The organism is Marinobacter flavimaris, from assembly GCF_045057155.1.
Classification (GTDB): domain Bacteria; phylum Pseudomonadota; class Gammaproteobacteria; order Pseudomonadales; family Oleiphilaceae; genus Marinobacter; species Marinobacter manganoxydans.
This window is the reverse complement of record NZ_CP171359.1, coordinates 567,133-624,803: the sequence shown is the minus strand read 5'-3', so window position 1 is coordinate 624,803 and position 57,671 is coordinate 567,133. Positions and strand designations below refer to the sequence as shown.

The following is a 57,671-nucleotide window of genomic DNA, read 5'->3' as shown; positions in this document are numbered from 1 at the left end:
CTCGCTACCATGGAGACGCTGAGATTGTGTCGATAGGAACGGATGGAAATCCCAGTCGATCTGACTGGGCAACTGTTTCGGAGCGGTCGCGACAACCTGCGTCAGCGCTTCGAACGGCAGGCTATGTCCAGGGGGATCGGTGCGCGACCATTTGTTGGAATAACGTGGGGCACCTGGAATGTTACCTTGGCATCTCTGGTGGCGGGATGGTGTGTCACACCATTAACCCGCGACTGTTTCCAGAACAACTCGTTTACGTTATCAACAATGCTCAAGACAAAGTCATATTCTTTGACAAAACGTTCCTTCCCATTGTTTCAAATATCCGAGACCGACTGGAGACGGTTGAGAAATTTGTATTGATGTCCGAACCGGACGAAGAAATTGCAGCGCAATTTCCAGGATTGTTGTTTTATGAAGAGTTTCTTCAGCGAGGAACGCCTAACGCGAATTGGCCTGAAATCGCCGAAAACCAGGCTTCAAGCCTCTGCTATACATCGGGCACCACTGGAAATCCCAAAGGGGTGCTCTATTCACACCGCTCCACCGTTCTGCACGCGCTGGTAGCTGCTCAACCCGACGCACTGAATTTATCGGCACGGGACGTGGTGATGCCGGTTGTTCCTATGTTTCACGTAAATGCGTGGGGGGTACCCTACATTACGGCGATGGTTGGAGCCAAACTGGTGTTGCCTGGTCCTGGCCTGGATGGACAAAGTTTGGTCAAGCTGATCGATTCAGAAAGCGTAACGATTGCGCTGGGTGTGCCTACAATTTGGCAGGGACTTCTCTCGGCTTTGGACGAGCTTGGCTCCTCGGCACAGTCGCTTAAACGGACGGTGATAGGGGGTAGCGCTTGTCCGCCCTCAATGATGTCGGAGTTTCGTGGTAAGTATGGCGTAGAAGTTGTCCATGCATGGGGAATGACAGAAACATCACCGATCGGAACCGTCAATGCACTGCTGTCGAAACACAATACTCTTTCGGAGGAAGGAAGAAACAAAATCCGTGAAAGCCAGGGACGGCCTCCCTACGGGGTGCAGCTCAAAATTGTGGGTGAAGACGGCCATCAACTGCCCGAAGATGGCATTGCTCAGGGAAATCTCCGCATCCGTGGTCATTGGGTGGTAGCCGATTACTTCGGTGTTGAACCAAATCAGACTCTTGAGGAAGACGGTTGGTTCGAGACAGGTGATGTTGCTTCGATCAATGATGATGGATTTATGACAATACGTGACCGCTCAAAAGATATTATTAAGGAGACTCTGAATAAGTCCCCAAAATCAGCGATAATACGGCCATCATCAACCGCATAGGATTCGTTGCCACCATGGATCAGATCACCTTCTCCGAAGCCGAGTACCAGACCAAGAAGCGCAAAACGCGTCGTGAGATCTTTCTGGAGCGGATGGACAAGCTGATTCCCTGGAAGCAATTGGAGAAGAAGGTAGCCCGTTATTACCCGAAGGGCCAGAATGGCCGGCCTCCCTATCCGCTGCCGGCCATGCTTCGAGTTCACTGCATGCAGCTGTTCTATAACCTGAGCGATCCGGCCATGGAAGACGCTCTGTACGAGATCGAATCCATGCGGCACTTCGCCGGTCTGAAGCTGGACCGCTTGCCGGATGAGACGACCATTCTCAACTTCCGGCATTTCCTGGAGCAGCACGGTCTTGGCAAGGCGCTGTTTAAAGAGGTGAACAAACACCTGGAGAAAAACGGCCTGATGCTGCGTGAAGGCAGCATCGTAGATGCGACCATTATCTCTGCTCCCAGCTCCACCAAGAACAGCAGCGGCAAGCGCGATCCTGAAATGCACCAGACCAGAAAGGGCAACGAATGGCACTTCGGCATGAAGATGCACATTGGTGTCGACGACACACTTGGTCTGATTCATAGCATCGATACCACCGCTGCCAACGTTCATGACATCGTACCCACCGACAAGCTGCTGCACGGTGAAGAACAACGAGTCTTCGGCGATGCCGGTTACCTTGGCATTCAAAAGCGAGATGAGCATAAGCACCGCGGGAACGTCTCCTGGTTCATTGCCAAACGACCTGGCACCCGCAAGAAGCTGGATGCGGACAAGCTGAAAGCCGAGAAAATAAAAGCGAGTGTTCGTGCCAAAGTCGAGCATCCCTTCCGGTACATCAAGCAGGTTTTCGGCTACAGCAAAGTCCGCTATCGCGGCTTGGCCAAGAACAACAACCGGCTGCATTTGCTGGCCGCGTTCAGCAACCTGCTGATTGGTGAAAAATACATGCTGGCGTAGGGCCAGTGTGCCTGTTTTCCGCCAAAATGGCGGGAAACGGGCAAAAAAACACATAAATAGCGGGAGAATAGCGTCTGAATTTTCGATTTTTTGCAGGCTAAAACCAGCATCGGCAAAAATCAGCGGTTATTCAGACCTTCCTTAAATCTGGTGGTGAATGGATATCTACAGTCGAATTGGAGGGAATCGCAATGGGCCATTCTGCCATCAATGAAGCTGCCGTAGTGGCGGCCTCCCATGATAAATGGGACGAACGACCGATCCTGTTGGCAGTAAAAATACCCGACGCAAATATTACTGAGGAGGAACTTCTTGCTCATTATCAAGGGAAAGTCGCCAAGTGGCAGATCCCGGATCGCGCGATCTTTGTGGAAGGATTGCCACGCAATGCCACTGGGAAAGTATTAAAAAACAAGCTGCGTTCTGAGTATGGGGAAGTATTAGTCAATAAACCGGCAAGCTAGCTTCAATGAGTGGCATTTGTGTTACGAAAAATTGCAGTTTTACCTAAAGCCAATTTGTTTTAATACCAAAAAGGATAATAAAAAATGAAACCTAAAATAATTAGTAAAGTCTCGTTAGTGGCGTTCCTTTTACTTTCACTTGCTGCGAGCCTGGCCAACGCTCAATCTGAGCCGGTTTACAGTAGAGGCGACTGGGTGGTTGGGCTGAATGCCACTAGAGTTCTAACCGATGAAGATTTGCGATCGGAGTCTGTCAACGTAGATGTCGCGTTTAAGTCATCAGCTCTTTAACAATTGGCCGCCTTTTCCGGGTTCAGAGTGACTGATTCCGGCAAGCTGAAGTTTCGGATATCACCAGACCAGCGACGCGGGTTCTCGGCTTTCGCCGCTTCGATAATCTGTTTTCGCTGGGCCAGGATCTGATCAGCTTCGCCCGTATGGCGTTGCTGAGGTGTTACGTAGTTCAAGGCGCTGTGTCGGTGCTCGGTGTTGTACCAGCGCACGAACGCCAGTACCCATTTGCGGGCCTCCTCGATCGTTCTGAAGCCGTTTACCGGGAACCCCGGGCGGAACTTCAGGGTTTTGAACAACGACTCCGAGTAGGCATTGTCGTTACTGACCCGGGGGCGACTGTTCGAGGGCGTAATACCCAGATCGTACAGTTTCTCCAAGAAGGTCGAGGCCTTCATGGGGCTGCCATTGTCGGAGTGCAGCACTAGAGGCTTGTCCTTCGTCGCCAGGTGTTCACGCCAGTAGGCCTTCTCGATGAACTCGCTGGCAAGCTCGCCGGTCTCACTGTGATAGACCTCGTGACCGACGATCTTGCGGCTGTATACGTCCAGCATCAGATACAGGTAGAACCAGGTGCCTTTTGCTGGCCCCGGCAGCCATGAGATATCCCACGACCACAGCTGGTTCGGTTCTGTGGCCTTGTGTGTAGTTGCCCTGCGCTTGCTCTGGGGCGCTTTTTGCCGACCTCTGGGGTGTACTTGATCCTTCTCCCGCAGAACCCGATAGAAGGTGGATTCCGAGGCCAGGTAGCGACCCTGATCCAGTTGATCCGCAACGATGAAGGCCGGCGGACAGCTTCGATATTCCTTCTGGTTGCACAGTGAGACCACGGCCTGACGCTCCGCCTCCGAGAGTTTATTGGTGGGTGCTGGTCTGGGCACCACCGGTCGTTGATCGGCGCTGACGGCCTTATCTGCCGTCCAGCGCTGATAAGTGCGTATACTCAGGTTCAGCAAGGCGCAGGCCTTGACCAGCCGGGCTCCGTTACCCTGAGCCTCTTGGATCAGGGTAACCGCCTGCTGGCGATCCGGGAGGCTGGTCATTCGTCCTCGTCTTTGGGGCCCCAGATCGCCTCGGCTTTTTTTGACAGCGTCAGCAGTGCAGCCGTTTCTGCCAGAGCTTTTTCCTTGCGTCGCAACTCGGCTTCGAGTTTTTTGACTCGTTTTTTCTCAGCCCTGGCCGCTTGCCGATTCTGCTTGGCCTGTTCATCCGACAGGGCATTGGCTCCCATGCAGGCGGCTTTCCAGGTTTCGATTTGTTCCGGGTAAAGGCCGTTCCTACGGCAATATTCACTAACTTCCGCCTCCGTCATCGGGGCGGTTTCCAGAACAATGCGGAACTTCTCTTCGCTACTCCACTTGTCTGGATGAGCTGAATTCGATGGCAAAACGGCACCTCGTCCTCTGGCGGCTTTACGCCAATTGTACAAGGTTGCGGTACTGATGCCTTCCTGGCTGGCCAACTCGGCAACAGTCAGACTGTGAGGTGGGGCCATCTTCTGGAGAATGGCTTCTTTACGTTCCGGTGAATAATGGGGCATGGTTGTCCTCTGAAATATTCAGGCGACAACTACGCTGACACATAGGGCGATCAGCCTCTGCGGGGAGTGCCCCCGTTCCAAATTCCAACCTGTCTATTAACAACGATACGACCGTATCATTCGACGTGTCGTATTTTCTGAGTAATCAGCTGGCATTTAACATTTTTGGCGGCATTCCCGCTAGTGCGGACCTCCAGGGCGAAGAGTCTCTCTCCGGTCTTTTTCTTGGTCAAACAGATTATGGTCCGGTAATTCTTTCGCTTCAGTATCATGTTTTGACGGGTAGCAACTTCTCTCCGTACTTTGGAGCGGGTGTAGGACGGATTCTCTTTTTAGATGAGAAGGATCGCGCACTAACCGACTTCGACGTCGAAGATACATGGGCCCCTGCGGTTCAGGCTGGTTTTCGCTGGAGGATACACAATAACTGGTCGGCAAATTTTGACGTTAGATATGCACCCTTCGAGGCGGATATCACCGGTAACCTGGGCCCGGCCCCTGTTCAGGCAAAAGTGGAAGTGGACCCCACTATCGTGAGCATCGGTGTTGCATATCGCTTTTAAATGCCAAGTATACCAACCGTCTGCATTTGCTGGTCGCTTTCAGCAACCTGCTGATTGATAAAAAACCTGCAGCGTAAGACCAATGCGCCCCTTTTCCGCCAAGATTGCGGAAAAGGGGCAAAAACCAGCGGTTATTCAGATCTTCCTTAGGTATATAGCCCCAGCCTTATGCATCATTTAAAGGTCTCGTATCGTTTAGTCGAGTAGTATATAGCCATCAGGACCGGCACGTCCTTACTATAGAAAACCTTTTCAGTAGTCCCGCAAGTTTCATTTAATCGAGCAAGTGTCTTAACATTAATACCGCTCGTAACTATCGGTTCTTGATGTCCACCATCAATAAGCCGGAATCTTACTGTGTTTGATTTACACACCGCTTGAAGCTTGCAGTCTGAAAAGCCCTGTCTTGGCTGCCACCACCCATCCGCATGAAAAAGCATATGCTCAGATGAACCAAAACAAGAGGTCGACACCGAATGGGCGATGTTGCTTATGAAGGATTGAGTGATCGGAACCTCTACCCATAATGGCCGATAGAGACTTCGCTTTTTCTTTGTGGGTAAAATCAAGTTCATATTTTCGTCGGTAATTGCAAGGTGAGGTTATTAGTGGGACATATAGAGAATTATTTCACCTACATGGACTCCCCCTGCGGTCAAGCAACGCCATTTGAATCCGAAGCGGTTTGAGACTGCGGCTCTACATTCGGCCTCTTTGTGGGCGTTTTTGCCCGGGCCAGGATGATGATGCGTGTGAGCGGGGACCTTATTCGTTAGTCGGCTTCGCTGAGCCGCAGAAATAAACAGGTTCTCCCACTCTCGGTCTGACCGTTCCGTCATCGCTTGCCGTTGCAAGACTCTTCTGGCAGGCTTGTTCTGCCTGTCGTTGGTGCTCGGTTTTAGCCCTCCACAGGCTGTGTCTTAAACTCGGTTTGATTCATGAGTAGTGCCCATATAATCCGGGCGTTCTTGGCCGCCATCGCAACGGCGGCCCGCTTGTATCCACGTCGTTCCACCAGGTCTTTGGCCCAGTCACTGAGTCGATCATTCTTATCCGGTAATTTTGCAATCACTGCCCGGGTGCCATGGATCAGCAGCGTTCGCAGGTATTTGTCCCCGCGCTTGGTGATTCGGCCAAGTCGCACCTTGCCACCGGTCGAGTATTGTCGGGGCACCAGACCCAACCATGCGGCAAAGTGTCGCCCACTTTTGAACTGTCTGGGGTCAGGCGCACTGGCCAGCAGGGCTGTTGCGGTCTGTGGTCCGATACCCGGTATGGCCATAAGGCGCTTGGCCTGCTCATCGCTCCGGGCCATCGCTTCGACCTCCCGATCGTAAGCCAGGATTTCTTCATCGAGCTGTCGAATGCGTTGGTTGATGTTGTTGATTAAGCGGCGAGCGAGCATGGGTAAGTCGTTTTCGGCATCCTCCAGGATTTCGGGAACCCGGCGCCGTGCGGCGTAACGGCCCTGGGGAATGATCAGTCCGAACTCGGCCAGCAGCCCACGAATCTGATTGATCTGCGCGGTGCGTTCTTTGGTCAGTCCACGGCGAATACGATGCAGGCACAGTACGGCTTGCTGGTCTTCGGTCTTGATTGGAACAAACCGCATATTCGGCCGACCTACTGCCTCACAGATGGCCTCGGCATCGTTGTCGTCGTTCTTGCTGCTCTTGCGATAGGGCGCGACAAACCGGGGTGCAATGATTCGGACATCGTGGCCGAGTTTGGTCATTTCCCGAGCCCAATGGTGGGCACCCGAGCAGGCTTCCATGCCAATCAGGCAGGGTGGGAGCTGAGCGATATAAGGCAACAGCTTGGGCCGGTTCAGTCGTTTGCGAACCACGACCTTGCCGTGTTGATCGGTGCCATGAATACTGAACACAGTTTTCGCCAGATCGATGCCAATGGTTGTAACATTCATGATGACTCCTCCTGCTTTTGATTGAAGATGTCAGACACCTTCAATGTGGCACATCGATGCCGTGGGAGCAGGGGGAGTCCATATCATTCGCTATGGTGCTCTCGGTTTACCAGAGCAACAGTAATGTGTCTGGCTACGGGAAATTCCGCCGGTTGTGGCTCACGCATCCTTTGCGCTCACTGAAAGCTGTCGGTCGTAGGATATGATATCCATAGGCCGTATGAGTTGTGCATTGCTTTCGCAATTTTGGGCAAACTAAGGGCACAGCTCTACTCGGTCGTCAATTTCAATTTATGGACTGACCGCTCACCAAGGACTTCAGTTCAATATCCGGATCCTTCAACATTTCAGGATTGACCTGCCTGCGTTGTTGAACGAGGGTCTTGCCGACCATAAAAGCGATGGGCAGGTTGACCGCATCAACAGCAATGACACAGCCATCGCGGAGATAGAACACCGCAAATCCCTTGTCTTCCGGGCTTCCGCGCAGCACACGCTGATCATGATGTTGCGACAACCCCACCATCTGCAGACGCACGTCATATTGGTTCGACCAGAACCATGGAGCGCTGTTATAGGGTTTCTCCTCGCCCATCAGGGTTGCCGCCGCTGTCCGGGCCTGATCAACCGCGTTGGCGACAGATTCAAGGCGCTGCATCTTCTCGAAGAAAAGATTCCGGTGGCGGGTACAGTCGCCGATCGCCAGGATGGCGGGATCTTCTGTGCGGGTAAACTCGTCAACAATAATGCCGTCATCACAGGGCAGGCCGGCGGCCTCAGCCAGGGCGGTTTCCGGCACAACACCCACTGAAACGAGCACGATGTCGGCCGGTACAGTGCCGCCGCTCGCCAAGGTCACGCCAGCCACATGCCCCTGATCGCCCGCTTCGAAACCGGTTACCGCCGTGTTCAGCCGCAGATCCACGCCGGCGCTGCTGTGTTTGGTGTAAAAAAACTCTGAGATTTCCGGGCCTGTTACACGCTGCATAAGACGCTCGGCCGCTTCCAGTACTGTGACATTAACGCCTTTTTTGGTGGCACTGGCTGCCACCTCAAGTCCAATGTAACCACCACCCACGATGACCAGGCGCTTCCCCGGGAGCAATTCTTCACGCAGGGCATCCGAGTCAGCTATGTCGTGCAGATAATAAATGCCCTCCAGGTCAGCCCCGGGTGCGTTCAGGCTTCGGACGTGGGACCCCGTGGCCAGAACCAGTCGATCGTATTTCAATGTGCTCTGGTCCGACAGGCTGATGGTCCTGTTGTCCCGATCAATCTGTTCGGCACGCACACCAAGCCGCAACTGATGGCCGGCGTTCTCGTACACCGAGCGCGGCTTCAGGTACAGCGACGCCTGATCAACCTCTCCTGCCAGATAGTTCTTGGACAGGGGCGGCCGCTGATAGGGTGGATGTGGTTCTTCGCCCACCAGAATCACTTCCTGTTGATATTTTTTTTGCAGCAGGGTTGTCAGGAGCGCACCCGCTGCGTGCCCGCCGCCAACGATGACTGTCGTCTCTTTCTGTTGGTTTGCCATAGTCTGTCTCTGCCTGTTGTTCTCTGGGATCAGATTGATCAGAAGTCCGGATGCCAGCTGTGCGCCGGGATGCCCCCCGCAGCGCTAGCCGACCGTCTCCCCGGCATCCTCAAGTATCATCGCGGCGCCTTTCTCGCCGATCATGGTTGCCGGCTGATTGGTGTTTCCGCCGACCAGCGTCGGCATGATGGAGGCATCGACCACCCGCAGGCATTGCAGGCCATGCACGCGCAGGCGCGGATCGACCACCGCCATCGGATCAACACCCATCTTGCAGGTGCCAACCGGGTGGTACGCTGATTCACCGCTGCGCCGTACCCATGCGGCGAGATCGTCGTCATTCTGGAGCGCCGGCCCGGGCGAGACCTCAACCTCGTGGTGCGGGGCAAAGGCCGCCTGCGCCAGGATTCTGCGCACCAGATGTACCCCGCGTACCAGTCGCTCGACATCGGCGGACTCGGCCATGTAGTTGGGGTCGATCAGCGGCGCCGCAAACGGGTCGGCACTGTGCAGACCGACGCGCCCGCGCGACGATGGCCTGAGCCCGTAGATCATCACCGCGTAGCCATAACCGCTCATCGCGGTCTTCAGGTCTCGCCCGTGATCGTCGTACAGCATTGGCGCGAAGTGCAGCTGCAGGTCGGGTATCGGCTCCTCGGGCCGGGAGCGGATGAACCCGCCGGCCTCGGCGCCGTTGCTCGACAGCACGCCCCGCCGGCCGCTCAGATACGTCAGAGCGCCCCACAGCCCCTTGAGCCAGTAGCTCGGATGCATCGAGATGCTTTGGCGGCTGCGGGCGCTGACGCGCACGAACACGTCGATATGATCCTGGAGATTCTGCCCGACGCCCTCCAACGCATGGCGCAGTTCTATGCCATGCCGGGACAGTTCCTCCCGCGGACCGACCCCGGACAGCATCAGCAGTTGCGGCGAGTTGAACGCGCCGCCGCAGAGCACAACTTCGCGCCTGGCACGAACCTGCGTCTGCCCCGTTGTATCGCGGTATTCGACACCGGTGGCGCGGGTGCCTTCGAGTAGCACCCGGGTGACATGCGCGCCGCTGCAAACCGTCAGGTTGGAGCGCCCCGCAGCGGGTTCCAGATACGCCCGCGCATTGCTACAGCGTGTGCCGTCTTTCTGGTAGGCGTAGTAGAAGCCCACGCCCTCCTGCTCACTGCCGTTGAAATCTGTATTGAGCCGGTACTTCGCCTGGGTTGCCGCCTCGACAAACGCAATGCTCAGCGGATTGGTATAGCGCCGCTCGGCAACGTTCAGCGGACCACCCTGACCATGAAATTCTGCCTCATTCAGCGTAAGTTTGGGCTCGAAATGTTCCGATCGGCGGAAGTAGGGCAACACCTCGGCGTATGACCACCCGTTGCACCCCAGCCGTGCCCACTCGTCGTAGTCCCGGGCATGCCCGCGAATATAGACCTGCGCGTTCATGGCGCTGGAACCGCCAAGCATCTTGCCCCGCGGCTGAAAAAGCGCCCGGTCGTGCATGTGACGCTGCGGTTCGGTATTGAACTGCCAGTTGTAGCGGCGGCTGAACATCAGCTGCAGGAAACCCAGCGGCATGTTCACGAAAGGGTTGCGGCGGCTCTCCGGACCGGCTTCAAGCAGCAGCACAGAATGGCGACCGCTCTCCGACAGGCGGCTGGCGACAGCACATCCGGCCGAGCCCGCGCCAACCACGACATAGTCAAATTGTTCGGTCGTCATCCTGGTCAGCCTGTTCATTAACTTTTTGGTGTCAGCTGGACCATCAGCTCCGAATAGCCCCGCACGAAGTTGGACTGCACGCGCTCCGGCTCGCCGACGACTTCGATCTTGTCAAAGCGTTTGAGAATCTCTTCCCATAGGATACGCAGTTGCAATTCCGCCAGGCGGTTGCCCATGCAACGGTGAACACCGTAGCCAAATGACATATGGTTTCGTGCGTCCTTGCGATCGATAATGAAGTGATCGGGGTCCTCGAACTTGCGCTCGTCACGGTTGCCCGAGGCGTACCACATCACAACGCGATCGCCCTTTTTGATGGTCTGGCCGCCCAGCTCAACATCTTGCTTGGCGACTCGGCGCATATAGGCCAGCGGCGTTTGCCAGCGGATGATTTCCGACACCATGTTCGGAATCAGTTCCGGTTTTGCCTTCAGTTTTTCGAGCTCCTTTGGGAATTCGTTCATGGCCACCAGGCCACCACTCATTGAGTTGCGAGTGGTATCATTGCCGCCAACGATAAGCAGCGTCAGATTGCCGATAAACTCCATCGGGCGATTGATCAGATCTTTGGTGTCGTCGTTGCTCTGTAGCAGGCTGATCAAATCGAAACCGGGCTCTTCGCCCGCCGCGCGGCGCGCTTCTTTATCCCTCCAAAGCTTGGAGAAAGACCAGGCCATGTCTGCTGCGTCGTCAAACATGATCTCTTCATCGGCAAACTCGCCGCCGGTCGCCGAGGCTGCACCGGCCATTCGATCCGACCACTCCACCAGCTTGTGACGTTCCTCGTAAGGAAAATCCAGAAGGGTTGCGAGCATGCGACCGGTGAGTTCCTTCGATACAGTGGGCACCCAGTTGAAGGGCTGGCCCAGAGGCAGGCTGTCAAGCACATCGCCGGTACGCGATCGGATCAGCTCCTCCATTTCCTTCAGGTTCTTCGGTGCCACCACGCCCTGTACCGAGCTGCGCTGCACATCGTGTTTTGGCGGATCCATCGCTATGAACATTTCCACCGACAGTCCCTCTGGAGGGTCACCCAGAATGATTTGCGGCTCGGCGGAAAACAGGTCGTGACTCTTATCCACGAACATGATGTCTTCAAAGCGAGTCACCGACCAGAAGGGGCCGAAGGGGCTGTTCTTCTGGTAATGGACCGGAGCCTCATCACGCAACCGTTTGAAATAGGCGCGCCACTGATCCTGCCGATATAAAAACGGATTGCTGACATCGATGTCCTCAAGGGCCAGCGTGTTAACGTCCGGGATGGCTGATTCAACAAATTCGGGCACGGGCCGGCGTGGGCCGAAGGCCTTCTTCTTGGCGCCCATTAACAGTTTCAGCCCCTGGATCTGCCTGTGCATCGGCACCACCCTGGAGGTAGCATTAATCACTCGGGACTGAATGTCGTCAAATGTTTTGGACAGTGTTGGCATGCGTCCTCCTATGTTCACATCTGGAACTCGGGTAAATGCACGGTCATGCCGTCCATTTCATCAGTAATGACCACCTGGCAGCCCAGGCGCGAAGTGCTTGCCCGCTCCGGGGTCATTGACAGCATTTGCTCTTCCTCACCACCAGGCGTACCTGTCTTTCTGAACCAATCGTCCGAGACGATGACGTGGCAGGTACCACAGGCACACTCTCCCCCACAATCCCCGTCAATACCGGGAATCAGATTGTCAACGGCGATTTGCATTACCGAGGAACCAGCTTTGAATTCAGCGACATGTTCAGTTTGATCATGTTCTATAAAAGTAATCTTGCCCAATATTGTTCTCCTGCCAGTAGTTTTCAGTAATAGATATTGTCTGTCTAACGACACTCCTGTCAGGTCATTTCTTGACAAGCTGAGGTCATTTAAAGACAAAATGACGTTCATTCAGGACGGGGAAGATCAATGATGACGACGCAGAAGACGGGTGATTTGCAAAAACCCGGTCCCGGCATTCCATCGAATTACTCACGGCTCATTGCACGTGAGCTCGATTTAACAGCCAAACAACTGCCACGTCTGCTGCTCGGCACCGGGCTTGGTGTGACGCAATTCCTGAGCGAGGAAAGCCTGCTTACCGCAGCGCAGCAGGTGCGGATTCTGCGCAACGCACTGGATCTGTCCGGCCAGCCGGAATTAGGGTTATGGCTAGGCAAGCGACTGACCCCGGCAACCCATGGTGCGATGGGATTCGTGGCCTACAGCAGCCCCGACTTTCTCACTGCGCTGCAAGCGATTCATACTTTTCTGCCCACGCGCGCGAGCTTCATCCAACTGCATTTGCGGCAAGTCAACGAGCGCCTGGAATGTATTCTGGACTACCAGGAGTCGCTGGACGATGACATACAGCGGTGCCTGTCGGATGCGATGGTTAAGGCCCTTTTTGAATTTGGCGAGTTTATAATTGGTCGCCCTTTGCATGAGGCTGAAATATGCTTCGCTCATCCTGAACCCCCGTATCAGGCAATGTATGCCGATTTTTTGCCCGGGCAGATTCGCTTTGATTGCGACCAGTTAAAACTTACGTTGCCGATGTCGTTGTGTCGGGAACCGAATGCCTCCGCCAATCACGAAAACTATCGTCTGGCCTTGCAACAGTGTGAATCGATGCTTGCGCAACTTCAGTCGGATAAACCGAGCTATCAGACCCAGCTGAAGATGATGATGTTGTCCCGACCGCCCGGAACGCTCAGTGAAGACGAAGCAGCGGCCTCGTTGTTCATGAGCAAACGCACCCTGGCACGCAAACTCAAACAGGAACGCAGCGGTTTTCGGAAAGTTCGCGACGAGATTCTGTCCCAGCAGGCAGCGACCTACTTGCGTGACAGCCAGCTGTCAATCGAGGCCATTGCCGCGTTGATGAACTATCACGACAGTGCCAATTTCAGACGCGCCTTCAAGCGCTGGTTTGACCAGTCGCCTGAGCAATTCAGGCAAAATGTCAGATCACAAACCGTGCATCCGCATGATTAGCGATCATAAACAGAGGCTACTTGCGTTTGTGAAGCCAGAACCTATGCCTGACCCCCTTTATTGATCACACCGTCCATAGCGATCTGCCAGATCAAGTCGCCAATGGCGTCGAGTGAATGAGCCCCGTTCGGGTCGAACCAGGTTGCAACCCAGTTGAGCGCCCCAAGGCCGATCAGGCGGAGCAAACGGCCGTCAACATTCTTCCGGATCACGCCCTGTTCAATCATTGTTTCGAGGATCTCAGCCCACAGGGACTCGTATTGGTCACGCAGTTCGATGATTTCCTCGCGAGCCTCCGGGCCCAGCGCTCGCCATTCAAACAGCAGCACGTAAACCGCGTCCGAATCTACCAACAGGGCTCGCAGATGCGCTTTGATACAAAGACGCAACCGTTCAACCGGGTCATCCGAACTGGCGTAAGCCGACTCGACCTCTGCGGTAACCAGGTCCACCCCCCGGCGCATCAGCTCGACAAGCAGCGCTTCCTTGCTGTTGTAACGATAATACAGACTTCCGGGCAGCATATTGCAGGCCTCGGCAATCTCCTTGAGCGACGTCCTTTCAAAGCCTTTCTCACGAAAAAGCCGGGCTGCGTTAGACAAAACGTCGCCCTGGTCGCCCAGTTTGCTTGCAGGAGTCATCTGTCTGTTAACCATCGCTTAAGTATCTCCTCAGCAAGCCAGTTCGTTATTCATCAGAGCGGCCACCACCTGACTTGTTACACTGATCGTACGCCATTGCACGGGTGGCGTGCCATTTGCCTCAACAGATTCTTGACTTTTGGTTGGTTAACCAACCAAAATCCAGCAACAATGTTATTCGGAAGAAACTGACATGGCAATGACCTATGACAATCAGCTGTTTCCCGCCACTTCCACCCCTGCGCGAAATGCAAACCGGGGTGGGCATATCTGATGACGGAGTCGAACAGAGCTCAGCACAGTGACGCTGTGACGACGGCGTGGCAGTTTACCGAACAGGTTCCCCACGGCAGGGATCTGGGTATGCAGGTTGTCTCTGTGAACGGAAACCAGGTCTGCATGCGCCTGACCCCACAGCCGTGGATGTTCGCCGAAGAGGATACACAAGAAATCTGCACCAGCGTGCTCTACTCGCTGGCCGACTCCGCCGGAGGCTTGGCGGTATTCGCGGGGGCCCTGGAGTTGATGCCCATTGCCACGCTGGATCTGCGCATGGATTATCTGCGGCCCGCCATCGGCGACCGTGCCCTCTTGGCGGTGGCCACCTGTCGTCATTTAACGGACGAGGTCGCGTTCATCCATTGCGACATCCTCAGCGAGAGCGATAGTGCACTGTTAGCGACGGCAAACGCCACCTTCATGCGCAACACCCAGGGCCAGCGATTCCAGGCCGGTGGACGAAAAAAGGAGGGCGCATGAGCACGACTGGCGATTCGGCACAACCCATCTCAGGCCCTACCGAAAGCGGGAAAGAATGTTCCGACTGGCAGGCTCTGCTGGAGCGCATTCCCTACGCACGGCACCTTGGGCTTGAGGTTCAACGCGACGATGTAGGTCTAGTGGTTCATATGCCGTGTCGTGAAGCGCTCATTGGCAACTTTATGCTACCCGCCCTCCATGGCGGCGTGCTTGGCGCCCTGATCGAACTCACCGCGCGGGTCGCTGCGCAAAGCCAGGATACCGACAAACGTTGCCCACGCATTCTCGACAGCCACATTAACTACCTCCGCTCCGCGCAGGCCCGATCGACGTTCGCCAGCGCCGAAATTGTCCGGCAAGGCAGGCGGAGCAGCCTGGTCCGGGTGACTTGCTGGCAGGGCGATAAGCGCAAACCGATCGCCAGCGGTCAGGTTCAGTTGTTGCTCCCGACAATGGCGGCCAAAGAAGCAGATCTTCATGAACAATAAGCACAACAACCCTGAACGCGACCAATTCCAGGCGCCGGATGGCGCGGAGATCGCACTGTGGCGTTGGCCGCAATCCAAAGCGCGCCCCACGGTGCACTGGGCCCATGCAACGGGTTTCCATGGCCGCCTGTACCGCCCCCTCCTTGATGAGCTTGCCACGGACGTCAATGTCCTGGCCTGGGACATGCGGGGGCACGGGGCCAGCGCCGGTGCGGCGAACTTTTCGACATTCCGGGGCTGGGAAACCTACTATCGCGACATGATCGCTCTGCTGGATAGCCTGGACGAGCCGGTCTGGCTCGCCGGCCATTCCATCGGTGCCACCACCAGCATCATGGCCGCTGCCCGACGGCCAGACAAAGTGCTGGGCCTGATTCTGGCGGAACCGGTGATCATGGATCCGGGGCAGGGCCTGAAGCTGTGGCTGGCCAAGCTGCTACGCCAGTCACATCGGTTGTCACTGGCCGCCGGAGCCGCACGTCGGCGCCGGGTATTCGACTCGCACGCTGCTGCGCTGGACAACTATCGTGGCCGCGGTGGCTTCAAGACCTGGCCCGATGCATGGCTGGAGGCCTACATCCAACACGCTTTTCTGCCGCAGGACGATCAAGTTCGCCTGGCGTGTGCGCCGGAGTGGGAGAGCACCACCTTTGCCCATACCGAACACAACCCCTGGCCCGGTATTCGTCAGTTGCGGTGCCCGGTTATCGCGCTGGCGGCGGAGCGCGGGTCAACCTTCTCGCCGGCGGCGCGAAAACGCCTGCAGACCCTGCTGCCCCGGGCTGACGTCATGGTTCTTGAAGGTACGACCCACTTCCTGCCCATGGAGCAGAACGAAACCGTTCGCGATGCCATCCTGCAACTTGCGTTGTCCGGACACCGCGAGAACTGATACCCACACCTTGATTTTGCTAATCGGGACACCTGCCATGCGCTGTATGCTGACACTGTTTATCTCGCTGCTCATTCTGTCTGGTTGTCAGCAGTCTTCGGAACCGCCCCCACAGGCCCGCGCCCCTATCCCCTGGGTAAAAACAGTTGAACTAAAGGACGCCGGCCCAACAGCGCACAGATTTTCAGGAACCCTGCGAGGCCGCCACGAAGTTCCTCAGGCCTTTCAGATCGCCGGTCGGATTCAACATCGTTACATTGATGCCGGTCAACGCGTGGAAAAAGGCGACTTACTGTTCAAACTCGATACACGAGACCTTGTAGCAACGGCGGAGGGAGCCGCGGCGGATCTGAAGCGTGCAGAAGCGGCCCTGGCAATTACCACCAATGAGCTCCAGCGCCAGCAGCAACTTGTGGGGCGTCAGTTTGTCAGCGAACAAACCCTGCAACGCCTTGAGTTGGCAGAGCGTGAGGCGCGCAGCCAGGTGCAAACGGCTTCTGCACGCAATCAGCAGGCTCAGAATGCCTTGGGGTATGCGGAACTGAAAGCCGCCCATGCAGGCGTGGTCACTGAGGTCATCGTTGAACCCGGCCAGGTTGTGGGTGTCGGTCAAACCCTTGCCGTTCTGGCCGAAGATCAATCGCTGGAAGTCGAGGTTTTTTTACCAGAGGGCAGTAACCCGCCCAGGCGCGGTTATGTTCCTTTGCCCACTGGCGAACAGCTTGCTGTGAGCCTGAGAGAGATTGCCGGGGCTGCCGACCCCGCAAGCCGGAGCTGGCGTGCCCGATACAGCCTGGAGGGGCCCTACCCCTCGTCTTTAACTCTGGGTTCGGTGGTGAGTGTCCGGTTAGCACAGAAGCAAACCGCGCCCAGCCATCGCGTACCGCTGGGTGCCCTCGATGAGAGAGGGCAAACGCCACAGGTCTGGTTGGTCTCCGATGGCACGGTGAAGCCCCTTGCGGTCGAGGTGATCGATCTGGGTGAAGAGTATGCGCAGATCAAGGCCGATATCAACGCGGGAACGCCCATCGTCGCGTTGGGGACACACCTGCTCACGCCTGGCATGGCGGTGCAGGAGCTGGCTCAATGAGCTTACCGAATCTTTCCGCGCTGGCAGTGCGCGAGCGTTCGGTCACCCTCTTTTTTCTTTTGCTGTCCGTTGTTGCCGGTTTCTACGCGTTCTCCTCCCTTGGTCGGGCGGAAGACCCTGCGTTCACCGTCCGGGCGATGGTGGTTTCTGTCGTCTGGCCAGGAGCAACCCCCGAGGTGCTGCAGAATCAGGTCGTGGATCGTCTGGAAAAGCAAATTCAGGAGGTGGCGTATACCGATACCATTGAAACAACCATTCGGCCCGGGCAGGCCGCCATGGTTATCCGATTCCAGGATTCGACGCCCAGCGAAAAAGTGCCTGATCTCTTTTATCAGGTCCGCAAACGCATGCTCGATGAGCAATCCAACCTGCCCCGGGGGGGTGATCGGCCCCATCGTCAACGACGATTTCGCGGATGTGTATTTCTCCCTGCTTGCCCTGACGGCACCTGGGCTGCCGATGCGTGAACTGACCCGCGAGGCAGAATCGATACGGGATCGCCTGCAACGGCTGCCCGGCTTGCAAAAAGCACAGCTCCTGGCGGAGCGTCCTGAGCGGGTGTATCTCGAATTTGATCAGGACCGGCTCAACAACCTCGGTTTGTCGGCAGAAGAGGTGTTGCAGGCGATAGAGGCCAACAACCGTCTTCAGCCTCTTGGCTTTGTTGATCTTGCCGGCCCGCGGGTTTATGTCCGCAGCAACATCGACCTGTCTGACCTTGAGCGCCTCACCTCAGTACCTCTGCGTATCGGAGACCAGCTTATCACCGTGTCTGATCTGGCCGAGGTGCGTTTAGGTTATGAAGATCCTTTGAGCTACATCGTCCGCTCCAACGGTGAGGATGCGATCCTGTTAGGTGTCGTCATGCGCGCGGGTGAAAATGGCCTGGAGTTTGGTGAGCGGCTGCGCGAGTTTGTCAGTGCCGAACAGGGCAGGCTGCCGCTGGGAATGTCAATACAGACCCTGACCGATCAGGCGGAAGCCATCACTCAGGCGGTTGATCTTTTTCAGGTCAAGTTTCTGGTTGCGTTGGTCGTCGTGATGGGGGTCAGCATACTGGCGATCGGTCTGCGCGCGGGTTTGGTGGTGGGCATTGCGATTCCTGTGACCCTCGGCCTGACTTTCTTGTTGATGAAAATGGCGGGCATAAACCTGGACCGCATCACCCTGGGTGCGTTGATTATCGCACTGGGTCTGTTAGTGGACGATGCGATCATCGCCATTGAAATGATGATCGTGAAGATGGAGAGCGGCTGGGACCGGGTACGGGCAGCCAGTCATGCCTGGAGCGTAACCGCCGCGCCCATGCTGTTCGGTACGCTGGTGACGGTGGCCGGATTTGTCCCCATCGGATTTGCCCAGTCCGGAGTGGGAGAATACACCGGCAACATCTTCTGGGTGCTGGCTTTTTCGTTGTTGATTTCCTGGGTGGTGGCGGTAACTTTTACGCCTTATCTGGGCGTCAAGCTCTTGCCCGATTACACCGGGCATATGGGCCAGGACCTTTACCAAAGCGCGTTTTATCAGCGGTTGCGTGGGGTGATCACAGCGTGTGTTCAGTACCGGAAAACCGTCGTTTTTATCACAGTGGGTTTGCTGGCGATCAGTGCTTTCGGGATGGCAACCCAGGTGCAGAAGCAATTTTTTCCCAGTTCTGATCGCCCTGAAGTTCTGATCAGTGTCTATGCTCCGCAGGGGAGCGCTATTGCCACCACGGATCAAAGTGTCAGACGCCTGGAAGCAATTCTGATGGACATGCCGGAGGTGAAAAGCCTTTCCGCTTACATCGGAGCCGGTGCACCGCGATTCTTCGTATCGGCCAACCCCGAGCAGCCGGACCCGGCATTTGCCAAGTTGATTGCCATTGGGGAGGACGTTGAAGGGCGCGATCGCATCATCTCGGCATTGGAAGCCAGAATCGCGGCGGGTGAATTTCCGGAGGCACGAGTGCGTGTAACGCGTTTGCTGTACGGTCCGCCGGTGGTCTGGCCGGTCAGTTTTCGTGTGCTGGGTCCGGAAGCCGATCAGCTCAGAGAGATCGCGCACCAGATCCGGACTCTCATGACCGGGCATCCGAACATCGTCATGCCGCATCTCGAATGGGACGAGCGCGTACCCACGCTCTATCTTGATATGGACCCGGAAAATCTGGGTTGGATGGGCCTGACCCCGGCAGAGGTTGCCCGGCAACTCCAGTTCCAACTTCGCGGAGTGGCCGTCACCGAACTGCGCCAGGGCATAAGGAGCGTTCAACTGGTGGCGCGTAATGCACGTGGCGAAGTGATCATGCCGGAAGATCTTGAGATCAAAACCCGCGACGGCCGCAAACTTTCCGTACAGCAACTGGGCAAGTGGCAGGTTCGTTACGAGGACCCCGTCATAAAGCGTTACAACCGTGACCCCTTCCTGGCCGTTCAGGCCGATGTAGAAGGTGCCCAGCCACCGGATGTCACCAAGGAAATCTGGAGTGCGATGACAGCCCTGCGTGAACAGTTGCCGGAGGGTTACCGTATTGAAATTGGCGGTACGGTGGAACAATCAGCCAAAGCCAATGCTTCAATCCAGACATTACAACCGGTGATGTTGGCGTTGATGCTGATCTTTATCATGCTTCAGATGCGTTCATTTATCGGCACATTGACTGTTCTTGCCACCGCGCCACTGGGGCTGATTGGGGCTGTGCTGGCTCTGCTGCTGTTTAATCAACCCTTTGGCTTTACCGCGCTGCTGGGGTTGATTGGCCTGGGCGGCATCCTGATGCGAAACACCATGATTCTGACGCAGCAGGTGCAGGACAACTTCAAAGCAGGAATGGCTGCCCGGGAAGCCGTTGTCGAAGCGGCAGTCCAGCGTGCCCGCCCCGTGGTACTCACCGCCCTGGCGGCCGTTCTGGCGTTTGTACCTCTGACCTTTGACCTGTTCTGGGGGCCGCTGGCTTATGTGCTTATCGGTGGCGTAGCGGTCGGCACTCTGATTACGCTATTGTTTGTCCCGGCGCTTTATGCCCTCTGGTTTCGGTTAAAGAGCGAATGCTTAGATTAGATCGGCCCCACAGTTTAGACTGGAACATGTTATTAGAGTGACTGACGAAATCACCCGGGAGGGCAACGCTTATAGCCCGCTCATCCGTGAAGTTCAGTCCGGGACATCATGCTGGCCCAGGCGATCCTTTATCGTGGCGCGGGCTTCGCCACCGTCTGGCCGCAGTTCCTGGCCATCGCCTTTGTCGGGGCTGCCCTTTTCGGGTTTGCTCTGGCACATTTCCGACGGACCCTGAACACCAGCCGCCTGGAAAAGCGCCAAGACGCGTTCAGATGCGCTGGTTTGGCAGGGTCCGCATGGCCCCTTTAACTATGAAAACACTCACTGAATCAGATACGCGCTTTATTGAACGCATGGGCCAGTTAGCCCAATCAGACGGGCTTTCTCGTATAGGAGGAGAAATCTGGGCGGTCCTCATCGTGTCTGATGACCCGGTCAGTTCGTCAGAGTTGGTAGGACTATTGCGCGTCAGTAAGACCAGCGTGAGTACGAATACCTGCTTTCTTGAACGGTTGGGCATTGTCGAACGTCGTTCAGCGTTAGGTGAACGGCAGGATTTTTTCAATTCGTCCCAACCCTTATGCTGCTTTCCTGGAAGGCCAGATAAAAAGATATCAGACCGCAAAATCGGTCGTCGCGGAAGCCAGGTCGACGATCACGAATGACCGCAATCGGGCCAAACTGGCTGAGCTGGAGAAGTTCTACGGCATGTATCATCACAGCTTGAATGATCTGTTGGAATATTTAAATGCTCAAGCCTCTGAGGTAGGAAAATAGGGCATCGCAGTGGCTTTGTGAGTGCAATCCACCCCTCCTGGTCAAAACGGCCTCCCTGACTGCAATCTTCCCTTCGATTTTCTCAGGCTGAAGCAAAAAGCCCTGGCTGTTGAACCAGGGCTTCTTGGGGTTACTGCTGTGTGGTTGGTGAGAGATAGGTGAGAGAAAGCTTACCTTGAGGGATTTCAAGATGGATAACGGTGTCTGCATTCAGCCCCAAAAGATTGATGATCGGGTTACAAAGGTTAGGAACCAGACTGCATATACCACTTACATTATTCGAGTTGAGCGTAATATCTCCTCGCACTTCAACGTCAATCGGGACCCTCTCGACATTAAGCAGTTGGATCTGTATGCGGCCATCCTGGAGAAAGGTCACAGGCCCTCTCAGCGTCAAGCGGTCACCACCCAGGTCCTGAATGGGATAGCTGCGCAGGTTATGGTCAAGCTCGGCCGGGCCAATGCTTGGGTTGAGGTAAGGTGCATCCAGATATACGTCCAGACTGAGCTCGAAGGTAAACTGGCCCTGCTCATTGGTGTATAGAAAGCCCGTCAGCGGTTTGACATTCCCCTTTTCATCCCTTGGGTATCTTATGCGCATCATGAGCGGACCGGTCGAGATACTTTCGTTAGCCTCAATGCCGGTGTCTGCAAGCCCAATGCTTGCAAATGCATCCAGTAACGCAGTATCTATTTTGACCCACACATCGCTGGATGTGGTGGCTAACACAGATGGCGAAATTTCCACCGGTACCCTGCCCTGGTCGTCCGGTGTTCCTGCCACGAAGGTATCAAGCATGGCTGTCAGATAAATGAATTTGTCTTCCCGGCAGCTTTGCCCGACTTCACATCCAATTTCAGCGTCAACCACAAGAGAATCTTGCTGAGGAGGATTCAGTGACTCGACTCCATTGGATGCCAAGCCTACCGCGTTGGCAACGCTTTCTCCTGTTTGAGAGCCGGCCTCAAGACCTTTTGTATAGTCCAGATCCGCATTGGCATCGGCCGCCGGCAGGTTTCTCAGCGGCAGGTAGGTGGCAGTCTTCTTCTCGATACCGGTGAAGTAGTTCACCAGCGCCGTGCCGCCCTCGGTTCTGTGGGTTGCATCCCATTTACCCTGGGTGAGCAGGACGGTTTGCAGGGGCAGCCCCGCAGTTGACTTTATCACTGAGTTGTCATCATTGGCGGCATTCAGCGTATAGCGGTAGAGGCTGCCTGTCTCCCACGGAACCAGGGGCGTAATGGTCAGGGACCGTGGCTCGGTCGTGAGGGTGTATTCGGAGGTCGCAATTTCCTCCCATTGGCCAGTATCCGTTTGCCTTTCAACCGTCAGAGTGATGCCGGGGACGATGGTTTGTGGGTCCATGTTAAGGGAAAAACGGACGATAATGGGCTTGTCGGTTTCGAGTTGACCAAGGGGGAGCAAGTCGTCATCGGCTTTGCCCCCGGCACAACGTCCCTGGTTGCCGGCGTTGATATCAATGCCGGCTTTGGCGCAGGGATAACCGGGCCGGGTTATCAGCGCAAGCGGCGACTGGTCCATTGGCGTGCCCGGCTCGGTCGGGCTGAGTTGGAACGGCAGGGCAATCTGGCTGGCAAAGGTGTTTCCGGCCAGGTCCCGCAAACCGGACCCGTTTTGCGACGAAGCCCCATTGGGATTGAGCCTGAGAACGTAGCTTGCGCCATGCACCAATGGTTCCGCCGGATGAATCACCACACTGCCGCCATCGGCCTTCAGGTTCGCATCAACCAGCACCCCATCCTTTTCCAGCTGAATGTTGTCGGAATTGATAGATGATGGGAGCAGCGGTTCGTTAAAGTAGATCACCAGATTGTCGCCCGGGCGAAGCCTGGCCTGATTGTCAGTGCCGGGCACCCAGCTCGTGATGAAGGGCGCTTCGGTGTCCGCGAAGTCGGCCTGCAGCGGGGCATCTTCGACGTTGCGGAAGCCGTTCAGCTTGAAGGAGATCAGGCCTGAGGCCGTGTCAATACCCATCACGTCCGGCTCAATAACGCCAACGGCTTCGATGCTCAGCTTGCCGTCCTCGACGATGGCGGTGCCCACGAGCTGCACGTGCATGAGCTGTTGGCCAAGGGCGCCGTTGGCAACAGTGTTCCCGGTATTCAGGGCCATATCGATGTAGAGCTCGAGCACCCGGGGTGCATCCACTGCATCGGTATAGGGGTTGGGCATCAGGAAACCATTGGCATCCGAGAGAAAGCGAACTTCGACGGCTTCGGATTCGAACCCGGCCGGCACGGCGCCGGCGACCTTGACGACCACGGAGCTTCCGGTGAGCAAGGTGCCCCGGTCGATCCTCAGGGGAATGCTCTGGCCCGCCGCTTCAAATTTGGGAATAAAGCCCAGTTCCGCGAACACGGTGCCGGTGACACTGGTCGGGTTGTTCGGGCCCAGAAGAAGGGAGCTCAGGTTTACCGAGTTGTAATCGGCACCGGTCAGTGGCAACTGGCCGGGTATGCTTTCAGCTACCTGGCCCATGATCTGGCGCTTGCCCGTCGGGGAGCGGGAATCGATCGGGTTGAAGGTCAGTGTGTGATCTTCGGACAGGGCATCATCGAGCAGAGCGCTTTTGATGCCGGTAGTCACGGTCAGGTTATAGGTCAGGCCCGGATCCAGGTAGCCTTCCGGATCCACCGTGACCCGGTGGCCCTTGGCGTATACTTCGGCATTCACCGGTTCACCGTCCTGGTCCGTCAGGCGGATGGTCTGGCCGTAAACCACCGATTGCGGGTCGAGGGGCTCGGTAAACTGAAGCCGGAATGTCGTAAAGTCCGTGACGGGGTAGTCGTTCCCTCCGTCCGGAATGGCTCGCGCCAGTTCAAATCCGGTGCCTTCGGTCTGGCTCAGGATAGGGCCGGATGTGGCCGGTTCTGTCCTGAATCTGATGCCATCTGCGGTCAGTGACACCGGTGTGCCGCCAGCCTGAAGGCCCTCTGAGGTCAGGGTGTAGCTGGTTCCCGGCGCAAGCGCCTTGTCCGGCTTTGCCGCAAGCCCCATCTTGTCTTCATCAGTAAACATCACGTCGGTGAGGGTAACCTCGTTTCCGGTGGCATCCTTCAGGATCAGAGAATCGGGAATGTCAGTCAACGGTGTGTCGATGGACTTGTTGAAACGCAGGAAAACAGGTGCCGTTGTGGGAACGGTGGACGTGACATCGGGCTGATCACTGCCTGACGACATTGAGTCAGCCGGATAGGCAAACATTAGCGAGCCGGGTGTTGAGCTTTGGGTCATTGTTTGCTCGTCACCGCCACAGCCTGCGAGTAACGTGGTGACACTCAATGCAATAATTGTTCTTTTCATGCCGCACCTCTTCAGAATTTCAGCGTAACTGAGCCGCTGAACACGTGAATATCGCCATCCGCAGTAACGTCTTCTTCGTTTCCGTTGAAATCAACAATGGTGAAGTCGCGCTTTTGCAGCATCTGATACTGGTAACCGAGGTCCACGCGAACGGGGTAGGCCAGAAAACGGGTACGGTTGTACGTTGCACTGAGGCCAAGTCCAATAGAGATCTTGTCGGTATCCAGGTAGTTAACTTCCCGGTTTCGAGTGGTTTTCAGGGGGGATTCTCTGTAGGCGACACCAGTAAGGAACATGAAGTTATCATTTAACCTGTACTCGCCACCGATACGAGGGACCAGGATGTCGTCAAACTGCATCCGGGCAGCGGGGGAAAGGCTGGCCTGATCCTTAATGGTGTCGCCGGCAAATTCGTCCTCCAGTTCTGACCAGTTCTGTTGTTCGATACTGCCGCCAATGCGCCAGCCGTCACCTTGATACTGAGTGCCGATGACCCAGGTTTCCGGCTGAAAGGAGTCGATCGTCGTGACCGCAAGGGCAAGTCCCGGGTCGGGAATCGTCTGGCTGACAATGATGTTTGCATCGACGCTAGTGGAAGATGCTGATTTTGCCCGGTAGGCCAGGGCCGTTTCCCAGCCGCTCAACCAACAGCCATTTTCAGGGCAGAAGGTTTTGCCCCAGTTGATGGAGGTACTGACAATTGACTTTACAGAGGGCTCGGCATTAACAGACAGGCGCTCACGCTGTGTCTCACCGGCGAGGTTCGATATCGCATCGAGGTCGGCTTTGGCTTCAAGCGTGATCCTTGCCGAAATGCCGGCATCAATACCACGCCAGATAGTGGTGGCAGCACCGATATTGAGGAACAGGGGCTCCTTGCCGTACTCCAGGAACTGGCCGCTTTCCGATGTATTTGAAGAAAAAGCCAGCAGTTCCTTGCCGTATTTCTCCACTCCCGCGATGAAGCCAAGATAGATCGGATGGTCAGAACGAGTCATTGAGGTGAGATTGGTTTTCATGCCGATCAGCACATGCTGGCTCGGAGAATCGGCGAGTATATCGCTATTGCGCTGAGGGCTTTCCGCCCTTAGTTCCTGTTCAGCATGAAGCAGGCCAACGGTCAGCTCACCCTTGGGATCTTTTGTCAGATATGCAGGGTTATAGTAGGTGGCAGACACCTGATCATTGAACATTGAGAGAGACTGAGCTGTGGCCACGTCGACCGCCATTACCCCGTAGGTGGTGCCGATGTTGCCCATGCTGGCCTGGGCAGAAAGAGAGAATCCTGCGGAAAGTATTGCAACTGTAAGGGATATCGCCCTTACCGAAAACCGGGGGAAGATCGCCATTAATACACTCCATAGCTCTTTGTTTTTGTCTATACGCCGGTGCTTCTGTCTGGGGAAAGGCACACGTTGGTTTCGGATAGGAGTATATGTTGCTTGTCCTTTCAGGAATCTGGCTTTCTTGACGCAACTTAACGGCAGTAGAGCCAGGCATTGCCATTGCCGGAAGTTGAAATGCATGATTGACATTTCGCACTTTGCGACTTTTTAGAGTGAGTCTCGGGCTTATCGGTACTGGGGATCTCGAGGGTTGTCAAAACCTATAACTTGTAAAGAGACCTGTATAAGCAGGGGTTACATTCCAGACAGGTCCAGCGCGAACATTAAAATGGAATCGATCAGCCTAACTCAGCCTCAGCAACAGCCGGCAAATCCAATAAAGCGATCAGTGGGCATGCGCTTCTGCGTTTTACAATATATTCATGCTCTCCTCCCCCGGTAGCCGCACCAGAGCGGCGCGGCTACCCGTGATATCAATTGGCGACATCATTCTCCCGGCTTTACCGGATCCCGGTACCCCGCCATCATCTTCATCATCCAGCCCGGGTACTCCTCGGGCAGGCGGCTGACTTCATCCAGGGCTACCAGTTCATCGTCGGACAAGCGGATTTGGGCCGCGCGGATATTGTCCCTGAGCTGCTCGGGCCGCTTGGCGCCAACGATGATGCTGGTCACAGGCTTCTGGTGTAGCAGCCATGACAGGGCAATCTGTGCCACATTGACCGGTTCGCCGTCGATCTGTTTGCCATCGGCAATCTCCCGCATAACCTTGATGACTTCGCTGCCCCGCTCGCGGTTGACGGGCGGAAAGTCAAACTTGGCGCGCCGGTTTTCTTCGGAAACGTCCGGCCCCTCGTATTTACCGGACAGGTAACCCCCGGCCAGTGGGCTCCACACCATCAGACCGACGTTCTCAGATTCCAGCATCGGAATAATATCCCGCTCCAGATCGCGACCTACGAGGGTGTAGTAGGCTTGCATGGATATGATCGGGCACAGGTTGCGGGCCCGGGTGATGCCGATGGCTTTCATCACTTGCCAGGCGGCCCAGTTGGACAGGCCCACGTAACGCACATGGCCTTGCTGCACCAGGGTGTTCAGTGCCTCCAGAGTTTCCTCGATCGGTGTGGCCGGGTCAAAACCGTGGATCTGGTACAGGTCAATATAATCCGTTTGCAGGCGCGCCAGGCTCGCCTTGCATTCGCTCATTATATGGCCGCGGGAAGCACCACGGGCATTGGGGCCAGCCCCCATGGGGCCAAGCACCTTGGTCGCCAGCACCACATCTTCGCGGCGAACGCCGAGATTCTTCAGGGACTGGCCGACGATGCGCTCACTGGCGCCGAAACCATAGATGTTGGCGGTATCGATAAAGTTGATCCCCGCCTCCAGGGCGATCTTCACGAGTTCGTCGGCCTGTTCCTGCTGCAACTGGCCGATCAGGCCCCAGATGTCCTCATCGCCGCCGAAGGTCATGGTGCCCAGGCACAGTTCGGATACGAACAGCCCCGAGTTGCCCAGCGACTTGTAGCCTGGACGATTGTCTCCATCGAACAGTGGTAAACTCTCAGTTGCCATGTTGCACCTCATCATGCTTTTCGGTTGGTGTTCCAGAATTCACTGTAAATACTGCCGGTTTCGGTTTGTTTGCACTCGCTTGTGTTACTGGGTGAAGATGGCCTTGTAGAAACGCATGGTGCCATCCCAGGAACGGCTGGCAGCCTCTTCATCATAACCAACCGGCATGCCGAACTCCTCGGCGATCTTGTCGGCGCCTGGGTTGGTGAATGAGTGCAGTACTCCGGGAAAGCTCACCAGTGTCAGGTCGACTTCGGCATCCTGCATCTCCTTGACCAGGCCCGCGACCTGATCCGAGGGGACCAGCTTGTCGGCACCGCCGGTGTACACCTGGATCCTGGCTTTCACGGACTCGGGTTCAGCCGTGAGGGGGCTGCCGAGCGCGCCGTGGAAGCTGACAACGCCGTCCAGATCGACGCCCATGCGCGCCATGTTGAGAACCACGGCGCCGCCAAAACAATAACCCTGTGCCGCAATTCGGGACGCATCAACACTTTCGTGGTTCTTCAGGATGTCCATCGCCTTCATGAAGCGCGCCTTGACCTGACTCATGTCCCGAGTGGCTTCCTGCATGAACTTCTGGGCGGTATCGGGATGGTCGGCTTGTTTGCCAGAGCCATACATATCCAGCGCAAACGCCGTATAGCCGGCCGAGGCAAGTCGTTCTGCCTGATTCCGGGCAAATTCATTGTGCCCCCACCATTCATGGACCACCAGAACCCCCGGACGCTTTTGCCCGAATTCATCATCCCAGGCCATGTAGCCGGTGAAGGTCTCGTCGCCGACTTGATACTCGATGGTTCTGGTTTGCGTTTCTGCCAGTACCTGCGTACTTGCAACAGTGAGTGACAGCGTGGCTGCTGCCAGTGCTGTTTTCAGGGTGCTCATCATCTGTTTGCTCCTTTTCGCTCGTTATGAGTCAATTTGCGTAGCGATTCTGTACATCAAAGCGCGATTCCTGTCCCGTCGTTACTGGCAGCGGGCGCGCAGCAGTCGCGTTGCGGCATCAAACACGGCGAGGTCTTCTTCGGTGCGCGCGGCAAGGTGGGCCCCTTCCAGCATCGCCAGGGTCGCCTGCGCTTCATCGGCGGGACCCAGGATGGCCGAGACGGATCCATCCCTTTGTCCCAGTTCAAACGTTGCCGTAATCCACTGCAGAACCATTGCGCGAACGGCGCCGACTCTGGCAATAACGGTGTCGGACAGGCTTTCGCGGCAGGTCGAAAAGGCAACGCACAGACACACGGTCTGGCCATCATGCAACGCCCCGCGGTACAGGGCAATGAGTGCCTTGAGGCGCGCGCCAGCGCTGGCATGGGCTGCGTCTATCTCGGTCAGACCCTGCTGCAGACTGGTCTGATAGCGCTCGATCAAGGCTTCGGAGAGCTTCGCCTTGGTGGGGAAATGATAATGGATCGAGGCCTTTCGAATGCCGATGGCCTCGGCCAGATCCGCGTAGCTGAACCCGTCAAAGCCCCGTGACCGGACGGTGTGCTCGGCAAGATCCATCAGGGCTGTTCTGGTATCACGGTTCATGGTTGTTCACCTGTCTGCCTTTTCAATCCCGCTATTGCCGGGCTTATACCCTCGGTGCCCCGGCAAATCGCAGGTGCCCCGTTTTCATCCAGATCTTGGCGCCGTCGTCCCCGGCCGTCACGGACAACCTGTGTCCTTCAGGGAGGCGCAGCCAGTCATGCCTGGCCAGCACCTCGCCATCCCTGATAGCCGAACCTTCGACCACCAGCAGTTCGATTCCGCCGGGCGCCTCAGAGGTCAGTGTCGCCCCCGCATCGAGCTGGCTGTAGGTCACGATCTCACGATCGTCCTCATGCAGCTTTGCGGTGGCAACGCCGCCCACTGGGGCGCCCAGCTCGGCCTCCATATTCTTGCTGAACTGGGTGCGGTCGGCCAGGTCGAACTGCCACAGTTTCACAAATATCGTGCAGCCCGTTTCAGAGCCCGGAATATGTGACGTGGTTGGGGGGTTGCGCACGTAGGTGCCAGCAGGGAAGTCACCGTGCTCGTCCTGGAACACGCCATCGAGTACGATGAATTCTTCTCCACCGGTATGGGTATGCGCCGAGAAATGACTGCCCGGCGCATAACGCACGATGGTCGTGGCGCGGGCAACTTCGTCCCCGATCCGGTCCAGCATGCGCCGCTCCACCCCTTTCATGGGCGAGGGCTGCCATTCAATCTGGTCGGAATGCATAACCACCGGTTTGGAGAAATCTGCATTGATCTCCATGTTATTCCTCCCTTTTGTGCCCTTCATGTTTTCAGCGCTTACATTAAATCCGAAGGTTTCGGATTACCCGGCAATTGAAGGACGGGCTGCGACTTTTGCGCGCCAGGCCTGGAGATTGGTCAGGGACTCGGGAATGTCCACCTTCGCGAAATCCGCAAACCCCAGGCCGGCAAAGGCGGTGATGTCTGCGACCGAGAAGCTGTCGCCTGCGAGAAACTCATTGTCCGCCAGAACGCTGTCAAGATAGGTCATGGTTGCGCTGGCAATTTCTTTCTGTTTATTACCCCATTCAGCACACTGCCAGGTTTCCAGATCCGGACCAAGCCCGGGGGTCGCGTGATGGAAATAGGCACCCACGGCATTCATCAGACCGTTTTCTGCCCGCAGATTCATCATTGCGATACGGGCACGCTCCGCTGGGGTTGTACCCATAAGGGACGGACCATCAAAGACGCCGTCGATATATTCGGTGATGGCATTGCACTGGGCGATGCAGGTGCCGTCGTCAAGTTCCAGCATGGGCACGGTGGCATCCGGGTTTTTCGTCTTGAACGCCTCGGAACGGTGCTCGCCGCCCATGACATCGACCGGGACGAATTCCACCTGGTTTGTTGCGCCTTTTTCTGCCAGAGCGATGCGAACGCGGAGCGGGTTCGGGAAGCCTTCGATATCGTAGATTTTCATTGATTGCCTCTGTTGGTCATTAAACATGCGCCAATTAATCCACCTATTAGTAGGTAGATGTGCAAGAGGCAATTTGATTGTTCTGCTTTTCTTTGCGCTGTTGACAAGACATTCCAAACGCCAAGAACAGCCCGGGCCTTCTTGCAGTACATAGCCAAACCAAAAAGCCAGCTTCTCAGTTAGACGATTTGATAAATATCGAAGTGTTTTTGTTGAAAGAAGCGTGTGCGAAAGAGCAGCCGTGAATGTTCGCTTATGTTTACTAGCGAACCTTTGGCAAGTCATCCCAGCTGGTCGTATACGCCGGCGACAAATGCCCCCGCCGCATCGCGTAGGCCGCAGGCCCTGCCTCTCTGGCCATGTAGACCGTCGCCCTGGACTTTCGGTTGATCGTATCCATCACCACCATCAGGCGCTCCGATCTGCCATTGTCTGGCACCTGCTCCGGGGCCGCTTGGAATAGATCCTCTTGAAGCCCCACTTCTTCCACTAGCTCCCCCAACATAACGCCGGCCTTTGCGTAATTAAATCCTTCCCGGTACATCGGTCGAAGCAGGTTCAGGGCCTGCTGCACAATAACCCGGGAGTCCTGGCTGGGCTGGATGAGCTTCACGCTGGCACTGCGTGAATACTGCGGTGCCGTCGTCTTGAACGGATTCGTTCGAATGAACACCATCAGCTCTCCCGCATACTGCTGACCTCCCCGAAGTTTTTCGGTAGCGCGAGTCGCAAAGTGCACCACGGCTTCTTCCAGGTCGCTCAGTTTTTGAAGGGGCTGACCAAATGAACGGGAGCACATGATTTGTTTCTTGGGCGGTGGCACTTCATACCACGGCACACAGGGAATGCCGTTGAGTTCGCGGGCCGTGCGTTCCAACACGACAGAGAACTGTTTTCTGAGCGTTGCCAGATGGGTATCCGCTAACTGTAACGCCGTGACTATGCCCATGGCCTGAAGCCTGGCACGGAGTTTTCGCCCGACACCCCATACGTCCTCAACCGGTACGCGAGCCATCAGCCGCCGTTGCCGGGCGGGGTCCGTCAGATCGACTACGCCGCCGGTTGCCGGGTACTTCTTGGCGGCATGGTTGGCCAGCTTGGCCAGGGTTCGCGTAGGTGCAATGCCCACACAGACTGGCAAGCCGACGTTCTGATAAACCGTGTTCTTGATCTTCCGCCCAAAGTGCTCGAAAGACACCACCCGGTCAATGCCGGTCAGGTCCAGAAACGCTTCATCGATGGAATAGACATCTACTCGCGGAGCCAGGGCTTCAAGAGTGGTCATAACCCGTCTGCTCATATCGCCATAGAGGGTGTAGTTGGAGGAGAACACCTGGATGCCGTACCGGCGAATTTCCGGTTTGATGTGATGAACCGGCACGCCCATCTTGATCCCCAGCGCCTTGGCTTCTTTGGAACGGGCGACGACGCAGCCGTCGTTGTTGGACAGCACCACAACCGGTGTATGACGCAGATCCGGACGGAACAGCTTCTCGCAGGAGGCATAGAAGTTATTACAGTCCACCAAGGCGAATACGGCTGTCTTCATCCGGCTTTGGCCTGTTCCCGGTACAACGCAGCCCCGAGAGCGGCAAAGTAACACTGAAAGGCGTCATTTATCCGCTGGCGATGCTCGCCCTGCGGATACAGACCCGCCTTGGCTTCATGAGAGTGAACGGTTCCGTTTACCAGAAATCGGTTACGCGGCTGGCTGTCTTCAATGAAGGCTTCAAAGGCGCGAGCGCACAGCTCCTCCGGCTTGGTGTAATAAACCGTTCTCAAGTGCTGATCGGCCATCAGGGAGGCCCTGAACAAAGTGCTGGGTGCAGTGCCGTCCTCCGTCAGCATGATGGCCTGGAAGCAGGCGCCTAGCCGTTCATTCAGTGGGTGGGGTTTACTGCTTACGCTGTTCAGCCAGGCACTGGAGGCGAAGGCAAAGCCGAACGGTCCGGCATTCCGGTAAGCTTTGCCACCCATGTAGTGATCAAAGGCGTGAAACCACTCATGAGCGAGGCTACCTGCACCGGCGTTCTTGGCCAGCGCCAGCTGCCGGGTGGCAGGGATATAGTGCGCCGCCACGCCCAGCCGGCCGCCGATGCCATACTGCAGGCCCAGCGTGCTCCTTAGGGAGATCAATGGTTCCGGTCCTCGCAGGATCGTCATCAAATCACACAGCGCCTGATAAAACCGGCCGGCTGCCCGGCCCCGCTCCTGGGGCGTCACCCAGCGTCCGACCTCGATGCTGCGAAAATCGAACCGTCGTCTTACGGTGACAAAGGATACTGCCGATTCAGGTGTCATCCCTGGCCTCCCCGCTTGAGTGACCGAATGACGTTGGTGACCACCCCAAACACCTCCATCACCATATCGCCCTCGACGGTAATAGGCCGGTACGCTGAATTCCTTGGAAGGAGGCGAACAGGCGGTGGCGTCAAATGCAACTGCTTGACCGTCATCTCGCTTTCCAGGCTGGCGATGATGATGTCTCCGTGCTTGGCTCTCAGCGACCGGTCCACCACCAGGACATCGCCGGGATAGATGCCAGCCTCGATCATGGACTCTCCCTGAACACGCACGAAGAATGTGGCCGCAGGATGCTGGATGCAGAGCTCGTTCAGATCGATGGTTTTCTCAATGTAGTCCTCCGCCGGAGATGGGAAGCCAGCCGAGACCCGTTCCAGAAACATCGGAATGTTCAGGCGGGAGAAGGATTCAAAGTCACCAAGCAGAATGCAGGACATGCTTTACACCGAATACTGTTTGAATATACAGTATTTTGGAAAGATAATACGTATGGGTCAACCCATCATTGGGCACAGTGTTTTATACTCGGACTAATACAGCTGCCAGGAAGGCGGGAGGAGTCTGTATGAAAAGCGTAGTACTGATGTTTGTTGGGGGCTTAGTGGGAGGCCTGATTGGGCCAGTGACAGCACTGGTGAGTGTGGCAGCCGGTTACGTGTTAGGTCGCGCTCTGACACATTCGGTCGCACCGAAGCCGAGTGAGGAACAGTCGCACTGTCGTTAACGCAGCCCCTCGTAGCATTAATCCTTCACATGCTCCCGAACAAGCTCTAGCGCTTCTTCCATGTGCTCAAACCGGTGACTCCCGCCCTCAAAGCTGTGTACCGAAAAATAACCCCCAAGCTCCCTGACGGTGTCGTTCCACGGAAGCAGTTCATCCCCCTGATCCAGCAGTACTAACCCGCTGCCATAGTGGGTGAAAGGATAGTAGCTAGAAACCACTTCGTCCGTCAGTTGATAGGCCTGCCCCTGATGATCGACACCCGGCCCTATCCAGGACTTGAGAGCGTGGGCAGGCTCCGTCACCGGGTTGATGGCAACAAACGGAATACCCGCTTCGGCTCCCAGAATACCCGCCAGCCATCCTCCCATCGAAGTCCCAACCAGAAGATCCGGGTTCACTTGCATCAGCTTGTCCAAGCTCTCTTCGATAACGTCTTCCGAGCCTTGGGTGTAATCGATGTCGTGACCATAGACAGGACCAACCCTGGCGAGCGTTTTGAGTTTGTCGCTGTTGATATCGAAGCGGCTGGCGAAGCCATGGAGGTAGTAGATTTTTGGCATATCCTTCACTAGGGACGCTATATTTTTCCTGACCTTAGCACCGTTGGCGGGTAAATGCCTGCTTCCTAGCCCAAGCGCTATCCCCTCGCACCGCCGGATAAAGAAAGGGGTGTGGCCGCAACGTGCTCACACCCCTCACTGTCGTTTTCATCTGCCTCATCCATGAGCTTCGATTGATGGCCGCCAATACACGTTGCTTCCAAGCCGCCCAAAACCGATTGGCTGGCGCTTTCGGTAGGCCTTCCGCTGATTGTCAGCCATGGCACTCTGGGCATCTGCGTCACGAACATAGCGGGCAAGCGTCATGGCAGGGGTGGCACCGTAGCGCGCGCCGGGGGAGGCGCAGGTCCAAATGTGCCGGAGTGCAAGCGCCGCATCAGGGTCTACCCTGTCGAGATAAGCCAGACCGTAGGCGCAGGCCTCCAGAGTTAGGTCGGCGTGGTCGCACAACCTTGCGGTTGCTGTCGGCTTACCCCACGTATCATAAGTGTAGGTTTTGCCAATGTCGTGCAACAAACCAGCGACGAAACCGAGCTCCTGAAGCTCCCAAGGCATCTCGGGTTCATTGGCCTCCGTCATGACCAGTACGTTCTTCGCCACCTCTAGGGAATGAGCCAGCAGACCGCCGGGCTCACTGTGGTGGTAATTCCTGCTCGCCGGAGCTTTCAGGAAAACCTCCAATCTGTCACGGCGCTCCAATACTCGCTTAATAAACATCTGTAATGAAGCTGACCGCAAAGACCGAACCGCAGCAACTAACTGATCCAGTGCCTCCGGCTTTGGGCAGAACGTCCGTGGCAACGTTTGCAGTACTGGTAGGCTGGCAACGTCTGCCTGCAGCGGGCGGCGGATATCGGTCAGCAGAATCTCACTTTCCTCCCCACCGACACACACCTGACCCTTGACCACGACTAGATCCATGTGACCCAGATGCTCTGGGATCAACAGAGAACCAATCACAGCCAGCACCACGATGTCGCTGGCACAGCTGCTCAAGCGAAGTTTCAGATACGGAATACCATCATCATCAAAACAGGCTACGCGGCCAGTCAGGCGGTAGGTGCCGTTGAAGGTCTTTTTCATTAACGGGCGCAGATCATTCAGTTTCATTTCCCAGCTCCTGGTCGTTGTCGATCACCCGGCTCTGAATCAGGCGCTCAAAGGCGCTGCCATCCATACGAGTCAGGTTCGGGATATATCGGGAGTACACTTTGAACAGCATCTCCGTGGAGGAATGACCCAGAGTGCGGGCGACCCATTCTGGGTTTTCACCTGATGCCAAAAGCAATGTCGCGGCCGTGTGGCGGGTTTGATAAGGCCGTCGCTTTTTTAGCTTTAGGTGCTCCAATAAGGGATACCAAACTCGCTTGGTGACGTTGTTGTGGTCCAGCGGCTCACCCAGGCGATTGCAAAACACAAACTTGCTGAGCTTTCCAGTTGCCTCGTATTGCTCTTTAAGTGCGTCGTACACTGGGCCGAACATGGGGATCTCGCGCTGAGAGCCGTCGGTTTTTGTGTACTCCGCCTTGCCGTGAATCAGGGTTTCGCGAACCAAAATCTCGCGGCGCTCAAAGTCCACATGCTCCCACTTGAGGCCATCCACCTCGCCTGTGCGCATGCCGGTATAAAAGCGCACCAAGTAGTAATTGCGATAGTCTTCACGCACCCGTTTGAGGATGGTCTCAACTTCCGCCATAGAAAACGGCTCGATATGAACCTTCTGCTGTTTTAGCGGTTTGATATTGAGATAAGGGTTCGTGAAGTCATACCGTTCGGCAGCTTCGGTCAATATCATCCTAAGGATCGTCATGTGGCTATTGATGGTCTTGGGTGCCATCAAACCACTGGGTCCCCTGCCCTTCCGCCGAGCCATCTTGTTGCGGGCTGCCAGAATATCCGCCTTGGTGATCTCTCCTACCCGCTTGTTCTTGAACGCTGGTTTGAGCGAGCTTTCGAGAATAGAGGTCACATTGCGGACGTGGGAGTTGCGCCACTGGATTTTAGATTCCAGAAACCATTGGTCGGCGAAGTCTGGGAATCGTGGAGTAGTAGACTCCGATTGCTCAAAAGCAAGGTCGCTCTTATTGAAAAGAACTCCTGCATCTTCAAGCTTTTTGAGGTTCTTGCTCCCAGGAAAGAACTCTACATAATCAAAATCCCCGACTAACATCTTGGCTTCCATTCGCTGGATCAAAGTATCGAGTTGTTTACGATTTCGGGCAGTGTCGCTTAGCAGGGTTTGCTCTCTGCAGCGTATTCCTTGGTACCGAAAATCAATAAAGAGCTTCTTTGTATCGGCTCGTGCACGGACCTTAGCCATGACAAACACCTCCGCTTGCCATCGGGATGGCCAGATTGTTCTGAGCCATGCTGAGCATGTCTTCCTCAATAATCTCCCAGATGTAGAGAATTTTTCGGCCACCAAATGGACGGATATAATGTTTGCCTTCCAACAGGACGCTGTCTTTCAGACACTGACGGATAGTGCGGGGGTCATACTTGATACGTTCTGAAAGCTCTTCAGTTGTCAGGTATGTGTTGTTCATGAGAACATCTCCTTTTGCAAACCAATGATCAGTTGATATCTTTTATTATCAATTGATCATCAATATACGCCCTATTACGATAATTGCAAGTGGCGTTTGATACTTATTTTTATCAAAAGAGCAAAAAGATGATCCGTTTCCATTTAAAGGAATTGATAGCAGATAAGGAATTTGCCGAGAAACGACGAATCACTATCGGTGAAATCGCCAAGGACACTGGCATCAACAGGATGACACTGTCGAAAATCATCAATCATCCCGGCCACAGCACAGTAACGGACAACATTGATAAGCTATGCACTTATTTCGACTGTTCTGTTGAGCAATTGATCACGCACATCAAGGAAATCTCAGGCGAGTCTGAAGAACCTGAAGACGTGAAGTGACTCTTTTTTCTAGGCATGAGAGCAGGAGTTAATGTTCCGTGCCCCAGAAGACTGAAGGTCAAAAGCGAAAATGAGCCAAAACATCCAAATCGGAAATTGGCACGCATAGGGCACGGTGAGGGCACGGAGGAAAATTCAGATTCTGAAAGCAAAAAAGGCAGACCAGTAAGTTACTGATCTGCCTTTCTTTTATATGGTAGCGGGGGCAGGATTCGAACCTACGACCTTCGGGTTATGAGCCCGACGAGCTACCAGACTGCTCCACCCCGCATCAAAACTGGTTGTTTACCGGGCTACCCCGTTCAACGTGCGCGTATATTAAGGATTGGATTCAAAACTGTCAATCGATATCTTCGAAAAGGTCTGCCCGGTACTGGAGCTCTTCGGGCTCTGAGACAACGTGATCTTCATAGAATCCCACTGTCTCAATCACTTCCTGAACAGGTCGAAAGGAGCGGCGGTGTTCTGTGGTTGCTCCGAGGCGGCGCAGGGCCTCCAGATGGACCGGGGTCGGATAACCTTTGTGCTGCGCCAGGCCGAACCCGGGGAAACGCGCTTCCAGCGCTTCCATTTCCCGGTCACGGGTTACTTTGGCAATAATAGAAGCGGCGCTGATGGCAGCCACCCGACTGTCGCCTTTGACAACCGGTTCCGACGGCCAGCGCCACTTGGGACAGCGATTACCATCCACCAGAACGTACTCAGGCACCACAGCCAGCCCCGACACTGCGCGCTCCATAGCCAGCATTGTGGCCTGGTAGATATTCAGCCGGTCGATTTCGTGGGACTCGCACCGGCCAATGCTCCAGGCTTTGGCATGCTCGAGAATCTGATCGTAGAGGGCGTTGCGACGCTTCTCGGTCAGCTTCTTTGAGTCAGCCAGGCCTGCGATTGGCCGGTCCGGATCCAGAATGACCGCCGCAGTCACGACGGCCCCGATGAGCGGCCCCCGACCGACCTCGTCCACACCGGCAAGCAAGGAACCGTTGTAACGACACTCGAAGGGTGGCAAAGGGCTCTTGGGCATCAGTGGGCACCCTGCTCTATCAGGTCTGAGATCGCCTGAGCGGCTTTTTCATCAGCCCCCTGCTTCAGTGAATGGTGCAACTCGGTAAAGGCTTCGTTAAGCCTCGCCCTCTCCTCTTTGTTCTCCAGTCGCTCAAGCACTGCTGCACCCAGACTCTCGGCCGTGGCGTCGTCCTGGAGCAGCTCTGGGACAAGCTGGCGCTTCGCGAGGAGATTGGGCAATGCGACATGAGGCACCTTCACCAACTTCGACAGAAGCGCATAGCTGAACCCGCTCAGGCGGTACCCTACAACCATCGGCTTTTTGAGAAGCATCGCTTCGAGTGTTGCCGTTCCAGAGGCCAAGAGCACAACGTCGGAGGCGGCCATAACATCCCTGGAACGCCCACGTACGATGGTAACCGGAAGCTTCACCTCCAACGCATCGACCAGATCGCGCACCTGCTTCTCCCGGTCCCGGTTCACGCAGGGGATCACCAACTGCAGATCAGGTCTTCTTTCCTGTATCCAGCGAGAGGCTTCAAGAAACAAGGTACCAAGTCTCTCCACTTCTCCTGCACGACTACCGGGAAGAACCGCCAGTACGGGTGCGTCCGCATCTATTCCCAACGACTCCCGCATCTTGAGGGTATCCGGCGCCATGGGAATTCGATCTGCCAGTGGATGGCCCACGAAGGCCACAGGCACCTGATGCTCCTCGTAAAACCTTGCCTCGAAAGGAAACAGGGTCAACATCAGGTTGACCGATTTGGCAATTTTGAAGATCCGCTTCTGCCGCCAGGCCCAAACCGATGGGCTGACATAATGCACGGAAAGAATGCCGGCCTCGCGGCAGCGCCGTTCGATCGCAAGCGTAAAATCCGGAGAATCGATACCGATCACAACATCCGGTGGCGTGGCGAAGAAATAGTCCAGGAGCCGGGCCCGGATGCTGAACAGTTCACGAATTCGTCCAAGAACCTCCACGAGCCCCATGACCGAAAGACGTTCCATCGGCACCAGGGAATGGAATCCCTCCGCAACCATTTCCTCCCCGCCAATGCCGACGAACCGGGCCTGGGGATAGCGTTGGCGCAGCGAACGGATCAGGCCGGCACCGAGGATATCCCCCGATGCCTCACCGGCAATGATTCCGAATGTGATTTTACGCTCGCTGATGGTCGCGTGAGAAAGATCTGTCACCGACAGGCTCCTGCCGGGTTAGCGGATGATGCCGCGGTGAGCTCCACGCAGGGAGTCAATGAGGGGACGTATTTCTGCAACATCGGAGTAGGACTTCTCAAGCTCTTCGACGGCCTGTTCGGTTGTCAGCCCCTGGCGATAGATCACCTTGTAGGCGCGGCGTAAAGCCAGCAAGACATCCTTGCTGAAACCACGGCGCTTAAGGCCTTCCACGTTCATGCCGTGTGGCTGGGCGGACTGACCGCTCGCCATCACATAAGCCGGAATGTCCTTGAGTACGATGCTGCCACCAGCCGCCATGCTGTGGGGACCAATATGACAGAACTGGTGCACCATGGTACCACCGCCCAGAATCGCGAAATCGCCGACCGAAACATGGCCCGCCAGGGTGGCACAATTGGCCAGAATGGTGTTGTCACCGACGATACAGTCATGAGCGACATGCACGTACGCCATCAAAAGATTGCCACTGCCGATACGGGTTTCACCCCGGTCCTGGACCGTGCCCCGATGAACCGTGCAATTCTCGCGAATCACGTTGTTGTCGCCAATCACCAGTGTGGTTGGCTCGCCCGCGTATTTCTTGTCCTGGCATTCCTCGCCGATACTGGAGAACTGGAAAATACGGTTATTCCGGCCGATAACCGTCGGCCCCTTGACCACCACGTGGGACAGGATCTCGGTACCCTCGCCGATTTCCACATCAGGGCCAATGTAGCTCCAGGGCCCGACAGTAACGTTGTCCCCGAGCCTGGCTGACGGGTCTACAATCGCCTGAGGATGGACACCCGACCAGTCATTTGTCGCCATCAAACTTCTCTCTCAGCGGTCAGAATCTCTGCCACGCAGACGACTTCACCGTCGACCAGGGCGCGACACTCGAATTTGTAAATACCCCGTTTACCGGAGATGAGTTCCGACTCCATACACAGTTGGTCCCCTGGTAAAACCGGGCGTTTGAACCGGGCCTTGCTGGATCCGGCGAGGTATTGTACCACGCCGTCAGAAGGTTTCCGGCCCACAGTCACAAAACCGAGAATGCCGGACAGCTGAGCCATGGCTTCGATGATCAACACCCCCGGCATGATCGGGTTGTTCGGGAAGTGGCCCTGGAAGAACGACTCGTTAAACGAAATATTCTTGTAGCCCTTGATCGATTTTCCCTTTTCGACCTCCGTGACCCGATCCACCAGCAGAAACGGGTATCGGTGCGGCAGGTATTCCAGAATTTCGTCGATGTTCATCATGTTGATCGGCCTCAGCCCTCTAATTTCTTTTCCAGTTCTTTTACCCGTCTTGCCAGCGCATCCAGCTGCCGGAAGCGGACAGCATTCTTGCGCCACTGACGGTTGCTATCGGCGCTGGTGCCGGATGAATAGACCCCGGGCTCACGAATGTCGCCCGTTACCAGGGTCATACCTGTCAGATGAACCTGATCAGCAATCTCCAGATGACCAGCCACACCCGAGGCGCCGCCGAATACACAGTGCCGTCCAATGCGGGTACTGCCGGCAATGCCGACCATCGCCGCCATGGCGCTGTGATCGCCGATGCGAACGTTATGGGCAATCTGGATGAGGTTGTCGAGTTTCACCCCATCACCGATGACGGTGTCGTCGAGAGCGCCACGATCAATGGTGGTGTTGGCACCCACTTCCACATCACTCCCCAGAACAACCCGACCGAGCTGTGCGATCCGGTGCCATACACCCTTCTCATTAGCGAAACCAAAACCGTCGGAGCCAATAACGGCGCCACTGAGGATGTGACAACGCTCGCCAATGACCACATCGTGAGCCAGAGTCACCCGTGGCCGGATTAAAGTCCGGGCCCCGACCCTGGCGCGGGCGCCAATAACCGAGCCGGCTCCCACGACGACTTTCTCGCCAATGTCAGCCCCTGCTTCCACCACCACATTAGGACCGATACAGGCATCGTCAGCGATGCTGGCCGACGGATCGACCACAGCAGTCGCGTGAACGCCGGGCAAAGCAACAGGCGCGAGATCAAACCAGTGGCTCAGCTGAGCATAGCCGAGGTAGGGATTGTCCAGTAACAGGACGTTGGTCGGAGCATCCTTCGCCGAGGCCGGCGAAGCAATAACCGCCGAAGCACGTGTATCCGCCAGATACTTGCCATAGGAAGGGTTAGCGAGAAAACTGATCTGGCCGGGCACGGCGGCCTGCAACGTCGCCAGCCCCGATACCCTGATATCAGGATCACCGCGCAGCTCCGCACCCAGGGCATTGGCAATATCCCCCAGGCGATAGGACCTTTCTGTCATTGCGTGCTCCCAAGCAACGATCAGGGCACCGGGGTGCCCGTCACAGATTAACGGTTCAGTTTTTCAAGAAGCTGAGAGGTCAGGTTCATTTCAGGCTTCACATAGACAACAGCTTCGCTGGGCAGGATCAGATCGAGATTGTTCTCTTCAAGAAGCTCCTTGACCGCCGCGTCCACCTCGGGACGGGCCTGCTCCAGAAATGCCTGCTTACGCTGATTCACCGTTGAATCGAGCCGTTGCTTCAGGAAGTTGAACTCTTTTACCTTTTCCTGGAACTCACCGGCCAGTTTGTTGCGCTCGCTCTCGTTCATCATGGCACCGTCTTTCTCCAGGCGCTCCTGGAGCTTGCGGGCCTCTTCCTGAGCTTCGCGCACCCGGGCCTCATCGCCCGCAAAATCCTTCTGGAGGGATTCGCTGAAGGTCTTGGCATCGTCTGAAGAGAACAGTGCCTGACGCAGGTCCACCACACCAATTCGGGTTTCAGCCATGGCCGGGACTGAAAACGCCATAACCATGGCGGCGAATATCAACATGAATCGGGACATTAGTTTTCTCCTGATTTTCATCCGTAGGTTGTTATTATCCATGCGCTAGAAGGTCTGGCCCAGCGAGAACTGGAATACCTGGGTGTCATCACCCGGCTTGTCGTTCAGCGGCTTCGCCAGACTGAAGGCCAGCGGGCCAACAGCGGTAATCCACTGGAAGCCAATACCGGCGGACATTCTGATTTCGCTCAGTTCCGGATCGAAACCGCGCGCAGTGTCGAACACCTGACCTGCGTCCAGGAAAAACGCCGTTCTCATGGAGCGGGTATCACCGGCAAAGGGCGTGGGGAATATCAGCTCAACACCACCTTCAGTGAGCAGGTTACCGCCGAACGGATCCGGGTCTGAGAGGTCGTTGACATTGTTCGTAGCAAGGCGACCCAAGGAGTTGGCCCGGTACCCCCGAACCGATCCGTAGCCCCCTGTATAGAAGTGCTCGTAAAACGGCATCTGGGTCCGATCTCCGTAACCATCACCATAACCGATCTCTGAACGCGCCCGTAAGATCCAGCGATTATCGTCAGTCACCGGATAGTAGAAATCGGTCTTGTGTGTCACCTTGTAAAAGGTCAGATCGCTGCCCGGCACTGCTACGTCAAGCGACAACGACTGGCTATGGCCATCACTGGGCAGAACACCCCGGTTGAGAGTACTGCGGCGCCAGCTGCCGAAGAGGAAGAAGTTATTGAACGAATCCCCTTCCTCATCAATGAACTGAATGACCTCCTGTGAGGTGAACAGGCCTTCCTTAAGATTGGACTGGGTAAACCCGGCCCCGAAGTTCAAACGGGTGATATTGTCCGTGGGATAACCGAAGGTGATACGGCCGCCATATTCGTCCAGCAGGAAGGCGGAGATATCCTCTTCCTCATAATCGGTTTGCCGGGCAAAAAGACTGTAGCCACGGCTTACGCCGTCAACCGTGTAGTAAGGGTCCAGGTAGGAAACGTTTGCGCTTTTGACATAATCACTCACATTGACACCGAAAGAGACGCGCTTCCCGGTACCGAAAAAATTGTTCTCGGACACGTTGGCGCCAAGAATCACACCGGATTGCTGCGAGAAGCCGACGGAAGCGGAAAGGCTGCCTGTCGGCTGTTCTGCCACGGAGTAGTTCACATCAACCAGATCGTCGGTGCCCGGAACTGGTACCGTCTCAACATTCACCATCTCGAAGAAGCCGAGACGCTCCAGTCTGGTCTTGGAGAAGTCGATACGATCCGAAGAAGCCACGCCCCTTTCCATCTGCGTCATTTCCTGGCGGAGAACGTCGTCACGAGTCGACACGTTGCCCTCGAAATTGATCCGTCGCACATAGGCCCGTTTGCCCGGCTCAACAAAGAAGGTGACGGCGGCTGTGTTGTTTTCTCCCGGCTCGGGGACGGCATTGACGTTGGCGAAGGCGTAGCCTTCCCTTCCGAGCCGGAATGCCAGGGATTCGGAAATTGCCGTCATGCGGGATCGGGAGAATACGTCGCCCTCCTCAACAGGAATCAGCGATCGCAGCTCCTCTTCACCCACGATCAGCTCACCACGAAGGTTAATCTCGGAAATGGTGTACTGAGGCCCCTCATTCAGGGCAATCGCGATGAAGACTTTTTGTTTGTCAGGCGAAATGGATACCTGGCTGGACTCGACGTTGAAATCCAGATAACCACGGTCAAGATAGAACGACCGCAGCGATTCAAGGTCGCCACTCAGGCGCTCTCTCGCGTACTTGTCCGAGTTTGTAATTGAGTTCCACCAGCTCGTGGTCTGCAGCTCGAACAGCTCTTGCAGTTCTTCGTCACTGAAGTCCTTGTTGCCGATCAGGTTGATATGGTGGATCGCAGCGACCGACCCCTCATTGATATCCAGGCGAATCGCAACGCGGTTTCTGGGCAGCTCCTCGGCCGTTGCCTTTACCCGGGCGTTGTAGCGCCCCTGGGCAATGTAAGAGCGCAGAATTTCCAGTTCCAGACGTTCAAGAGTCGCACGCCGGAATACCTGGCCTTCCTGAAGCCCGGCGCCAGCGAGGGCATCCATCAACATCTCGGTTTCAATGTTCTTGTTGCCCTCAATCTCGATATCGCTGATGGAGGGTCGTTCACGAACCGTCAGGATAAGCACACCGGCATCCCGGCTGGCCTCAATGTCGGTGAAAAGACCGGTCCGGAACAGCGACTTGATCGCATCAGCCAGCTCGGTCTCGTCCACCTGCTCGCCAATATTGACAGGGAACGCGGAAAAAACAGTACCCGCAGATACCCTCTGCAGGCCTTCCACCTCAATATCCGCAACAGTGAACTGATCAGCAAATGCTGGCTTCAGGCCGGACACGGCTACAGCGAGGCCAACGGCTACACCTAGAAGAGAACGTCTCATTCAAATATTTCGCCTGGTTAATGCGCGTAAGGAGCTCGCAATTCTCACAACCGCATCAGGTCGTTGTAAAGAGCAAACACCATTAATGTGAGGATCATTGCCATACCAATTCGTAATCCAAACGCCTGAGCCTGCTCGGAAAGCGGCTTCCCACGGAGAGCTTCGATGGTGTAGTAAACGATATGACCACCATCTAGCACCGGCACAGGCAGAAGGTTCAGAATGCCCAGGCTCACGCTCAGATAGGCAAGAAAACGCACGAAGTCTTCGAACCCGGAACTGACACTGGCTTCAGCAACCCGGGCAATGGTAATTGGTCCACTGAGGTTGGTGGGTGACAACAGGCCGGTGACCATCTTCTTGATGGCCACCAGTGTCAAGCGGGTATCCGCCCAGGTTTCGCTGAGGGCGACCGGAACGGCGGCGAATGGGCCGTAGCTGACATCACGCAGCACCTCTTCTGGCCATGAGATAGCTTCCACACCGGCACCGACAAAACCGATTGACTCACCACTTTCCTGAGTCTTCGCTTCCGGTGTCACGCTGACGGATTGTTCCGCACCATTACGCTCGATGGTTACCTGAAGTGTCTGCTCCGGGGCATTGCGAATAAACTCGACCAGCTCAAACCAGCTACTGATCGGCTCGCCGCCCACGGCCACAATGCGATCCCCGGGCTGCAGGCCGGCAGCCTGAGCGCGGCCACCATCGGAAATCTGCCCCAATACCGGCGGAACAGCCGGGCGCCATGGCGTAATGCCGAACTCGGCTAACGGATTGGGAGTATCGTCACTCAGGCCCCAACCGGAAAGCTCACCGCTGACTGTACCGCGGGCGCCATCTTCCGATACCTCCATGGAAATCAGACCGTGCTCGCCGGTCCGCTCCAGAATGCGCATATTCACATCGCGCCACGAACTGACGCGATGGCCATCCACAGCGTGAATCTCCATACCCTCCTGAAGACCTACCCGCTCGGCCACACTCTCGTCAGCGATCTGCCCGACAATGGGTGCAACATGGGTAACGCCAACCACACTCAGCAGCCAGTAAGCAAAAATGGCGAACAAGAAGTTGGCCACGGGACCGGCCGCCGCAATGGCAATACGCTGGCTCGGAGGCTTGGAGGTAAAGGCCTGATCTCTCAGCTCCTCAGGAACTGGCCCTTCCCGCTCATCCAGCATTTTTACATAGCCGCCCAGAGGAATGGCGGCGACGGCAAACTCGGTCCCATGCTTGTCGTACCAGGAAAACATCGGTTTCCCGAAACCCACGGAAAAGCGAAGTACTTTTACGCCACAACGCCGGGCAACCCAGAAATGACCGTATTCGTGAAGGGTCACCAGGATGCCCAGGGTAAGCGCAAGTGCGAGGACGGTTTCAATAATCTGCATAGCGTTCCTGATTGAATGGCTTCAGCCGGGCAGCATTCTGCTGCGACTATCAGACAGTTAACAGACCTATCTGTTCCCGTGCACAAGCCCGTGCTTCTTTATCCTTGGCGAAGATAACGTCAAAGTTGTCGGCGGGCTCAACGGCGGTCACAGCGAGCGTTCGCTCTATGATAACGGGGATATCCGAAAAACACAGGCTACCCTCAAGAAAAGCGGCAACAGCCACTTCATTGGCGGCATTAAGAACCGCCGGGGCAGTGCCGCCCGCCTCAAACGCTTCGGCAGCCAGGCGCAGGCAGGGGAAACGCACCAGATCTGGCCGCTCAAAGTGAAAGCGGCCGATCGCGAACAGGTCCAGAGGCGGGGCACCAGCGTCAATACGCTCCGGCCAGGCCAGGCCGTTGGCAATCGGTGTTCTCATATCGGGACTGCCAAGCTGGGCCAGAACGGAGCCATCGGCATATTCAACCATCGAGTGGATAATACTCTCAGGGTGGACATGCACCTCAACTTTCTGGGGCGTGGTGTTGAACAGCCAGCAGGCTTCAATGAGCTCGAGGCCCTTGTTCATCAGGGTGGCCGAGTCCACGGAAATCTTCTGCCCCATGGACCAATTCGGATGGGCACAGGCCTGGGCGGGCGTTACCGATCGAAGATCCTCGGCAGAATGTTCCCTGAACGGGCCCCCGGAGGCTGTCAGAAGTATACGAGTGATGCCGGCACCGGCAGGGTCCCGGACCTTGTCGGCCGGCATGCACTGGAAAATCGCGTTGTGCTCAGAGTCGATCGGCAGCAATTCTGCCCCCGCTTCGGCCACGGCATCCATAAACAGTTTGCCCGACATCACAAGCGCTTCTTTGTTGGCAAGCAACACCCGCTTTCCCGCCCGCACCGCCGACAGTGTTGGCGAAAGACCCGCTGCCCCGACGATAGCCGCCATCACAGTATCAACACCGGGGGTGGAGGCCACCTCGCACAACCCTTCCAGCCCGCCAAGCACGCGAGTTTCAGGCAGGTCTGCCAGCAATTTTGAGAGGACATCGGCCGCTTCAGGGTCAGCCATGACCGCCACTTTCGGACGGAATTCACGGCAGAGGACCGCGAGCTCTTCCGCACGGGTACTGGCCGTGAGCGCATAGACCGAGAAGCGGTCAGGGTGGCGCCGAACAACGTCCAGGGTACTGAGACCGATGGAGCCGGTCGCCCCGAGAACACTGATAGAGCGGGTTACCATAGTCACCAGTGCCCGGTTGTCAGCCAACCAAGTTGGGTAATAATCAATGCAAATACCGGAATGGCCGCCGTCAGGCTGTCGATCCGGTCCATGATGCCACCGTGACCGGGTAACAGCTGACTACTGTCCTTGATGCCACGGTGCCTTTTGAGCATGCTTTCCAGCAGATCGCCCAACACTGAAACAAGACCCGTGGCGAGGCTGGCAACAATTAGCAGCGAGGTCTGAACCGTCCCCGCCGAAGCCAGCCAGCTGACAACCAGGGCAAAAACCCCGACGGCCATCAGGCCGCCCCAAACGCCCGCCCATGATTTGCCAGGACTGACACGGGGCGCCAACTTTGCTTTACCAAACGCCCGACCGGCGAAGTAAGCACCGATATCGGCAACCCACACCACACAGAATACGTAGAGGATGAGCAGCAGGTTGTTGGTACTGTCACCAAACTGGAAACCGCCGGTTCGCAGGTGATTAAGGCCCACCCACGCCGGCACCAGAACGAACAGCCCCATGACGGCTCTTGCGGGGAGACTGCCCCATTTTTCGGAGCCGCCGGGATAACTGCGAACCAGAAGAAAGCACACGCCCCACCAGAGCAACGATAACCAGAGGACTGCCACAAACGGAACGTTCAGCAGACCGTAGAGAAGGATAGCGGTGGCCAGTGCGTAGCCAACCCGACCGGCAGGACTCTCAATACCGGACATATTCGCCCACTCCCAGGCGCCCAGGGTAATGATGGCGCCGGTAAAGAGCGCAAAACCCAGGGGCGGGAGGAAAAAGATCCCGCCAATGGCGATAGGAGCGAGGATCAGTGCGGTGATAATTCGGGTTTTTAACACGGTTGACGTCGCTATCGTTCGTTATTGTTGTACAGCCTTGGCCGCTATCTGATCATCCGTCTGGCCAAAGCGACGCTGTCGGCCGGCATAGGCCTGCAGGGCCTTGAGCATCTCTTCCTGCTGGAAGTCAGGCCAATACACCGGTGAAAAGTAAAGCTCTGTGTAAGCCAGGTGCCAAAGCATGAAATTGCTGATTCTTTGCTCGCCTGCGGTACGAATCATCAGGTCCGGCATTGGCAGGTCACCGATGCTGAGGTGCTGCTGAATCAGGTCATCGGTGATGTCAGAGGGTGCCAACTGCCCGGAACGGACCTGCTCGGCCACCTTGCGTGTGGCCTGCGTGATATCCCAGTGACCACCATAGTTGGCGGCAATTACCAGGGTCATCCGGGAGTTATTGCGGGTCAGCTCTTCAGCCGCCGCCATGTGTTCACGCAGTGAAGCGCTGAACGCTGACCGATCACCGATAATGCGCAGGCGGATATCGTTCCGGTGAAGTTTGCGAACCTCGCGCTCAAGGGCGAACAGGAACAGCTTCATGAGCGCGGACACTTCGTCCTTGGGCCGGCGCCAGTTCTCGCTGGAAAAGGCAAACAGCGTGAGCACTTCCACGCCTTCACGGGCACAGGTTTCCACCACTGCCCTGACCGCATCGACACCGGCCTTGTGCCCAGCCACTCCCTTGAGCCGACGGGCCTTGGCCCATCGATTGTTCCCGTCCATGATGATGGCCACATGCCGGGGCCGACTGTCTGCCGACACCGGAATCTCTGCGGATACAGTTCCCGTCATGAAATCCCCTGTGCGGCCGGAGCGCCTCGGTGCTTCGGCCTTTCAATTCGCTTGCAAGTAGGTCCGGACGGTTAAACCGCCATCAGGTCTTCTTCTTTGGCCTTGAGCATCTTCTCGACTTCTGCAATGTAGCGGTCGGTCAGCTTCTGGATATCGTCCTCGCCCTTGCGCTCGTCGTCTTCGGTGATTTCCTTTTCCTTGAGCAGATCCTTGATCATGCTGTTCGCGTCGCGACGCGCATTACGGATGGAAACACGACCGTGCTCGGCGTCTGCTTTTGCCTGCTTAACCATTTCCTTACGGGTTTCTTCTGTCAGCATGGGCATCGGGATACGGATGATATCGCCGCTGGTCGCCGGGTTCAGGCCAAGGTCTGATGCCATGATAGCTTTCTCGATGGTCGGCATCAGGTTTTTCTCCCAGGGAGAGACCGTCAGCGTGCGGTTATCCTCGACGTTGACGCTAGCCACCTGCTTCAGCGGCGTCTCCTGGCCGTAGTAGTTCACCATGACACTATCCAGGATAGAGGGGTGGGCACGGCCGGTGCGGATCTTGTTGAACGCGGAGTTAAGGGACTCCAGGCTCTTTTTCATTTTCTTTTCGGCTTCTGCTTTGATGTCGTTGATCACTTCAGCATCCTCAATTCGTTCGTCATGTCATTCTGTAATCTGGCGCCACGATCCTGTGGGGCCGGGACAGCGATTCATTCGATCAGTGTACCTTCTTTCTCGCCAGTTACGATGCGAGTAAGGGCGCCGGCACGGTTCATATCGAACACCCGCAGCGGCATGCCGTGGTCACGGGCGAGACAGATGGCTGTCAAATCCATCACACCCAGTTTCTTGTCCAGAACCTCATCATAGGTGAGGTAGTCGTATTTCTCTGCACTGCTGTCGAGGTGCGGATCCGCTGAGTATACGCCATCCACTTTCGTCGCCTTCAGCACCGCGTCGGCCTCGATCTCAATGCCACGCAGACATGCAGCGGAATCGGTCGTGAAGAAAGGGTTACCGGTACCGGCGCAGAAGATCACGACATCGCCATCCTTCAGATCCCGTACCGCGCGACGGCGGTCGTAATGCTCCACGATGCCGCTCATGGGGATCGCGGACATCACACGGGTCCGGATGTTCGAACGTTCCAGGGCATCACGCATGGCCAGACCGTTCATCACGGTGGCCAGCATGCCCATATGATCACCGGTAACCCGATCCATGCCGGCCGCATTCAGGGCTGCGCCACGGAACAGATTGCCGCCGCCAATCACCAGGCCAACCTGCACGCCGATGCCAATCAGCGCACCGATTTCCAGTGCCATGCGGTCAAGAACTTTGGGATCAATACCGAAATCGTGCTCTCCCATCAGGGCCTCGCCACTGAGTTTGAGCAGAACACGCTTGTATCTGGGCTGGGTTTTCGATGATGTCGGCATGATGATCCCCTTGTCGTCTGTTGGCTGCTATCCGGCGTGGTACCCGTTGCAGGCTTGTATCTGACATACTCCTCATAAAAAGGGGTATCTCAGATACAAGCCCGCCACGAGAGCCGGGAATTCCCGGCTAACGTGGCAGACTCAGGTGATACAGTGGCTCAAAGCCCGCTGCATCGAACGAAGGATCAGGCCTTGCCTGTGCCGGCTGCAGCAGCAACCTCGGCAGCAAAGTCCACTTCTTCCTTCTCAATGCCTTCACCCACTTCCAGGCGAACGAAGCCAACCAGCTCGCCGCCGTTGGACTTGATCAGCTCGCCCACGGTCTGGTCCGGGTTCTTGACGAAAGGCTGCTCAACAAGGCTGTTCTCCTTGAGGAACTTCTTGATGCGGCCACCCATCATCTTTTCGACGATCTCGGCAGGCTTGCCTTCCATATCCGGCTGGGCCTTGATCACATCCTTCTCTCTTTCGAGTTCTTCAGCCGGCATATCTTCCGGCTTGCCGACACGCGGGTTAACGGCAGCTGCGTGCATGGCGATGTCACGGGCAACTTCAGGATCACCGGCAGTCAGGGCGACAACCGAAGCGATCTTGTTGTTGCTGTGAACGTATCCACCAACAACCGGGCCTTCAACCTTGACGACACGACGAACAGTAATGTTCTCGCCGATTTTCTGAACCAGCGCTTCACGCTTGGATTCCAGATCGCCTTCCATCAGCTTGGCTACGTCGGTTTCGCCATTTTCAAACGCAACGTTCAGCACGTCGTTGGCAAAGTTCAGGAAGTTGTCATCGCGAGCAACAAAGTCGGTCTCGGAGTTCACTTCCAGAATAAAGGCAACGGTGTTGTCGTCAGAGATCTTGATCAGTGAAGCGCCTTCAGCGGCGGTACGGCCGGCTTTCTTGGCAGCTTTCAGACCGGATGACTTGCGCAGCTCTTCGATCGCAGCGTCAACGCTGCCTTCGGCTTCAACAAGTGCCTTCTTGCATTCCATCATGCCAAGGCCGGTACGCTCACGCAGCTCTTTGACCATTGCAGCGGTAATTGCAGCCATGTTCAATCCTCTCAACTGTTCCGAATTCGGTGGGGCGGTGTGCCTCGGAAAACACCAGGCACACCTTACATCTAAACCGTGAAGGTAAAACGTTACTCAGCGGCTGGAGCAGCGCCTTCAGCGTCTTCGCTGACTTCAACAAACTCGTCAGCACCGGCACCAGCAGACTGGGCTGCTTCCATGCAGGTATCAGCAACGGCTTTCACGTAAATCTGGATCGCACGGATAGCGTCATCGTTGCCCGGGATCACGTAATCGACACCGTCGGGATCACTGTTGGTATCAACAACACCGATGACAGGAATACCAAGCTTGTTGGCTTCCTTGATGGCGATACGCTCGTGGTCAACGTCAATCACGAACATCGCGTCCGGCAGGCCGCCCATGTCCTTGATACCACCAATGGAGCGCTCAAGGCGGTCCATTTCACGGGTACGATCCAGTGCTTCTTTCTTGGTCAGCTTGTCAAAAGTACCGTCCTGACTCTGGGTTTCCAGGTCACGGTAGCGACGGATAGACTGACGGATGGTCTTGTAGTTGGTCAGCATGCCACCGAGCCAGCGGTGGTTAACGAACGGCTGACCGGCACGCTCGGCTTCTTCCTTGATGATCTTGGCCGCGGCACGCTTGGTACCAACGAACAGGATCTTGTTCTTGTTCTCTGCCAGCTGCTGAACAAATTTCAGCGCGTCGTTCATGGCAGGAACAGTCTGCTCAAGGTTGATGATATGAATCTTGTTACGGGCGCCGAAGATGAACTTCGACATTTTCGGGTTCCAGTAGCGGGTCTGGTGACCGAAGTGAGCACCTGCCTTCAGCAGGTCACGCATATTTACCTGAGCCATGATAGTTACCTTTTTAGCTTCGGGTTAGTCCTCCACGTATCCGATTACCCCAACCTGACTCCTTTAAAAGCAGGACCAGGCACCCTGGGATAACGTGCCGACACGTGTGTGAATTTGCTGGATTCGTTTCCAGCGGGCGCGTTTATACCATATTCGGCCCGACAAACGCCATTATTTTTGACGGCGAGCTTCCTTGTACCCGGGCAGCAGGCCCCTTAAAATGCCGGTTTGGCACAAACAACGGGAAACCCAATGCAGGTATCGATCAAGACACCGGAAGAAATTGAAAAGATGCGCGTCGCTGGCCGCCTGGCGGCCGAAGTGCTCGAGATGATTGGCGATCACGTCAAGCCCGGCGTTTCCACCGAAGAGCTCGACCGGATTTGCCACGACTATATTGTAAACGACCAAAAGTGCATTCCGGCACCACTCAACTACAAGGGGTTTCCGAAGTCCATCTGCACGTCGGTCAACCACGTTATCTGCCACGGCATTCCGTCTGAGAAGAAAATCCTCAAAGATGGAGACATCCTTAATATCGATGTCACCGTAATAAAGGATGGCTACCACGGCGACACCAGCAAGATGTGGATTGTCGGCAAGCCGAAACCTGGCACCGAGCGGCTGATCCAGATTACACAGGAGTGCCTCTATAAAGGTATTGAACTGGTCAAGCCGGGAACCCGTCTGGGCGATATCGGGCATGTGATTCAGCAGCACGCCGAGAAACACCGCTATTCCGTGGTTCGAGATTACTGTGGCCATGGCATCGGCGCAGTATTCCACGAGGAGCCTCAGGTAATGCATTACGGCAAACCCGGCACCGGTCTGGAGCTGCAGGAAGGTATGACGTTTACCATTGAGCCAATGATCAACCAGGGCAAGTACCAGACCAAGCTTCTGCCGGATGGCTGGACCGTCGTTACCAAGGATCACAAACTCTCTGCACAATGGGAGCACACCATCCTTGTGACGGCGGACGGTCATGAGGTCTTGACCAAGCGAAAGGAAGAGTCCTTCTAAGTGGACCAAAGCGAGCTGGAATCCCGCATCAGTAATGACCCATCTCCGGTTACGGCGGCCCGGGAGCTGTTAAAGGGCAGGTATGACGCCGATGCCGAGGCCTTTCGACAAGGCGCCGATGTGCGCGCCCTTGTCCGCTCCCGGGCTGACACGGTCGATACAGTTCTCAGATTGATCTGGAACCGCTACCCCTTTTCCGATTCACCGGACATTGCCCTGATCGCCGTCGGCGGCTATGGACGGGGTGAGCTGCACCCGCATTCGGACATCGACCTGCTCATTCTCACCCGTGCCGGCATCGAAGACAGTTGGCACGAAGACCTGGGCGCGTTCGTTACCCTGCTGTGGGATCTCAGGCTGGATATCGGCCACAGTGTTCGCAGCATCGAGGAAAGCAAGACAGCCGCCCGCGAAGATATCACCATACTGACCAACCTGCTGGAAACGCGCACGATTGCCGGCCCGGATGAACTCCGGTCAGATCTGAGCGAGCAAGTCTATTCCGATGATGTCAGCACCGACCGCGACTACTTTATTGCGAAGCGTGAGGAGCAGCAGCAACGGCATCAGAAATACGGCGATACCGAATACAACCTCGAACCAAACGTGAAGGGTTCCCCGGGCGCCTTGCGGGACATACAGACGATCGGCTGGATTACCAAGCGACATTTCGGACTGCAGAACATCGCTGACCTGACCCGCTTCAGCATTCTTACCGAGGAAGAGCATCAGATTCTGTTCCAGGGTGAAACCTTCCTCTGGCAACTGCGATACGGCCTGCAGCTGCTCGCTGACCGGAATGAAAACCGGCTGCTGTTCGATCATCAGCGAGCCCTGGCCCAGATGCTCGGCTATAGAGATGAAGGTAAGCGGCTCGGCGTCGAATTGATGATGCAGGCCTACTATCGCACCGTCCTGGCCCTCGCCGAACTGGCGGATGTGATTCTGCAGTATTACGACGAAGCGATTCTGGGTAGCCCATCGGAAGACGCCATCCAGCCCATCAACAAACGTTTCCAGATTCGTAACTACTATATTGAAGCGGTCAACAACCAGGTCTTCGCCTACGCGCCCTATGCCATCATGGAAATCTTCGTTCTGATGGCTCAGCACCCTGAGATAAAGGGCATCCGGGCCACGACGATCCGCTCGCTTCGGGCCCACCGGCATTTGATCGATGATGCGTTCCGATCTGATCTGGCAGTGACTACCCTGTTCATGGAGCTGCTCAGAACGCCCCATGCCCTGGATCAGACGCTGTCTGCCATGAAGAAGTACAACGTGCTCGGGCGCTATCTCCCGGAGTTTGGCCAGATCATTGGCCAGATGCAGCACGACCTTTTCCACATTTACACCGTGGATGCCCACACCATGCGGGTCATCCGCAACATGGTAAGGCTTGGCAGCGCGGAAGCCCGAACCGAGTATCCGCTGGCATCCCGCCTGATTCACCGGCTGCCGAAACTGGAAACCCTCTATATTGCCGGCATTTACCATGATGTGGCCAAAGGCCGGGGTGGCGATCACTCGGAACTGGGTGCCATCGATGCCGAAGCCTTCTGCCAGCGGCATCACCTGAGCGAACGGGACACCCAGCTGATTTCCTGGCTGGTGGAAAACCACCTGCTGATGTCCATGACAGCCCAGCGCAAAGACATCTCCGACCCGGACATTATCCACGGATTTGCCAGGGCAGTGCCGAGCCAGGCGCACCTGGATTACCTGTACGTTCTAACCGTATGCGACATCAGCGCTACCAATCCCAAGCTATGGAACACGTGGCGGGCCTCGCTGTTGCGCCAACTCTATATCGAGGCCAAACGGGCTTTGCGTCGGGGCACTGAAACGCCCATCGACCGACAGGAATGGGTTCGCGCTACCCAGTCGGAAGCCCGGGAAATCCTGCATGCCCAGAACATGACCGATGAACAGATCGACGCCATCTGGGACACCGTGGACGAAGACTATTTCCTCCAGGACTCGACCGTGGACATCGCCTGGCAGACTGCTGCCATCATCAGACACGGCGACAATACGGACCCGCTGGTGCTGATTCGAGACACGCGGGGCGGCCCGACGGACGGCTACTCCCAGATCATTATCTACATGAAGGACCGGGTTGCCCTGTTCGCTGCGACAACGGCGGTCCTCGAACAGCTGAACCTGAACATCGTGGACGCGCGCATCAGCTCAAGCGAGGGGCCCTACTCGATCAGTTCCTATGTGGTACTTGATGAGAAGGGACAGCCTCTGGGCATCGACCCTGCGAGAAAAGAACGGGTGCGTTTGCGCCTGATCGAAGAACTGGACGACCCGGATGACTATCCGGACATCATCCACCGGCGCACGCCACGCCAGCTCAAGCATTTCGCTTTCCCGACGGAAGTGACGTTCTCGAATGACACCATCAACCAGCGCACCGTAATGGAAGTGATCACGCCCGACCGCCCGGGGCTTCTGGCCCGCATCGGCCAGGTGCTGCTGGAGCACCGGGTACGCCTGAGCAACGCCAAGATTGCCACCCTGGGCGAGCGCGTGGAGGACGTTTTCTTCGTGACGGACGAACACGGCGAGCCCATCCGGGAGCCGGCGGTATGCCAGGCCCTGCAGCAAGATCTCTGTAAAATGCTGGACGACATTCAATGAATCCGAACCTCGACAGACTTCACCCCTACCCTTTTGAAAAGCTTGCCAAACTAAAGGCAGGCATCAGCGTGCCCGATCATCTCCGGCCGATTTCCCTGGGGATTGGAGAGCCGAAGCACCCGTCGCCCGATTTCGTCAAACAGGTCATTGCGAACAATCTGGACAAGCTTGCCAATTACCCCACCACCCGGGGTACGGATGAACTCCGCGAGGCCATCAGTGGCTGGGCAACCCGCCGATTCAATCTGAAGGCCGGCAGCCTCAGCGCGGCGAACAACATCGTGCCGGTAAACGGCACACGTGAAGCCATCTTTTCCCTGGTTCAGGCTGTCGTGGATGCCACCAAGCCTGCCACCGTAGTCAGCCCCAATCCGTTTTATCAGGTTTACGAGGGAGCCGCCCTCCTTGCAGGCGCGACGCCCGTATACCTCCCCTGCGATGGCTCAAATGGCTTCATTCCCGATTTTGATTCAGTGCCCGAATCCATCTGGCAAGAATGCCAGATACTGTTTCTGTGCTCCCCGGGCAATCCCAGTGGTGCTGTTATCTCCCGGGAGGCGCTGACCAGGGTGATAGCCCTGGCCGACAAACACGACTTTATCGTTGCTTCCGACGAATGCTACTCCGAACTCTATCCGGAGGAAGGCAACGCGCCGGAAGGCCTCCTGCAAACCTGCGCCGCCATTGGCCGGGATGACTACGCCCGCTGCGTGGTGTTCCACAGCCTGTCCAAACGCAGCAACCTGCCCGGCCTGCGATCGGGTTTCGTAGCCGGGGATGCCAGCATTCTTGACGGCTACCTGAAGTACCGCACCTATCACGGCTGCGCCATGCCCATCCACAATCAGCTGGCGAGCATCGCCGCCTGGAGCGACGAAGACCACGTTCGGGAGAATCGTGCAGCGTACCGCGCCAAATTTGAGGCAGTGGTCCCGATCCTCCGGGAAGTTATGGATGTTGATTTTCCGGATGCCGGGTTTTACCTGTGGCCGATAACTCCGATGGACGATGAAACGTTTGCCCGGGAGCTCTCGGCGCAACAGAACGTGCACGTGTTGCCTGGACGATATCTTTCCCGAACCGTGGATGGCCATAACCCCGGAGAAAACCGTGTCCGGATGGCCCTGGTCGCCCCGCTGGAAGAGTGCGTAGAGGCAGCGGAACGCATTGTTGAATTTGTTAAGGCGAACAAGCCATGAAACTGTACGGCATCAAAAACTGCGACACCGTAAAGAAGGCCCGGAAGTGGCTGGACGAACAAGGTATCGACTACGAATTCCACGACTTCAAGAAGGATGGCCTGCAGAGTGATTTGCTGTTCCGCTGGGAAGACGCGGTCGGATGGGAAACCCTGCTGAACCGCCGCGGCACCACCTGGCGCAAACTTCCGGAGGACGTTCGTGATACCATTGACGTCCAAAGCGCTCACGAGATCATGCTGGAGAACCCATCCATTATTAAGCGTCCCGTTGTCGAAAACGGCGGTGATGTGCGCGTAGGTTTCAGTGCAGACGAATGGTCCGCATGGCTGGCCTGAATCTCGGGCAAACCAGATCCAAACTTTAATTTCAGGGGTCTTCAGGCATTGCCCTGGCCCCACATTCATAACAGGAGCAACCATCAGATGAGCTTTGCATTCGGTATCGGTATCGGCACCCAGAACAACCAGGGCGAGTGGCTGGAAGTGTTTTACCAGCAGCCGGTCATGACACCCGATAACACCCTGATGGACGTCATCTCCAACGCCCTTGATTACAAGGGTGGTAACCAGGCGATCAGCGCGACCGCCGAGCAGCTCAGCCAGCTCGCCAACGCCTTGCGTCAGATCGGCCAGACAGGCCAGGCATCACTGGCGGACAAAGCAGCCGCCAGCAAGCGCCCGGTGGTTGTCACAGTACTCGAAACAGATGACACCGCGTCCAGCACCCCGGAGGTTTACCTCAAGCTTCACCTGATTTCTCATCGCATGGCCAAACCTCACGGATTGAAGCTGGACGGCATTTTTGGCCTGCTGCCGAATCTGGCATGGACCAGCGAAGGCGCGATCGATCTGAACGAACTGTCCGACCGCCAGCTTCAGGCTCGCCTGGAAGGCCGCACACTGGAAGTCAAATCCGTGGATAAATTCCCGCAGATGACCGATTACGTGGTACCGAAAGGTGTCCGCATTGCCGATACCGCCCGGGTTCGCCTTGGCGCCTATGTGGGTGAAGGCACCACGGTCATGCACGAAGGGTTTATCAACTTCAACGCCGGCACCGAAGGCACCAGCATGATCGAGGGCCGTATTTCCGCCGGCGTCATGGTTGGCAAGGGGTCTGATCTGGGCGGTGGATGCT

52 protein-coding genes, 1 tRNA gene and 1 pseudogene (2 of these 54 only partly in view) are annotated in these 57,671 nt (G+C 56.3%); 16 read left to right on the top strand and 38 right to left on the bottom strand.

The genetic code is table 11. From position 1 onward, the window contains the following. From ACGK9W_RS03065 to ACGK9W_RS03055, 3 genes are all read left to right on the top strand, one after another. On the top strand, window positions 1-1,316 hold the 3' portion of the coding sequence (locus tag ACGK9W_RS03065; protein ID WP_405419027.1) for an AMP-binding protein. Its footprint begins 58 nt before the window's first position; 1,316 of the gene's 1,374 nt are visible here — the last part of the coding sequence; its start codon lies beyond the left edge, outside the window; the stop codon is at window positions 1,314-1,316. Window positions 1,317-1,330: 14 nt separating this feature from the next. Next, window positions 1,331-2,275: an IS5 family transposase gene (locus ACGK9W_RS03060; RefSeq protein WP_273073376.1), complete on the top strand. Its 945-nt coding sequence runs from the start codon at window positions 1,331-1,333 to the stop codon at window positions 2,273-2,275. Between the two features lie 191 nt (window positions 2,276-2,466). Beyond that, on the top strand, window positions 2,467-2,739 hold the full coding sequence (locus ACGK9W_RS03055; protein ID WP_405419026.1) for an AMP-binding enzyme: 273 nt from the start codon (window positions 2,467-2,469) through the stop codon (window positions 2,737-2,739). A 287-nt stretch (window positions 2,740-3,026) separates the two neighbouring features. Here the strand turns inward: ACGK9W_RS03055 and ACGK9W_RS03050 are convergent. Continuing rightward, window positions 3,027-4,570, bottom strand: a protein-coding gene (locus tag ACGK9W_RS03050) for an IS3 family transposase (protein ID WP_085986444.1) whose coding sequence is annotated in 2 segments (ribosomal slippage) — window positions 3,027-4,099 and window positions 4,099-4,570 — 1,545 coding nt in all. Because the reading frame shifts where the segments join, the coding sequence is not laid out codon by codon here. 41 nt (window positions 4,571-4,611) lie between these two features. Between ACGK9W_RS03050 and ACGK9W_RS03045 the strand changes: the two genes are divergently transcribed. Beyond that, window positions 4,612-5,133: an OmpW/AlkL family protein gene (locus ACGK9W_RS03045; protein WP_405421156.1), complete on the top strand. Its 522-nt coding sequence runs from the start codon at window positions 4,612-4,614 to the stop codon at window positions 5,131-5,133. Between the two features lie 898 nt (window positions 5,134-6,031). Here ACGK9W_RS03045 and ACGK9W_RS03040 read toward each other — a convergent pair. The 5 genes from ACGK9W_RS03040 to ACGK9W_RS03020 all read right to left on the bottom strand — a co-directional run bounded on the left by ACGK9W_RS03040 (window position 6,032) and on the right by ACGK9W_RS03020 (window position 12,081). Further along, complete coding sequence (locus ACGK9W_RS03040) at window positions 6,032-7,057, bottom strand: IS110 family transposase (protein WP_008170306.1); 1,026 nt, start codon at window positions 7,055-7,057, stop codon at window positions 6,032-6,034. A 286-nt stretch (window positions 7,058-7,343) separates the two neighbouring features. Next, window positions 7,344-8,594, bottom strand: coding sequence for an NAD(P)/FAD-dependent oxidoreductase (locus ACGK9W_RS03035; protein WP_008170308.1), 1,251 nt, complete (start codon window positions 8,592-8,594; stop codon window positions 7,344-7,346). A gap of 84 nt (window positions 8,595-8,678) precedes the next feature. Continuing rightward, the gene (locus ACGK9W_RS03030) at window positions 8,679-10,316 is read right to left on the bottom strand and encodes a GMC family oxidoreductase (protein ID WP_023011694.1); all 1,638 of its coding nucleotides are present in this window, start codon (window positions 10,314-10,316) and stop codon (window positions 8,679-8,681) included. 17 nt (window positions 10,317-10,333) lie between these two features. After that, window positions 10,334-11,746: a cytochrome P450 gene (locus ACGK9W_RS03025; RefSeq protein WP_008170310.1), complete on the bottom strand. Its 1,413-nt coding sequence runs from the start codon at window positions 11,744-11,746 to the stop codon at window positions 10,334-10,336. Window positions 11,747-11,760: 14 nt separating this feature from the next. Continuing rightward, window positions 11,761-12,081 carry a 2Fe-2S iron-sulfur cluster-binding protein gene (locus tag ACGK9W_RS03020; RefSeq protein ID WP_008170311.1) on the bottom strand — a complete coding sequence of 107 codons (321 nt, stop codon included), beginning with the start codon at window positions 12,079-12,081 and terminating at the stop codon, window positions 11,761-11,763. 129 nt (window positions 12,082-12,210) lie between these two features. On the opposite strand from ACGK9W_RS03020, the gene ACGK9W_RS03015 reads away from it, so the two are divergent. After that, a complete protein-coding gene (locus tag ACGK9W_RS03015) occupies window positions 12,211-13,278 on the top strand; it encodes an AraC family transcriptional regulator (RefSeq protein WP_008170312.1) in 1,068 nt (355 codons plus the stop codon). Between the two features lie 41 nt (window positions 13,279-13,319). On the opposite strand, the gene ACGK9W_RS03010 is transcribed toward ACGK9W_RS03015, so the two are convergent. After that, window positions 13,320-13,934 (bottom strand): TetR/AcrR family transcriptional regulator, encoded by a 615-nt coding sequence (locus tag ACGK9W_RS03010; protein ID WP_008170313.1) that lies wholly within the window; start codon window positions 13,932-13,934, stop codon window positions 13,320-13,322. Window positions 13,935-14,192: 258 nt separating this feature from the next. Between ACGK9W_RS03010 and ACGK9W_RS03005 the strand changes: the two genes are divergently transcribed. From ACGK9W_RS03005 to ACGK9W_RS02985, 5 genes and pseudogenes are all read left to right on the top strand, one after another. Next, window positions 14,193-14,678 carry a PaaI family thioesterase gene (locus ACGK9W_RS03005; RefSeq protein WP_008170314.1) on the top strand — a complete coding sequence of 162 codons (486 nt, stop codon included), beginning with the start codon at window positions 14,193-14,195 and terminating at the stop codon, window positions 14,676-14,678. After that, window positions 14,675-15,166, top strand: coding sequence for a PaaI family thioesterase (locus ACGK9W_RS03000; protein ID WP_008170315.1), 492 nt, complete (start codon window positions 14,675-14,677; stop codon window positions 15,164-15,166). Before ACGK9W_RS03005 ends, ACGK9W_RS03000 begins: the two co-directional genes overlap by 4 nt. Beyond that, a complete protein-coding gene (locus ACGK9W_RS02995; RefSeq protein ID WP_008170317.1) occupies window positions 15,156-16,058 on the top strand; it encodes an alpha/beta fold hydrolase in 903 nt (300 codons plus the stop codon). Before ACGK9W_RS03000 ends, ACGK9W_RS02995 begins: the two co-directional genes overlap by 11 nt. A gap of 37 nt (window positions 16,059-16,095) precedes the next feature. Next, window positions 16,096-17,148, top strand: coding sequence for an efflux RND transporter periplasmic adaptor subunit (locus ACGK9W_RS02990; RefSeq protein WP_008170319.1), 1,053 nt, complete (start codon window positions 16,096-16,098; stop codon window positions 17,146-17,148). Then, window positions 17,145-20,190 (top strand): annotated as a pseudogene (locus ACGK9W_RS02985) (efflux RND transporter permease subunit). The gene ACGK9W_RS02990 and the pseudogene ACGK9W_RS02985 overlap by 4 nt, the downstream one beginning before the upstream one ends. A 93-nt stretch (window positions 20,191-20,283) precedes the next feature. Here ACGK9W_RS02985 and ACGK9W_RS02980 read toward each other — a convergent pair. From ACGK9W_RS02980 to ACGK9W_RS02910, 15 genes are all read right to left on the bottom strand, one after another. Next, window positions 20,284-20,409, bottom strand: coding sequence for a hypothetical protein (locus ACGK9W_RS02980; protein WP_264622537.1), 126 nt, complete (start codon window positions 20,407-20,409; stop codon window positions 20,284-20,286). A gap of 688 nt (window positions 20,410-21,097) precedes the next feature. After that, on the bottom strand, window positions 21,098-24,292 hold the full coding sequence (locus ACGK9W_RS02975) for an Ig-like domain-containing protein (protein ID WP_039881818.1): 3,195 nt from the start codon (window positions 24,290-24,292) through the stop codon (window positions 21,098-21,100). A gap of 11 nt (window positions 24,293-24,303) precedes the next feature. Beyond that, a complete protein-coding gene (gene aupA / locus ACGK9W_RS02970) occupies window positions 24,304-25,641 on the bottom strand; it encodes an alkane uptake protein AupA (RefSeq protein ID WP_008170331.1) in 1,338 nt (445 codons plus the stop codon). Window positions 25,642-26,124: 483 nt separating this feature from the next. After that, entirely contained in the window at window positions 26,125-27,216 is a 1,092-nt protein-coding gene (locus ACGK9W_RS02965) for an aldo/keto reductase (RefSeq protein WP_008170333.1), read from the bottom strand. Window positions 27,217-27,300: 84 nt separating this feature from the next. Further along, window positions 27,301-28,107, bottom strand: coding sequence for a dienelactone hydrolase family protein (locus ACGK9W_RS02960; RefSeq protein ID WP_008170335.1), 807 nt, complete (start codon window positions 28,105-28,107; stop codon window positions 27,301-27,303). Window positions 28,108-28,185: 78 nt separating this feature from the next. After that, entirely contained in the window at window positions 28,186-28,752 is a 567-nt protein-coding gene (locus ACGK9W_RS02955; protein ID WP_008170337.1) for a TetR/AcrR family transcriptional regulator, read from the bottom strand. A 43-nt stretch (window positions 28,753-28,795) separates the two neighbouring features. Beyond that, entirely contained in the window at window positions 28,796-29,464 is a 669-nt protein-coding gene (locus tag ACGK9W_RS02950; RefSeq protein WP_008170339.1) for a cupin domain-containing protein, read from the bottom strand. Window positions 29,465-29,527: 63 nt separating this feature from the next. Continuing rightward, window positions 29,528-30,148: a glutathione S-transferase family protein gene (locus ACGK9W_RS02945; RefSeq protein ID WP_008170341.1), complete on the bottom strand. Its 621-nt coding sequence runs from the start codon at window positions 30,146-30,148 to the stop codon at window positions 29,528-29,530. A gap of 262 nt (window positions 30,149-30,410) precedes the next feature. After that, window positions 30,411-31,697, bottom strand: coding sequence for a translesion error-prone DNA polymerase V subunit UmuC (umuC, locus tag ACGK9W_RS02940; protein WP_008170345.1), 1,287 nt, complete (start codon window positions 31,695-31,697; stop codon window positions 30,411-30,413). After that, window positions 31,694-32,449 (bottom strand): CLCA_X family protein, encoded by a 756-nt coding sequence (locus tag ACGK9W_RS02935; protein WP_008170346.1) that lies wholly within the window; start codon window positions 32,447-32,449, stop codon window positions 31,694-31,696. Before ACGK9W_RS02935 ends, umuC begins: the two co-directional genes overlap by 4 nt. Beyond that, the gene (gene umuD, locus ACGK9W_RS02930; protein ID WP_008170348.1) at window positions 32,446-32,889 is read right to left on the bottom strand and encodes a translesion error-prone DNA polymerase V autoproteolytic subunit; all 444 of its coding nucleotides are present in this window, start codon (window positions 32,887-32,889) and stop codon (window positions 32,446-32,448) included. The genes ACGK9W_RS02935 and umuD overlap by 4 nt, the downstream gene beginning before the upstream one ends. A 304-nt stretch (window positions 32,890-33,193) precedes the next feature. Further along, window positions 33,194-33,736, bottom strand: a complete 543-nt coding sequence (locus tag ACGK9W_RS02925; RefSeq protein WP_039881819.1) for a YqiA/YcfP family alpha/beta fold hydrolase — start codon at window positions 33,734-33,736, stop codon at window positions 33,194-33,196. Window positions 33,737-33,892: 156 nt separating this feature from the next. Then, window positions 33,893-34,846: a TraI domain-containing protein gene (locus tag ACGK9W_RS02920; protein ID WP_405419018.1), complete on the bottom strand. Its 954-nt coding sequence runs from the start codon at window positions 34,844-34,846 to the stop codon at window positions 33,893-33,895. After that, window positions 34,833-36,056: a tyrosine-type recombinase/integrase gene (locus ACGK9W_RS02915; RefSeq protein ID WP_405419017.1), complete on the bottom strand. Its 1,224-nt coding sequence runs from the start codon at window positions 36,054-36,056 to the stop codon at window positions 34,833-34,835. The genes ACGK9W_RS02920 and ACGK9W_RS02915 overlap by 14 nt, the downstream gene beginning before the upstream one ends. Next, a complete protein-coding gene (locus tag ACGK9W_RS02910) occupies window positions 36,049-36,282 on the bottom strand; it encodes a hypothetical protein (RefSeq protein WP_008170356.1) in 234 nt (77 codons plus the stop codon). Before ACGK9W_RS02910 ends, ACGK9W_RS02915 begins: the two co-directional genes overlap by 8 nt. An 89-nt stretch (window positions 36,283-36,371) precedes the next feature. Here ACGK9W_RS02910 and ACGK9W_RS02905 point away from each other — a divergent pair, with 89 nt between their 5' ends. Further along, entirely contained in the window at window positions 36,372-36,668 is a 297-nt protein-coding gene (locus tag ACGK9W_RS02905; RefSeq protein WP_405419014.1) for a helix-turn-helix domain-containing protein, read from the top strand. A gap of 194 nt (window positions 36,669-36,862) precedes the next feature. On the opposite strand, the gene ACGK9W_RS02900 is transcribed toward ACGK9W_RS02905, so the two are convergent. The 16 genes from ACGK9W_RS02900 to rpsB form a co-directional block, all read right to left on the bottom strand. Then, a tRNA-Met gene (locus ACGK9W_RS02900) sits at window positions 36,863-36,939 on the bottom strand. 69 nt (window positions 36,940-37,008) lie between these two features. Continuing rightward, window positions 37,009-37,695: a ribonuclease HII gene (gene rnhB / locus ACGK9W_RS02895; protein ID WP_405419012.1), complete on the bottom strand. Its 687-nt coding sequence runs from the start codon at window positions 37,693-37,695 to the stop codon at window positions 37,009-37,011. After that, complete coding sequence (lpxB, locus tag ACGK9W_RS02890; protein ID WP_104270326.1) at window positions 37,695-38,876, bottom strand: lipid-A-disaccharide synthase; 1,182 nt, start codon at window positions 38,874-38,876, stop codon at window positions 37,695-37,697. Before lpxB ends, rnhB begins: the two co-directional genes overlap by 1 nt. An 18-nt stretch (window positions 38,877-38,894) precedes the next feature. Further along, window positions 38,895-39,686: an acyl-ACP--UDP-N-acetylglucosamine O-acyltransferase gene (lpxA, locus tag ACGK9W_RS02885; protein WP_008170364.1), complete on the bottom strand. Its 792-nt coding sequence runs from the start codon at window positions 39,684-39,686 to the stop codon at window positions 38,895-38,897. Beyond that, a complete protein-coding gene (gene fabZ / locus ACGK9W_RS02880; RefSeq protein WP_008170365.1) occupies window positions 39,686-40,123 on the bottom strand; it encodes a 3-hydroxyacyl-ACP dehydratase FabZ in 438 nt (145 codons plus the stop codon). The genes lpxA and fabZ overlap by 1 nt, the downstream gene beginning before the upstream one ends. Before the next feature lie 11 nt (window positions 40,124-40,134). Then, a complete protein-coding gene (gene lpxD, locus ACGK9W_RS02875) occupies window positions 40,135-41,160 on the bottom strand; it encodes a UDP-3-O-(3-hydroxymyristoyl)glucosamine N-acyltransferase (protein WP_092031645.1) in 1,026 nt (341 codons plus the stop codon). Window positions 41,161-41,207: 47 nt separating this feature from the next. After that, entirely contained in the window at window positions 41,208-41,705 is a 498-nt protein-coding gene (locus ACGK9W_RS02870) for an OmpH family outer membrane protein (RefSeq protein ID WP_273084745.1), read from the bottom strand. A 45-nt stretch (window positions 41,706-41,750) separates the two neighbouring features. Then, on the bottom strand, window positions 41,751-44,069 hold the full coding sequence (gene bamA / locus ACGK9W_RS02865; protein WP_405419009.1) for an outer membrane protein assembly factor BamA: 2,319 nt from the start codon (window positions 44,067-44,069) through the stop codon (window positions 41,751-41,753). 44 nt (window positions 44,070-44,113) lie between these two features. Further along, window positions 44,114-45,463: an RIP metalloprotease RseP gene (gene rseP, locus ACGK9W_RS02860; protein WP_008170369.1), complete on the bottom strand. Its 1,350-nt coding sequence runs from the start codon at window positions 45,461-45,463 to the stop codon at window positions 44,114-44,116. A 49-nt stretch (window positions 45,464-45,512) separates the two neighbouring features. Beyond that, complete coding sequence (gene ispC, locus ACGK9W_RS02855) at window positions 45,513-46,697, bottom strand: 1-deoxy-D-xylulose-5-phosphate reductoisomerase (protein WP_008170370.1); 1,185 nt, start codon at window positions 46,695-46,697, stop codon at window positions 45,513-45,515. A gap of 2 nt (window positions 46,698-46,699) precedes the next feature. After that, the gene (locus ACGK9W_RS02850) at window positions 46,700-47,539 is read right to left on the bottom strand and encodes a phosphatidate cytidylyltransferase (protein WP_008170372.1); all 840 of its coding nucleotides are present in this window, start codon (window positions 47,537-47,539) and stop codon (window positions 46,700-46,702) included. Window positions 47,540-47,560: 21 nt separating this feature from the next. Then, window positions 47,561-48,331 (bottom strand): polyprenyl diphosphate synthase, encoded by a 771-nt coding sequence (gene uppS / locus ACGK9W_RS02845; protein WP_053114835.1) that lies wholly within the window; start codon window positions 48,329-48,331, stop codon window positions 47,561-47,563. Between the two features lie 71 nt (window positions 48,332-48,402). Continuing rightward, window positions 48,403-48,960, bottom strand: coding sequence for a ribosome recycling factor (frr, locus tag ACGK9W_RS02840; RefSeq protein ID WP_008170376.1), 558 nt, complete (start codon window positions 48,958-48,960; stop codon window positions 48,403-48,405). A gap of 74 nt (window positions 48,961-49,034) precedes the next feature. Continuing rightward, on the bottom strand, window positions 49,035-49,763 hold the full coding sequence (gene pyrH, locus ACGK9W_RS02835; RefSeq protein ID WP_008170379.1) for a UMP kinase: 729 nt from the start codon (window positions 49,761-49,763) through the stop codon (window positions 49,035-49,037). Window positions 49,764-49,948: 185 nt separating this feature from the next. Beyond that, window positions 49,949-50,818: a translation elongation factor Ts gene (gene tsf, locus ACGK9W_RS02830; protein WP_008170381.1), complete on the bottom strand. Its 870-nt coding sequence runs from the start codon at window positions 50,816-50,818 to the stop codon at window positions 49,949-49,951. Between the two features lie 92 nt (window positions 50,819-50,910). Next, a complete protein-coding gene (rpsB, locus tag ACGK9W_RS02825) occupies window positions 50,911-51,663 on the bottom strand; it encodes a 30S ribosomal protein S2 (protein ID WP_008170383.1) in 753 nt (250 codons plus the stop codon). A gap of 252 nt (window positions 51,664-51,915) precedes the next feature. Between rpsB and map the strand changes: the two genes are divergently transcribed. The 5 genes from map to dapD all read left to right on the top strand — a co-directional run. Continuing rightward, window positions 51,916-52,686, top strand: a complete 771-nt coding sequence (map, locus tag ACGK9W_RS02820) for a type I methionyl aminopeptidase (RefSeq protein WP_349521072.1) — start codon at window positions 51,916-51,918, stop codon at window positions 52,684-52,686. Further along, window positions 52,687-55,332, top strand: coding sequence for a [protein-PII] uridylyltransferase (locus ACGK9W_RS02815; RefSeq protein WP_008170387.1), 2,646 nt, complete (start codon window positions 52,687-52,689; stop codon window positions 55,330-55,332). Next, window positions 55,329-56,531, top strand: coding sequence for a succinyldiaminopimelate transaminase (dapC, locus tag ACGK9W_RS02810; protein WP_008170389.1), 1,203 nt, complete (start codon window positions 55,329-55,331; stop codon window positions 56,529-56,531). Before ACGK9W_RS02815 ends, dapC begins: the two co-directional genes overlap by 4 nt. Further along, entirely contained in the window at window positions 56,528-56,869 is a 342-nt protein-coding gene (locus ACGK9W_RS02805) for an ArsC family reductase (RefSeq protein ID WP_405419005.1), read from the top strand. Before dapC ends, ACGK9W_RS02805 begins: the two co-directional genes overlap by 4 nt. Before the next feature lie 87 nt (window positions 56,870-56,956). After that, a protein-coding gene (dapD, locus tag ACGK9W_RS02800) for a 2,3,4,5-tetrahydropyridine-2,6-dicarboxylate N-succinyltransferase (RefSeq protein ID WP_008170392.1) crosses the window boundary here: on the top strand, window positions 56,957-57,671 show its 5' portion. The gene runs 314 nt beyond the window's last position; 715 of the gene's 1,029 nt are visible here — the first part of the coding sequence; the start codon lies at window positions 56,957-56,959; its stop codon lies off the right edge, out of view.

Coding starts and splice junctions, on each gene's coding strand:
- ACGK9W_RS02870 (WP_273084745.1), bottom strand. CDS start 41,705: ATGTCCCGATTCATGTTGATATTCGCCGCCATGGTTATGGCGTTTTCA.
- ACGK9W_RS02950 (WP_008170339.1), bottom strand. CDS start 29,464: ATGGAGATCAATGCAGATTTCTCCAAACCGGTGGTTATGCATTCCGAC.
- fabZ (WP_008170365.1), bottom strand. CDS start 40,123: ATGATGAACATCGACGAAATTCTGGAATACCTGCCGCACCGATACCCG.
- ACGK9W_RS02965 (WP_008170333.1), bottom strand. CDS start 27,216: ATGGCAACTGAGAGTTTACCACTGTTCGATGGAGACAATCGTCCAGGC.
- ACGK9W_RS03035 (WP_008170308.1), bottom strand. CDS start 8,594: ATGGCAAACCAACAGAAAGAGACGACAGTCATCGTTGGCGGCGGGCAC.
- ACGK9W_RS03055 (WP_405419026.1), top strand. CDS start 2,467: ATGGGCCATTCTGCCATCAATGAAGCTGCCGTAGTGGCGGCCTCCCAT.
- ACGK9W_RS02925 (WP_039881819.1), bottom strand. CDS start 33,736: ATGCCAAAAATCTACTACCTCCATGGCTTCGCCAGCCGCTTCGATATC.
- ACGK9W_RS03040 (WP_008170306.1), bottom strand. CDS start 7,057: ATGAATGTTACAACCATTGGCATCGATCTGGCGAAAACTGTGTTCAGT.
- rseP (WP_008170369.1), bottom strand. CDS start 45,463: ATGCAGATTATTGAAACCGTCCTCGCACTTGCGCTTACCCTGGGCATC.
- lpxD (WP_092031645.1), bottom strand. CDS start 41,160: ATGACAGAAAGGTCCTATCGCCTGGGGGATATTGCCAATGCCCTGGGT.
- lpxA (WP_008170364.1), bottom strand. CDS start 39,686: ATGGCGACAAATGACTGGTCGGGTGTCCATCCTCAGGCGATTGTAGAC.
- ACGK9W_RS02910 (WP_008170356.1), bottom strand. CDS start 36,282: ATGAACAACACATACCTGACAACTGAAGAGCTTTCAGAACGTATCAAG.
- ACGK9W_RS03015 (WP_008170312.1), top strand. CDS start 12,211: ATGATGACGACGCAGAAGACGGGTGATTTGCAAAAACCCGGTCCCGGC.
- ACGK9W_RS02980 (WP_264622537.1), bottom strand. CDS start 20,409: ATGTGCCAGAGCAAACCCGAAAAGGGCAGCCCCGACAAAGGCGATGGC.
- ACGK9W_RS02990 (WP_008170319.1), top strand. CDS start 16,096: ATGCGCTGTATGCTGACACTGTTTATCTCGCTGCTCATTCTGTCTGGT.
- ACGK9W_RS02920 (WP_405419018.1), bottom strand. CDS start 34,846: ATGAAACTGAATGATCTGCGCCCGTTAATGAAAAAGACCTTCAACGGC.
- ACGK9W_RS03005 (WP_008170314.1), top strand. CDS start 14,193: ATGACGGAGTCGAACAGAGCTCAGCACAGTGACGCTGTGACGACGGCG.
- ACGK9W_RS03025 (WP_008170310.1), bottom strand. CDS start 11,746: ATGCCAACACTGTCCAAAACATTTGACGACATTCAGTCCCGAGTGATT.
- dapC (WP_008170389.1), top strand. CDS start 55,329: ATGAATCCGAACCTCGACAGACTTCACCCCTACCCTTTTGAAAAGCTT.
- map (WP_349521072.1), top strand. CDS start 51,916: ATGCAGGTATCGATCAAGACACCGGAAGAAATTGAAAAGATGCGCGTC.
- tsf (WP_008170381.1), bottom strand. CDS start 50,818: ATGGCTGCAATTACCGCTGCAATGGTCAAAGAGCTGCGTGAGCGTACC.
- ACGK9W_RS02915 (WP_405419017.1), bottom strand. CDS start 36,056: ATGGCTAAGGTCCGTGCACGAGCCGATACAAAGAAGCTCTTTATTGAT.
- rpsB (WP_008170383.1), bottom strand. CDS start 51,663: ATGGCTCAGGTAAATATGCGTGACCTGCTGAAGGCAGGTGCTCACTTC.
- umuD (WP_008170348.1), bottom strand. CDS start 32,889: ATGTCCTGCATTCTGCTTGGTGACTTTGAATCCTTCTCCCGCCTGAAC.
- ispC (WP_008170370.1), bottom strand. CDS start 46,697: ATGGTAACCCGCTCTATCAGTGTTCTCGGGGCGACCGGCTCCATCGGT.
- rnhB (WP_405419012.1), bottom strand. CDS start 37,695: ATGCCCAAGAGCCCTTTGCCACCCTTCGAGTGTCGTTACAACGGTTCC.
- ACGK9W_RS03060 (WP_273073376.1), top strand. CDS start 1,331: ATGGATCAGATCACCTTCTCCGAAGCCGAGTACCAGACCAAGAAGCGC.
- ACGK9W_RS03000 (WP_008170315.1), top strand. CDS start 14,675: ATGAGCACGACTGGCGATTCGGCACAACCCATCTCAGGCCCTACCGAA.
- ACGK9W_RS03030 (WP_023011694.1), bottom strand. CDS start 10,316: ATGACGACCGAACAATTTGACTATGTCGTGGTTGGCGCGGGCTCGGCC.
- bamA (WP_405419009.1), bottom strand. CDS start 44,069: ATGAGACGTTCTCTTCTAGGTGTAGCCGTTGGCCTCGCTGTAGCCGTG.
- aupA (WP_008170331.1), bottom strand. CDS start 25,641: ATGGCGATCTTCCCCCGGTTTTCGGTAAGGGCGATATCCCTTACAGTT.
- ACGK9W_RS02945 (WP_008170341.1), bottom strand. CDS start 30,148: ATGAAAATCTACGATATCGAAGGCTTCCCGAACCCGCTCCGCGTTCGC.
- uppS (WP_053114835.1), bottom strand. CDS start 48,331: ATGACGGGAACTGTATCCGCAGAGATTCCGGTGTCGGCAGACAGTCGG.
- ACGK9W_RS02935 (WP_008170346.1), bottom strand. CDS start 32,449: ATGACACCTGAATCGGCAGTATCCTTTGTCACCGTAAGACGACGGTTC.
- ACGK9W_RS02805 (WP_405419005.1), top strand. CDS start 56,528: ATGAAACTGTACGGCATCAAAAACTGCGACACCGTAAAGAAGGCCCGG.
- umuC (WP_008170345.1), bottom strand. CDS start 31,697: ATGAAGACAGCCGTATTCGCCTTGGTGGACTGTAATAACTTCTATGCC.
- pyrH (WP_008170379.1), bottom strand. CDS start 49,763: ATGCCGACATCATCGAAAACCCAGCCCAGATACAAGCGTGTTCTGCTC.
- ACGK9W_RS02975 (WP_039881818.1), bottom strand. CDS start 24,292: ATGAAAAGAACAATTATTGCATTGAGTGTCACCACGTTACTCGCAGGC.
- ACGK9W_RS02995 (WP_008170317.1), top strand. CDS start 15,156: ATGAACAATAAGCACAACAACCCTGAACGCGACCAATTCCAGGCGCCG.
- ACGK9W_RS02955 (WP_008170337.1), bottom strand. CDS start 28,752: ATGAACCGTGATACCAGAACAGCCCTGATGGATCTTGCCGAGCACACC.
- ACGK9W_RS03010 (WP_008170313.1), bottom strand. CDS start 13,934: ATGGTTAACAGACAGATGACTCCTGCAAGCAAACTGGGCGACCAGGGC.
- ACGK9W_RS02960 (WP_008170335.1), bottom strand. CDS start 28,107: ATGATGAGCACCCTGAAAACAGCACTGGCAGCAGCCACGCTGTCACTC.